Consider the following 56,367-nt stretch of genomic DNA (forward strand, 5'->3'; position numbering starts at 1 on the left):
GGCGGGGGAGCTGGAGCGATTCCTGAACGGCTGACCGGCGGCGGTCGATCGACCGGACGGCCTATGTCTAAAGCAGACACTGGCCACTCCCGGGCCGAACCAGGCCGGGTGGCCGAACCGGACAGATCGCCGTTCGACTCTGCAAGGAGGATTGGCGTGAAAGATTGTCTCGACGGGTGGGCATGGTGCTGGCGGCTCTCGCCCTCGGCTTGTTCGGCCTGACGCCGTCGGCCAGTGCGACCACCGGCGACCTCGGCGGCATGATGCTCGCCGAGTACTGCCAGGCGATGCACTTCGACGGTGCGGTGGACTCCCGCAACGGGCAGTCCAATCCCTGGTTCTGCTACCGGAACAATCCCCGGACCTTGGTTCCGCTCGACCTGTTCGGCGCCTGCCATTGGCAGTTCTTCGACTTGGCCGGCGCCGGGTTCAAGGTCACCTGCCTTGGCCCCGGCGGCCGCTGCTGGGCCCTCAACGCGACCGACTAGTCCTCGCCGAGCGATCTGAGCGCGCTCCCGGGTTACTGCCGGTCCCTCGGCTACCGGGACGTCCACCTGGCGTACCGCAACGTCGCCGGGTGGCGCTGCGTCGGCTACGACAACGTCGTGCATCCGCTCGACCTGCACGCTGCGTGCCGCTGGGCGAACTCGGGCCTGGTGGCGCGGGGATACAGCCTCGTGTCGTACTTCAACCACTACGGCGACACCTTCAAGATCCGGTGCCTGTCCATGAAACACACCTAGCCGGGTGCTGAGCGCGCATTCCCGGGCCGTCGGAAACGGCCCGGGGATGCGCTGTTCACAGTCAGGCTCCGGAGACCGCGACCACGCCGGTCATCGTGCCCAGGTAGGCGTGGTCGCCGGACAACGTGGGAGAGGCGAAATGCGGAAGAGCGCCGACGTCCAGCTGAGCCAGCACTGTCCCGTCAGCCGGTGACAGCGCGTACAGCACGCCATCGTTCCAGTCCACCACCCACACCGCGCCGCCGCCGATGGTCGGCGAGCCGTTCGCTGTCCCGTCGGCATGCCAAGCCACGGTAGGCGTTCCGTCCGCGGCGATGCGGACCGCGCGCGGGCCGTCGTTGCACGGCAGGTACGCGGTGTCGCCCTTGGTCGAGCTGCCGCCGAACGACTGGCAGATCTCCGCCTTGGCCTGCTGCCCGCCGATTCCGCCGAGATTGTCGTGGTGCAGCACGTATCCGGTGCCCCGTTTGCCGACCGCGATGACGTGGTCGCCGAGCAGGGTCGGGCTGGACGAACCGAGATCGAGGTCTTGCGCGTTGTCGTCGGCCCACGTGTCCGGGGCGAACAGATCCACCCGTTGCAGCGTGGGCGACAGGGCCAGCACGGAATCGCTGTCGTCGTAGCCCGTGGTGGACTCGCCGTTGCCGACCGCGTAGAGCAGCCGCTGCCCGTCGACGACACCGCCGCCTGGCGCCCAGATCCCGGCTTCCCTGGTGGTCGGCACGCTGTAACTGAGCGGGTCGGACCCCGCGGTGGTCGCCGACACCACCGAACCGATGTAGTTCGCGCAGTCCCCGGCCAGCCCGCCGTACGCCACGTAAACCCGGTCTCCGAACACGGTCAGCGCCGCTCGCTGCTGGTGCGCCAGCCGGTCGCCTTTAGGCGGTTCCAGCTCCGTGCGCACTTCCACCGCGCCGGTATTGACATTGACCCCGACCAGCACGTGCTGCCCGCCGGTGAGCTCGGCCAGCGCGAAAACCCGTGACGTGGCCTGGTCGTAGGCCATGGTGCCGGTGATGCCGAGCGGGTCGATGTTCCCGCACGGCAGCTCCGCTCTTCTCGCCGGCTCGCCGATGTGCGCCGACCAGCGGACCGCGCCGGTTGCCGGGTCCAGCGCGTAGACGGTGTCGTTCTCCGTGGCAGCCAGGACCTGACCGCCGACCACCAGCGGCTGGCCGTAAACGGCACCGTCCAAAGTGGCCTGCCAGGCCGTGCCGAGGGTGCCCAGCGGAGCGAGGTCGGCCGCTTCGCCGGTGCGCGCGTTGTCGTGGTGATAGGTCGGCCAATCGCCCGAAGCGAGCTGCTGCCGGGAATGACCGTCGGCCGCCGAGGCCGGTGCCGGCGGACCGGCGCCGAGGACGACGACCGCGATCGCGAACACGGTGCGGAGGCAATTCCTGTTCATGAGGTATCACTCCTGGTCGCTGATTAGCGACTCCCCGTATCGCAGTATCCAGCCGCGCTCCGGGTCGCGATACCTCCGAACGGCAGAACACGCGGTCGCAGCCGTCTTGTTCCGGGGCGTGGTTGCCTTGTGTGGCACCGTCTCGCATTCGGTTGTCTTAGCCCCTGCCGATCGCGACGATGTGCCGCGGATTCCGGAAAGCGTCCGCAGCGGGACGGGTTTTCCTGATCCAGCGCCATCGGACGGTTACGATGTCGCGCGCATGATCGGCAAGGACGCGGCCGCTGCGATGCCGCCGACTCAGCCGAGGCCGTCCGGCGGAGCTGAGCCTGGGGTCCAGCCCTGCTGGATGATCCGTCCCAGCTCGTCCAGATGCGGCCGGGCCTCCCGCGCCGCTCCGGCGTCGGCGGTGTCGAAGAGCCGCTCCAGTTCCAGCAGTGCGGCCCGTGCCTTCCGCACCGGCTCGTCCGAACCCGCCCACGGCTCGCTCCACTGGCCGGAGCCCTCGCGGCTCGCCGCGGACCGGAAGATCAGCTCCTCTACCGTATCCGCGGCCAGATCGAGTCGCGCCGACCAAGACTCCAGCAACCCGACGTACCTCTCGTAAACAGCCGGCCGCCACTCGTCGATCATCAAGCGGAGGCCGGTGTGCGTCGCGAACCAGCGGCCTACGACGGCGTCCAGGATCGGGGCGCCGACCCGGTCCGCGGACAGCTTGGCGGTGACGAACCTCAGGTACTTGGTGCCGAAAGCGACTCCCAGGTAGCGCAACGGTTTGTCCGCGAGCGCGCGGAACGCCGCCAGGCCGCCGTGGTCGCGGGCGACGACGGCCGCCTCCGCCAGCCGCTCGGCCGCGGCCGGATTCTCGGTCAGGACGCGGGCGGTGCGCCAAGGGCCGTAGCCGACTCGTCCGTAACCCCAGATCATCGCGGCCAGGAAAGCCCGTTCGGCGCCTTCCGGGGTCGTCGCGTGCGCGGCCTGGCTGGTGACTTCCGCCCGGTCGACGCGTTCGGGCAGGGCGTCGAGGAAGTCCCGCTGGCCGGGGAAATACCTGCGCCAGGCAGCACGGGACCAGCGGATCGGCGGCTGGGCCGCCCCGCCCTGCGCCTGCCATCGCCGGATGGCGTCGGTCAGCGCGGCCGGGACCGGCAGTTCGCCCGAAGCGTCTGTCATACGACCCCCTTGCGTAGATGACCGTGGTACCGCACAGCAATCCATCAGATCACTGGACCTCCGCCGCACGATCCGCGATGGAGCAAGCAGAAGGCTTGGAACAGCGCTGATCCAAGCTTCGGCGCTCGGGTGAAACCCAGACCCTCTCCGCCGATCAGGTCTAGACATCCGATGGATTCCCGACTTACGCTCCCGGCCGTCACCGTTCGGTCACGGATCCGACAGGAGGACCGCCGTGTCGATTCCCGCGAGCCTGGCGCTTGCCGCGGTACTGGCGGCCGGGGGAACGCCTGCTCCCGCCGCGGCGGACACAACCGCCTGCCATGGACCGATCCGTCCGGCGGCGATTCAGGCCGTGCGGTCGTGCGACGGCATGGACCGGATCCTCGCCAAAGCCGCCGCGACCGTGCCGCGGTCTGGGCAGATCGCCTGGCAGCAGCGGCCGGTCACCGCGTTCACGCACTTCGGCATGAACACTTTCACCGACCGGGAATGGGGTTCCGGCGCGGAGAAAGAGTCGACGTTCGCGCCTGCCGCGGTCGACACCGACCAGTGGATGCGGTCGATGAAGGCGGCTGGCGTGACGCAGGTGATGCTGACCGCGAAGCACCACGACGGGTTCGTCCTTTATCCGACGCGCTACACGAACCATTCCGTCGTCGCGAGCCCGTGGTGGGTCACGCCCGGGTGCTCCGACGCCGCGGTGACGAAGGCTCGTGCGGCGGCGCAGGACGGGAGGGCGCAGGATCCGTCCGCGTATTGGCAGGTCCGCGCCGCGGGGTGTGCCAATCCGCGTGGCGACATCCTGCGCGACTACGTCGATTCCGCCCGGAAAGCCGGGCTGAAAGTCGGTGTGTACCTGTCGCCCGCGGACGGCGCTGAGTTGCCCGGGCAGTTCTTCGCGGACCAGGTGAAACGGGTCGAGGCGAAGGTCGCCGCCGGGCAGCCGCTGAGCATCGAGGAACAAGCGACTTACGACGACCGTGCCAGCATCCCCGCCGGTCAAGGGCGGTACGGCACGGGCAGCGCGGCGAAGGCCCGGACGATCCCGTCGCTGGTCCCGAACGACGACCGCGCCGCGGCGCTCGCCGCTGGGAAACTGCCGAAGTTCACCGTCACCGAGGACGATTACAACACCTACTACCTCAACCAGATCTACGAGCTGTTCACCCAGTACGGTCCCATCGACGAACTGTGGCTGGACGGCGCGAATCCCTGGCGCGGCAACGGAATCAGCGAAACCTACGATTTCCCGACCTGGTTCCGGATGATCCACGCGCTCTCGCCGGACACGGTCACGTTCGCCGGTCCGGCGGGCGTCCGCTGGGTCGGCAACGAGCGCGGCCAAGCTCGCGAGACCGAGTGGAGCGCGCTGCCGACCACGGGAGATCCGAACACCGCGCACAATGAGGAGTTGTTCGTCGGCGGCGCGGAGGGTGCCGACCTCGGGTCGCGGCAGGTGCTCGCCGACCCGTCCGTGCGATATCTGGAATGGGCGCCGGCCGAGGCTGACGTATCAATCCGTCCGGGCTGGTTCTACCACCCGGACGAACAACCGAAGACATCCGCGCAGCTCGTCGACCTCTACCGCGCTTCGGTCGGACGCAATGCCTCGCTCCTGCTGAACGTTCCCCCTGGTCCGGACGGCCGGGTCGCTCCGGCGGATGCCGCCGCGCTGGCGTCCTTCGGGCAGGCGATCGCGAGGACGCAGGCCGGGAACCTCGCCGCTGGTGCGCGAGGGCTGGACGCGGTGACGGATTCCTCGCTCACCACGTCGTGGTCGCCGCCGCGGGGTGCGCTCGCCGGGACGATGGACGTCGTGCTGCCGAAGGCGGTCGCCTTCGACCAGATCCGGCTGGGGGAGGACATCACCCGCGGTCAGCACGTCGAAGGTGCGACTGTGCAGGCCGAAGCAGACGGTTCCTGGCGCACGATCGCGACCGTCACCACGGTCGGAGCCAACCGTCTCGTCACCCTCCCGTCGCCGGTCACCGCTCGCCACCTGCGCGTGGTCGTCACGCAGTCGCGAGCGACGCCGTACCTGGCTACCTTCGCGTTGTACCGCACTGTCCCCGCCGCCTGAGAGGAAGTCATGACTCTACGCCGCAGAGTTTGGCTCGCCGCTGTCGTCGCGACGAGTGCTCTGACCATCGTCCAACCGGCTGCTGCCGAGCCGGGTCCGGTACCGGTGGTTTCCCCGACGCCGCAACAGATCAACCGCGATTCCGCCGATGTGCCGCTGCCGTCCTCGGTGGTGCTGGTCACGAACGGCACCACGGACGGCGCGGCCAAGGATCTCCTGATTTCCCTGCTGAAACAGCATGGAGTCAAGAAGATCAGCGCGGGTCCGCAGCGCGGGCTGGTCATCCGGCTCATCAACAGCAGTGACGCGCCGGCGCAGGCGGAGGGCTACTCGCTCGCTGTGCGGCGTGAGGGCGTGACAATCAGCGGTCGCGACGGTGCCGGCCAATACTATGGCGTGCAGACCTTGCGGCAGCTGTTTGTCCGAAAGGGACAGAGCTGGGCATTGAGCGGTGCCGCGGTACGAGACTGGCCGAACATGGCGCTGCGCGGGTCGATCGAAGGCTTCTACGGCCCACCGTGGACGAACGACGACCGGGTGCGGCAGATCAAGTTCCTCGGCGAGACCAAAGCGAACACCTACGTTTACAGCGCGAAAGACGACGCGTATCTGCGTGCACAGTGGCGGGATCCGTATCCGCAGCGGGAGTTGGACGCGCTCGGCCAGCTTGTGCGCACAGCGAACGCGAACCACGTCGACTTCACCTACGCGCTGTCGCCCGGTGTCTCGATCTGTTTCTCGTCGCCTCAGGATATCGCTGCGGTAAAAGCGAAATTCCAAGCGGTGTACGACCTCGGCGTGCGCTCGTTCTCGTTGCCGTTCGACGACATCTCGTACACCAAGTGGAATTGCGCTGGCGACCAGGCGGCGTTCGGCGCGCCCGGTCAAGCCGCCGCGGGCAAGGCGCAGGTCTCGTTGCTGAACGAGATCACCAAGAACTTCGTGAAGACGCACGACGGCGTCCGTCCATTGCAGACGGTTCCGACGGAGTACAGCGACCTCAAGGATTCGCCGTACAAGACGCAGTTGCGAGAGAACCTTGACCCGTCCGTAGTCGTACAGTGGACCGGAACCGCGGTGGTGCCGCCGAGCGTGACGAACGACGAAGCGCAGCAGGTGTCCACTGTGTACGGACGAAAAGTGTTCCTCTGGGACAACTACCCGGTCAACGATTACGAGCAGTCCGCCGGACGGCTGCTGCTCGCCCCGTACGCGCAGCGCGAAGCGGGGCTGTCCAAATATCTCAACGGGATCGTCTCGAATCCGATGAACCAGGAAGCGGCCAGCGAGGTCGCCGAGTTCGGCGTCGCCGACTTCTCCTGGAACGACGCGGGCTACTCGCCGGAGCGCTCGTGGCCGCAAGCGCTGGCCCGGCTCGCGGGCGGCGACCAACGCGCGACCGCGGCGCTGAAGGTGTTCGCAGACCTCGAACACCTGGCGCCCGTCTTCGGGCCCACGCCGTGGCAGCCCCAAGCGCCGGTTCTCGCGGCCCGGGTCGCCGATTTCTGGCAGCACTGGAACGCTGGTGACCACCGTGCCCTGGACAAACTGCGCTCGTACGCCGAACAGATCCGCAACGCTCCGACCGTCATCCGGGGCGGGCAGGTGCAGAACGCGTTCGTCAGCGAGGCAGGCCCGTGGCTGGACGCGACCGCGCTGTGGGGCGACGCGATGGTGACCCGGTTGGACGCATTGGCCGCAGCCGCCCGTGACGACGACGCCACGGCACAGCGCCTGACCGCGGCCGCGGACGCGCTGGTCAAACGGGCGGAAGCGGTGAAGACGGGCAACAGCAACCGGTGGGGCGTGCGGCAGGCGCTCGTCGGCGACGGCGTGCTCGACGCGTTCCTCGTCCAGGTCCGCGCGGCGACGGTCGGATGAGCGGGGGAGGGATGGACGTGAGCAGGAGGAGTTTCCTCGGCGGCGCGGCCGCGATCGCCGCGAGCACGGTGTTCGCCGGACCGGCGGGCGCGGCGGGCCGGCGCGGGCTGAGTGTGTCCGGCGACCAGTTCTTGCTGGACGGCAAGCCGTTCCAGATCGTTTCCGGCGCGATCCACTATTTCCGGCTGCGTCCGGACCAGTGGCGTGACCGTCTGTCGCGGCTCAAAGCGCTGGGACTCAACACCGTCGAAACCTATGTAGCCTGGAATTTCCACCAGCCGAAGCCCGGCCGGGCCGATTTCCGCGGCGATCGCGATCTCGCCGCGTTCATCCGGTTGGCCGGAGACCTCGGTTTCCAGGTCATCGTCCGCCCGAGTCCGTACATCTGCGCGGAATGGGAATTCGGCGGCCTGCCCGCGTGGCTGCTCGCGGACCGGAACATGGAACTGCGCTGCGCCGATCCGGCTTACCTCAAGGCCGTCGACGCGTGGTACGACCAGCTGATCCCGCAGCTGGCGCCCCTGGAGGCACAACACGGCGGCCCGATCGTGGCCGTGCAGATCGAAAACGAATACGGCAGCTACGGCAACGACACGAGCTATCTCGCGCACTTGCGGGACAGTCTGCGTGCACGCGGAATAACCAGCCTCCTCTTCGTCGCCGACGGTGCTTCCGAATTCTTCATGCGCTTCGGAGAGTTGCCGGGAACCTTGGAAGTCGGCACCGGCGACGGCGACCCGGCGCCGAGCATCGCCGCGCTGAAAGCCTTCCGCCCCGGAGCGCCGGTCATGATGGCCGAATACTGGGACGGCTGGTTCGACCATTGGGGCGAGCCGCACCACACCACCGATCCCCGGCAAACGGCCGCCCACATCGATCAACTGCTCGCGACGGGAGCGTCTGTCAATCTGTACATGGCCTGCGGCGGCACCAACTACGGCTTCACTGCCGGAGCCAACACCTCTGGGCTGACCTATCAGCCCACTGTGACCAGCTATGACTACGATTCCCCGGTCGGCGAGGCAGGCGACGTCGGCGCGAAGTTCACCGCGCTGCAGTCGGTGATCGCCAAGTACACCAAGCAACCAGTCGTCCCGGCGCCCGCTCGCTCGCCGCGCCTGCCCGCCCAATCGGTCACTCCGGACGGCTCGGTGTCCCTGATGGACTCTCTGCCCGCACTGTCCACAGTGGTCCGTTCGGCGCAACCGGTCTCGATGGAACGACTAGGCCAGTCAACCGGACTGATCCACTACCGCACGACCGTGCAGGGCCCGCATTCCGGCCCGCTCAGCATCCACGGCCTGGCGGACCGGGCATTGGTGTTCGCCGACGGGGTGCAGCTGGGAATTCTGGACCGCGGCCGTCCGGGCGCGACGCTCGAGCTGAAACTGGAGAAACCGCGGACCCGCCTGGACATCCTGGTCGACACCATGGGCCGGGTGAACTACGGCCCGTACCTGGCCGATCGCAAGGGCATCGACGGCTGGGTCGCGATGAACACCCAGCAAAAACTGTTCGGCTGGGAGATCCGCCCGCTGCCCCTGGACGACCTGTCCCGCCTGCGGTTCTCTGCCGCCCCGCCGGGCGTTGGCCCGGCCTTCCACCGCGCGATCGCAACGGTCGGCGAACCGGCGGACGGTTTCCTCGCCCTGCCCGGCTGGGAGAAAGGCGTGGTGTGGCTGAACGGCTTCAACCTGGGCCGGTACTGGAAGATCGGGCCGCAGAAGACGCTGTACGCGCCGAAGTCGTTGTGGCGGAAGGGGAAGAACGAACTGGTGGTGTTGGAAATGCACCAACCGGGGCCGGCGATCGAGATCCGTCCGGAGGCAGACCTGGGCTGAGGGCGAGAAAGGCTTCTTCGCAGTGCCGCCTGCGCTGAAGGTTCCGGGCCGGGCAGATCCTCGCCGCTCGCGGGGATTCTGGATAGTCTGGTGCGGGACTGACAGGGGAGGTCAGGGTGGAGGGGTTCACGACGCCGGACAAGCCGGTGGACATCGCGCAGGTGTTCCCGGAGCTGGCGGGGCTGGAGCGGACCACGGTGCGGCTGCATCCGCGGCAGGACGCGGTGACAGTGCGGGATTCGTCGCTGGGCGGGCCGTTGCTGTGGCCCGCCGAGGAGGCGTGGCCGGTGTGCACGGTCGACCATCCCGACGAGCGGCCGTTGACGAGTCCGGAAGGGAAGCGGCTGCAGCGGCGGCGGGAAGAAATCCTCGAGGAGAAGCGGAACTACGAATACACCGGGCCGCACCCGCTCGACGGCGAGTACGCCGAGCTGGAAACCAGCATCCGCGAGCTGCGCCGCGTGGAGTTCGCCGACGATCCGGCCGCCTCGCTGCCGATGGCGCCGATCGCGCAGTTCTACGCGCGGGACATCCCGGAGCTGCCGTTCCCGGACGGGACCGACGTGTGCCAGGTGCTGTGGTGCCCGACCGACCACGAGCCGCACTACGGGCCGCGGCCGCTGGTGCGGTGGCGGAACTCCGCGGACGTGACCGAGATCCGCGCGGCGACGGAGCCGGACCGCGAGTTCAGCGACGAGGAAAGCCTGCCGTCGCCGTGCCGCATCTGGCCCGAGCGGGTGACGGAGTACCCGCACGCGGACGATCTGCCCTCCGCCGAGCTGCGGGCCCGGATCGCGGAGTGGGAGAAGGGCACGGAGTGGACGTATTACGAGCATCTGTCGGCCGCGCCGGGTTCGAAGGTCGGCGGCTGGATCAGCTGGGTGCAGTACCCGCACTGGCCGGAATGCGGGCGCGGGCATCGCATGGACCACCTGCTGACCGTCTCCTCCACCGAGAGCGGGGGCTGGCAGAGCTGGATGCCGCTCGAGGAGCAGGCGACGACGACCTTCGTGAAACAAGTTTGGTACCAACTGGTCGACGGGGGCTCCTCAGGCACCACGATCGGTCTCGACGAGGAGTTCGACGCCACTGAGATGACCTACTGGGGTGCGGTGGCTCCGGAAACGGTGCGGGAGCGCGTCGTTCCCGAAGACCGCAGCGGGTCCGGCCGATTGGACCTGATGCTGGGCGACGTCGGGGACGTGTACGTCTTCGTGTGCGCGGTCTGCCCGGACCGGCCGGTCGGCGTCGAATTCCAGTGCTGCTGACCGGGGTCACTGCTCTGCGGAGAGGTTTTCGATCGCCCGCTTCCGGCTGTGGTCGAACACGATCGAACTGCGGAACTGCACGACTTCCTTGCGGCTGCTGAGATCCTCGACGAGGAACGTGTGCAGCCGGGAGACGTCCGGGACCGCGACGTGCAGCAGGAAATCGTCGCCGCCGGCGAGCACGAAGACGGCCATCACCTCGGGCATGGCGAGCGCGTCGCGGCGGAAGCGGTCGATGATCGGCTGGCTGAGCGGGCGGATCTGAGCGAACACCATGGCCTGCACGGACCTGCCCAGCGCGGGCAGGTCCACCTCGGCGTGGAATCCGGTCAGCACCTGGCGGGCCTGCAGCCTGCCGATCCGGTCGGAACAGGTCGACGCCGCGACGCCGACGCGCTCGGCCAGGTCGCGCATCGGGATCCGGGCGTCCTGCTGGAGTTCGCGCACGATGAGACTGTCGATCCGATCCAGGTTCGGAAGTTCGCTCATCTGCCGAACATATCACCGTCGTCAGTCCATTGGAGCGGTAGAAGAGGCAGTCTGGCGTCCGTGAGTCGAACAGAGAGTTTCAGCGGGGAAGTACTGCGGGTCGTACGCGGGGACAGGTCGGGGGTCGCGATCGCCGTCGCGATCCATTCGACGGCGCGGGGCCCGGCCATCGGCGGGTGCCGGATCAAGGCGTACCCGTCGTGGCGGGCGGGCGTCGACGACGCGCTGCGGTTGTCGGCGGCGATGACGACGAAGTGTGCGCTGGCCGGACTTCCTTACGGGGGCGGCAAAACCGTGGCGGCGCTGCCCGCGGAGGGAATCGACCCGGCTCGGCGGCCCGGCCTGATCGCGGACATCGCCGAGGCGATCGCCGCGCTGGGCGGGCGGTATCGCACCGGGCCGGACATCGGGTCGACGTCCGAGGACATGGCGGACATCCACCGGCTCGCGCACGGCTGGGCGTTCTGCCGTCCGGAGAACCAGGGCGGCAGCGGAACGTCAAGCGCGGCAACGGCGAGGGGAGTCTTGGCGGCGCTTCAGGCCGGGGTCGCGCCAGGGCCGGTGGCGGGGTTGCGCGTGGGTGTGATCGGGTTCGGCAGCGTCGGACGGCTTATCTGCGAAGCGCTGATCGAGCGGGGCGCCGAGGTGGTCGTGACGGACGTCGAGGACGGGCTCCGGCCGGTCGCGGAACGCCTCGGGGCCTCTTGGACCACGGCGGATCTGGTGCGCGAACCGCTGGACGTGCTCGTGCCTGCCGCGACGGGCGGCTTGCTGACGGTCGAGTCGGCGGCGGCGTGCGGCGCGTCGCTGATCGTGGGACCGGCGAACAACCAGATCGTCGCCGAGGAGGTCGCGACGGTATTGCGGGACAGGGGAATCGCGTGGATTCCGGACGTCGTCGCGAGCGCGGGCGGCATCATTCACGCGGTCGGCCGCGAGGAACTCGGAATGTCCGAGCAGACGGCGAACGCGAAGATCGACGCTATCGGCGATACGGCGAATTCCGTTCTGTCGCTTGCCCGCGAACGGGGTTTGACGACGGCGCGGGCCGCGCGGGAACTGGCGGCGCTCGTCTGAACAAAGCGCACGCCAAGGCTCTGCGAACCTTGGCGTGCGCTTCCGTTTCCGCGGGTCAGTACCAATGCGCGCGGCCGCCGATGCGGCGTCCGGTCCCGCCGAGCACTGCCAGGATCGCGCCGATCACCACCAGGGCGATCCCGATGCTCCACAAAATCTGGATCGAGGTGATGAACCCGATCACGAGCAGAATGACGCCGAGAACAATCACGGGGAGAACCTCGTCTTCCTTCTCACAGTGGGGAAATGTGGCGTGCTCACTCCCGGATACCCTCACTCGGTCGAGTGAAACATGACTGGGGCGGAGAATTCCTGGACGCGCGCTGTGAATCTGTCACCGCATTGATCGGGGAGAAGGAAAGAATTCAGGCAAACGGCGTAAGGGCCCGCGCCTTCGCCACTGTCGCGGGGGAACCGGACGAAGCGGCTGTTTCGCCGCTCACCTGCGTCGGCGCGCCCGGACGGGCATCATGGGTGGAGGCCGGGCCGCCCGCCCGGCGGGAGAGACCGACGACGGGACCGTGCCGATGGACGAGCCGACCGACCCCAGCGCCGATCCGGCGCGCGAGTTCCGCGTCGAGCGGGTGGACCGGCCGCCGGTCGCGGTGCTGGCGGTCTACGGCGAGGTCGACATGGTCACCGCGCCGCTGCTGACCGCCGCGGTCGACGAGGCGCTCGCCGCGACCCCGCCGGTGCTGGTGCTGGACCTCGCCGCGGTGGAATTCCTGGCCTCCGCCGGATTGACCGCGCTGGTGACCATGGCCCAGCACCGGGTGCCCGGAGCCAGCCTGCGGATCGTCGCGTCCGGCCGGGCGACGATGCGGCCCATCCAGCTCACCGGGCTGGAGCAGACCCTGCCGCTGTACCCGACGGTCGAGGCGGCGCTGGCCGGGTCCTGACCGGGGCGTCTCTTTCGGACGGACAGCACGGGTGAACCCGGCCCGAAGAGGGTAACCGGGCGGGGAGAAGACGTTCCGGGGCGGCCGCAAGCGCTGGCGCCGCGAGCGGAACAGCCCGTCGAACGGGGAGAACATGCGCATCGGCTACACCTTGATGACTGAACAGACCGGGCCGCGCGAACTGGTCGGCTGCGCGACCGCCGCCGAGCAGGCCGGATTCGACTTCGCCGCCTGCAGCGACCACTATTCGCCGTGGCTGGCCGAACAGGGGCACGCGCCCTACGCGTGGAGCGTGCTCGGCGCGGTGGCACAGGCGACCGAACAGCTCGAACTCATGACCCTCGTGACCTGCCCGACGATGCGGTACCACCCGGTGGTGGTCGCGCAGAAGGCCGCGACGGTGCAGTTGCTGTCCGACGGCCGGTTCACCCTCGGGCTCGGCGCGGGGGAGAACCTGAACGAGCACGTCGTCGGCATGGGCTGGCCGTCGGTGTCGGTGCGGCACGACCGGCTCGCCGAGGCCGTGCAGATCATCGGCGGCCTGTTCGACGGCGGCTCGTTCACTTACACGGGACAGCATTACCGGGCCGACGCGGCCAAGCTGTGGGACCTGTCGCCGACGCGAGTGCCGATCGCGATCGCGGTGTCCGGCCCGAAATCGGTGCAGCGGTTCGCGCCGGTGGCCGACGCGATGGTGGCGGTCGAACCGAAAGCCGAGCTGTGCACGCAATGGGACCACGAGCGGGTCGGGCCGCCGACGCGCAAGATCGGGCAGTTGCCGGTCAGCTGGGACCCCGACCGCGGGGCGGCGATCCGGCGGGCGCACGAGCAGTTCCGGTGGTTCGGCTCGGGCTGGCCGGTGAACGCGGAACTGCCGGGGACGCAAGCGTTCGACGCCGCGACGCAGTACGTGCGCGAGGACGACGTCGCGGCGGGAATTCCGTGCGGTCCGGACGCGGGGCCGATCGTGGACGCGGCGAAGCAGTTCGCGCAGGCCGGGTTCACGGATCTGGCGCTGGTGCAGATCGGCGGGCCGGAGCATCAGCCGGAGTTCATGAAGTTCGCGCAGCAGGAGTTGCTGCCGGCGTTGCGGTAGACGTCCGCAAAGGAAAGCCGGGCCCGGGTGCCGAAGCACCCGGGCCCAGCCGTGCGTCACGGATGCCGCAGCAGTGCCCCGAAGCCGTCGGCGAGGTCGAGCCGTTCGTCCATCACCACGACGTCCGCGCCGACTGCAACCGCCGCGTACGGCAGGGCTTCGTCCGCGCGCCGCCGGGCTGGATCGTCCACTCCGAGCGCGTCCAGCCGGGATGGGGCCACGCCGACCTGAGCCGGTTCCGAACCGGTGTACACGCTGGCCTCGCCGGACTCGCCGACCAGCAACGTCGCCACATTCGCCTCCGCCAGCGCAGCCGTGACGGCCGGCAGCCCGCTGACCGCCAGCGCCGATTCGCGAGCGGCATCGGCGCGGAAGCGGTCGGCTAGGTCGTCCAGCTCGCGCAACCGTTGCCCGGTAAGCAATTCGTGCACTGCTCGGTCCAGTTCGGCTCGGCCGGCACCGGAGGCGCGGCTGCCCGCGTCGACCTCCGCGGTGAGCGAGCGGGCCGGTTCGGGCAGGCGCTCGTGCAGTTCGGTGCGGGCCTGGACTTCACCGGCCAGCACGATCGCTCGCGGCCGCACGCGTTCGGCGGTCTTCGCGATGTGGCCGGCGACCTCGGAGAGGTTGTTGTGCGCGGTCTGCTCGGCGTGCGACTGGATGTCGCGGTGTGCCGGACCGCCGCCGCGAACCTTGTGCACCGGGTGCTCCTGCCCGCGCACGGTCTCGGTTTCCACGCTGCCGTCCGGCCGGTGCACCTCGATGTCCGCGCCGGTCCGGTCGACGAGCACCACCAGGTGCGCGGGCGCTTCTTCGAGGTGGCTGACGGTCGGCAGGAAGTACGGCAGTTCGGAGAACCGCGCTTCCTGCGCCGGTGGCGGTGCCGCGAGCCGCCGGTCGAGCACCACGCTGCCGTGTGCGGCGACGACGGTGCGCCCAGCCCGGCCGACCGGAGGCGGGCTTTCCTCCACCGCGCGCAGGACCGCCTCGACGCTCGGCCGGTCCGCGCCCTGTTCCTCAAGCGCGGCCTCGATCTCCTTGAGCCGCAACCGCAATTGCTTGGCCGCGTCCTCGGTGTCGTGCGATTCGTCGAAGTGCACCGAGACGAACGGGCCGTCGGTCAGCAGCCCGCGCAGTTCGTGTGTGTCCATTTCGGATTCTTCCTCCCAATGTTCGGGACAGCCTCACCGGGTCCGCGGCAGCTCGGGAGAGGCGGTGTCCAGCGGAACCGCGCCGGAACGGACCAGTCCCAGCTGGACAGTCTGCCGCCGGCCCGCCTTTTCCAGCGCCCAGTCGGCCGCGGTGCGCAGCCGGTTTCCGGGCAGTGACAGCAGGTGGTAGCCGCGGGTCACCAGGCGAGCGGGAAGGCCGGCCAGCGGCACGTGCAGCGGATTGGCCGCGCCCTGGCCGGACCCGAGGTCGACCGCGAAGCCGAGATCGTGGTGCCGGTACTTGCGCGCGCGGCCGACGCCGAGCGACGCGGCGACGTTGTTCCCGGCGAGTTTCCCTTGCCGCTGCGCGTGTTGAGCGGTCATCGGAGTGGTTTGGCCGGGACGGGTCAGGTCCGGCACCGCCGCCGCGTCACCGCAGGCGAACACGTCGTCGCGGCCCGGCACGTTCAGCTCCGGTGTGACGACCAGCCGGCCCTTCACCGTTTCCAAGCCCAGGTCGGAGACCAGCGGATCGGGGCGGACGCCCACGCACCACACGAGCGTGTGCGTCGGGACGGCGTCGCCAGTGGTCAGCGTCACGCCTTCGATGTCCGCTCGGTCGACCGAGGTCTTCATCCGGACCTCGACGCCGCGCTCGCGCAGCACCCGGTCGGCGGTCGCGCCGAGCCGGGGGTCCAATTCGGGCAGTACGCGTTCGGCGATGTCCAGCAGCAGCCAGCGAATCGGCTGCCCCTTGAGTTCTGGGTGTCGGCGCGCGAGGGCGGCGGTGAATTCCGGGCCCTGCGCCGCGACCTCCGTGCCCGTGTAACCCGCGCCGACGACGACGAACGTGCACCGGGCGTCGCGCTCGGCCTGGTCGTCGGTCGCGGCGGCCAGTTCGATTTGCCGGGTGACATGGTCGCGCAGGTACAGCGCCTCGGGCAGGCCGCGGAAACCGTGCGCGCATTCGGCGACACCGGGGATGGGCAGCAGCTTGTTGACGCTGCCCGCGGCGAGGATCAGCCGGTCGTAGTCCAGCTTCCGCTCGCGGTCTTCCGGGTCGGTGTAGGTCACGGTGCGGGCGTCGAGGTCGACCGACTCGGCGGTGCCGAGCGCCAGCCGCACGCCGCGCAGAGTGTCCGGAATGGACACCGCGACGTGCCGGGGGTCGACGATCCCGCTGGCCACCTCCGGCAGCAGCGGCAGGTACAGGAAATAGTCGGTCGGGTTCAGCACGACGATCTCGGCGCGGTCCCCGAGGGTGCGCAGCAGCTTCTGCGCCGCGTGGTATCCGGCGAACCCGCCGCCGACGATCACGACTCGCATGGGCGGCCTCCTTTCGCTCGACGGGTACCCGGAGCGCGGCCGCGCAATCGCGCCGGTTTCGGCCCGCCGCGCCCCGGGCACCCGGGTCCGGTACCCGCTTGCGAGGAGGAGCGCATGAGCAGCACGATCACCGAAATCGTGGACGTCGACGTCCCGGTGTCGACCGCGTACAACCAGTGGACGCAGTTCGAATCGTTCCCCGAGTTCATGGAAGGCGTGGAGGAGATCCGCCAGCTCGACGCGACGCACACGCACTGGGTCACCCGCTTCGGCGGCGTCGGCAGGGAGTTCGACGCGACCATCACCGAGCAACATCCGGACGAGCGGGTCGCGTGGCGCTCGGATTCCGGGCCGGACCACGCCGGGGTGATCACCTTCCACCGCTTGGGCGACACGAAGACCCGGGTCACCGCGCAGATGGAGATCGACCCCGAGGGAATCGCCGAGAACGCAGCGGACAAGCTCGGCATCCTGGACCGGCGCGTGAAGGGGGACATGCTGCGGTTCAAGCAGTTCATCGAACAGCGCGGACGCGAAACGGGCTCCTGGCGCGGCGACGTCGAACGCCCGGGCTGATTTCCGGTTTTCCCCGCGGTTTCGCGATGCCGTTGCGCATCGCGGAACCGCGCGGGCGCCAACCCCGTTCAATCCCAGTGTCAGAGAGGAGAACAGCATGGCCCGCGTGGCAGTGCTCGTGGACGAAATGACCGAGGACGACGAATTCCTGGTGCCGTGCGAGCGGTTGCGTTCCGCCGGGCACGAGCCGGTGGTGGTCGGCCTGGCGAAGGGCAAGAAGCTCACCGCGTTGCACGGCACCGAAATCACGACCGACCAGGCCGTGGACGACGTGGCCGCGGCGGACTTCGACGCGGTCGTGGTGCCCGGCGGCTATTCCCCGGACAAGATCCGCACCAGCGAGCCGATGGTGGCGCTGGTGCGGGAGACGGCCGCCGCGGGCAAACCGGTCGCGGCCGTCTGCCACGGCCCGTGGCTGCTCGCCGAATCCGGGCTGGCGCGCGGCCGGACGGTGACGTCGTGGCCGTCGTTGCAGACCGACCTGCGCAACGCCGGCGCGGAGTGGGTCGACCGCGAGGTGGTGACGGACGACGGCGTGATCACGTCGCGGAATCCGGATGATCTGCCCGCGTTCTGCGATGCGTTGCTGGAGCGCCTGAAGTAAGCCGAGCCCGGCAGCTGTCCGTGAAGGGCTCCTTGAGGGAATCTGATTCCCTCAAGGAGCCCTTCACGGACCTCAGGACAGCGCGAAGCGGATGCCGAAGTGGTTGAGCGTCGCGGGGAGCCGCCCCGGCTGGAGGTCGGCGGCGGTGCCTCGCGGCGCGAAACCCGCTTGCTGGAGCAGGGAAGCGAGCAGTGTCGAGGCGGTGAAGAGCACGACGTCACGGCCGGGGCACACGCCAGGTCCGGCGCTGAACGGCACGAGCGCGGGATTGGCTTTGGCACGGCCGTCGAGCCAGATGTCCGGTACGAAGGAGTCCGCGTACGGCAACGTTTCCGGGTCGCGGTGGAAGAACGGCGGGTAGATCAGGAACGACGTTCCCGCCGGGCCCCAAGCGGTGTCCTCGGTGCTTTCGCGCAGCAGGGCGGGCGTCGTCGGCCAGAGGCGGATGGACTCCAGGACGCAGGCGCGCAAGTACGGAAGTTGCTGCGGCTTCGAGAGATCCGCTTCCGCGACTTCCCGGCGGGCTTCGGCGAGTTCGTCGGGATGCGTTGCGAGCAAGGCGAGTGTGCGGAGAGTGGCGATCGCGGCGGCGTCGAAGGCGAACAGCCAGTGCGGCACCTGGCCGGTCGGATCGTCCTCCGCATCCGCTGGTTGTTTCGCCATCGCCGCGCCGAGGCTGCCCGGGCGGTCCAGACCGAGCTGGCGGTCGAGCAAAGACTGGAACTGGCGGCGCTGATCCTCGCGACGCGGGTGCGCGAAGGCCCAGTTCGCGTTGAGCCGCAGCTGGTCCAGCAGATCGGTGACCCGCCGGTCGGCGGTGGTGTCGCCGCCGAGCACGATCTTGCGGATGATCGTCCAGAAGTGCTCGGTGAACTGCGTCGCGTCGAGGTCGGGGAAACCCGAAAGCATTTCGTGCGCTTCGGTGCGGATGGCGCCGGTCCAGGAACCGGCGAGTTCGTGTGCGGCCCGGCCGGGTTCGAGGACGGTTTCGTTCAGTTTCCGCCGCCGGGCGCGGCGGGCGCCGCCGGAGATCAGGACGCCGTGCGGCTGGAAATGGCGCAGGGCCGCGTCTTTCTCGGTGGTGTCCGGGCTGAACGGGCTTGGCGTGCCTGCCAGCAGCGAGCCGACGTGGTTCGCCTCCAGCACCAGGCGGAACGAGCGGCCGGGGACCGGCAGGTCGAGCGGGCCGGGTCCGTAGCGTTCGCGCAGATCGTGCAGCAGGCGGATCCCTGAGCGGTCGACGTGCAGTTTCTCCGCCGCGGCCATCGCGCGGGGACGGCGTTTGACCAGTCCGATGCCGACGGTGGGGGCGACCACCCGCGCGACGATGCGCCCGGTGTCGCGGACCGACGCCCGCTGCGGGCGGATGTCGGCCGGGGGCAGTTCGGACAAGTCCGGGCTCGCGGTCGCGTGGGTGGTCGCCATGCTGTTCGGGTACCCGGGCCGGTTCGAGCGAAACCTCACGGGGAGCGGAGCGGCCTGGGAGTCCTTTGTGGATGATGGAAAGCGCCAGGTGCGGAACGGTTCCGCGGGCGGACGCGGGGTCCGGATCGTCCACAGTGCCCCTGGCGCGAGGGGGCTCAGGCTGGTCGCGGGCGCCGCGCTGCGGTACGGTCGGTGCAGGAGCGGTTCAGCCCACGTGCCGTCGCCTGACCCCAAGCGGCCCGCTTGATCCGGGTCTGGGGCCGGGCCGCGCGAATCGGCCCGGTCTCGCATGTGCGAGGAGGGCTCAATGCACGAAACGCTTGCTTATCTGCCGGGAGCACCGGCGAGAACCATGGTCACCGCCACCGCGGGTGAAACCGTCGTCGCGGTCTTCGCGGAACTGGACCAGCGCTCCACCGACCGGCTGCGCGACGTCCTCTCCGAGGAGATCGCGCTGGGCCCGCCTGCCCTGGTCGTCGATGTCTCCGGCCTGACATTCTGCTCGGTCAGCGGCCTGGAAGTGCTGATCGAAGCCGCGCGGGGGGCGGAGCTGGCGGGCATCGCGTTCGTCGTGGTCGCCGCCCAGCGCGCCGTCCTGCGGCCGCTGCGCCTGCTCGGGCTCGACCGGGCGCTGCGGGTGGTCGAACGCCTCGCCGACGCCGTTGAAGCGGGCGCCGCTCCGCGGACTCTGTCGGCCGAGGTCGGTTAACACCGTTCGCCCGGCCCGGCCCTTTCAGAGGGCCGGGCCTCAATTGTGCCCGCGAGCTGGGCGGAGACGCGAAGGGGCACTGCCGCGCGTCCCGGATCCGAGTACGTTGGCAGGCGCCTGGGGAAATCCGTGCTGGCAGGGAGGGAATGGTGGAAGGCGGGACGGTCGACTACTCGGCCGTGGTGCGGCTGAGCGGCGATCCGGCGGGGTTGCGCGGCGAGGTGGGCGAAGCGCTGGCCGCGGAGCCGAGGATGGTGGTCTTCGAACTGAGCGAGCTGACCTCGTTCTCCAGCGAAGACCTCGCCGCGCTGCGCGAGACCGCCCAGCCGAGCGAAGCGGTCTTCGCCTGCCGGGAAGGCGGGGTGGCCCGCCAGGTGCTCGAAGAGGAGTGCGTCCCGTTCTCCTCTTCCGCGTCCGAGGCGCTGGCCTTCGAGGACGAATCGCTGCGGCCCTCCGGCGAGCAGTTCCGGTCGCTGACGGAGATGCTCCTGGCGGCGCAGAGCGTCGGCGATGTCCTGCAGCTGATCGTGGACGCGACCGCGTCGCTGGTGCCGTCCGCCGAGCTGGTGTCGATCACGCTGCGCGCACCGGACGGCACCTTCCACACCGCCGCCTACACCGATCCGAAGGCCGCCGAACTGGACGTGCTGCAGTACGAACTGGGCGAGGGCCCGTGCCACGACGCGGCGGTGCCGGACCGTCCGGAATTCCTCGAATCAGCCGACCTGGGCAGCGACGGACAGTGGCCGCGGTGGGCCCCGTCGGCGGCGGGGCTGGGCTGGCGCGCGGTACTGGCTACCGCACTGGTCGACGACGCCGTGTCGCGGTTCTCCGGCGCGCTCAACCTCTACTCCCGCACGCCCGGCGGCCTGACCGACGCCGACCGGGACGTCGTGCTGCTCCTGGCCACCCACGCGACCCTCGCGGTCGCCGAAACGGACGCGGTGACCCGCAACGAGCTGAACCAGGCCCAGCTGCGGCGCGCGCTGGACAGCCGGGACGTCATCGGCCAGGCGAAGGGCATCATCATGGCGCGCCGGGGGCTGGACGCGCAGGAGGCGTTCGATCTGCTGCGCCGGACCTCGCAGCAGCTCAACGTGAAGCTGGTGCACCTGGCGGGGACGCTCGCGGCCCGGCACGAGGAGCTGGACGGGCCGGTCGCCGAGATGGGGGAGCCGGACCCGGCGGTGTGACGACGGGGGTCCGCCGCGCGTCATCCGAGGGTTTCGCCTGCTCAGCAGCGGTCCCGCGGGCTTGGTTTCCCAGCGGGAACGGGTCCCGGGATCCGACGTGTCCGGCGCCGGTCCGCCGGGTAGCCGGGGTACGGAGGACTGGAGCCGACTGAGGAAGGAGCCCGTCATGGTGCACCCCGTGCCGCCCGGACCGGAGCCCGTCCCGTCGCCGCCGGAGCCGGTGCCGCCGTTCCCGCCGGAGCCCGCCCCGCCGCCGCGTCCCGGACCGGGTCCGCTGCCGCCGCCGGAGCCGCCCGTCCCGCCCGAGCCGCGCTGACGCCGCCGCGGGGCCGATTGCCGTGCGCGGCGACCGGGTACCTCCCGGGAAAGCGCCGCACGAGAACGGAGGCCGGTGATGGACGAAGCGGACCGGGCCGAACCGGGAGTCGTGGTCGGGGACGACGGTTCCGACGGGGCCCGCTTGGCCGTCGACTGGGCCGCCGCCGAGGCGGAGGCGCTCGGGACGTGCCTCGTCGTCGTCCGGACGATGACGCTGCCGATGCCCAACGTCGACTTCGTGCCCGGCGTGATCACCCCGGTCGCGGGCGAGATCGTGGCCGATCAGTCCGTTGTGGACTACGCGGACAAGGAACTGGCCGAGGTCGCCGCCGAGGTCGGCCGGAAGCGGCCGGGGCTGCCGGTGCGCACCCGGGTGCGGTTCGGGCGGGCGAGCTGGGAGCTGGCGGACATCGGACGGCAGGCGGAGCTGATCGTGGTCGGCGCGTCCGGCCGCAGCGGGCTGCCCCGGCTGCTGCTCGGGTCGACCGCCTCGCAGGTGGTGCACACGAGCGCGCGTCCGGTCGTCGTGGTCCGCCCTTCGAAGGAGAAGTCCCGGCGCGTGGTGGTCGGTGTGGACGGCTCGCCGGCCAGCGTCGCGGCGGTGCGGTACGCGTACGATTTCGCTGACCGGCACGGCTGCGTGCTGCACGCGGTGCACGTGTGGTCGGAACCGCCGGAGGACGTCTTCGGCCCGGCCCGCTCCGGCGGCGAGGGGCAGCAGACCCCGCAGGACGAGGGCGAACGGCTGCTCGCGGAATCCCTCACCGGTCTCGGCGAGCGGCATCCGGACGTCGTGGTGCGCCGGGAGGTCGCGCTGGGCAGTGTGGCCGAGGTGCTGCTGGACCACGCGGAAGCGGCGACGCTGCTGGTGGTCGGCGGGCATGGTCGCGGCGCCTTGCGGGGCGCGTTCCTCGGTTCGGTGAGCCACGCGATGGCTTATCACGCGCCGTGCCCGGTCGCGATCGTGCGGGAGGGTGTCGAGGAACACCCGGGCTAACGCTGCGAGCTCCGCCGCACCAGCGCCGCTGCCAGCCGGGCCGAATCGTCGCCCGGCACCAGTTTCGCCAGGCGTCCCGGATCGGTGGGCAGCCCGGCCTTTTTCGCGCCGTCCAAGGCTTTGCGGTCGAAGTACGGACGCAGCCACGGCCACACCGCCTGTGCTTCGCGGCAAAAGATCTGCGCGCCGGTCGGGCCGATCCGCGGGAACTCGGTGATGAGTTTTTCCAGCCGCCGCGGGTCGCCGCCGGCGGCGTCGGCCATGCGGCGCAGGTCGTCGCGATACTCGTCGCGGATGAACTCGGCGCTTTCGCCGAGGTGGTGCGAAGTGCTTTCGTCATACCGGACGTAGTGGGCCCGGCCGAGTGCGTCAACCCGTTGCTGCCACGTGGAATCGCGCATCGCGGCGGGGGAGCGCCAGCCCGAACGCGAGAGTTCGCGGGCGGCGGCGACCGCGATGTCGGCGCTGATCCGCGTCGACAGCAGCGTGGTGAGGACCAGCAACCGGTACAGCGGCTGCGGTTTGTCGGCCAGCTTGATCCCGGCTTCCTCGGCGAACGTCGTGCCGTGTTCGGCGAGGAGTTCGTCCACTCGGCGCATGGACGCCGGATTCCCGTTCGGACGGAAGCGAAACTCAGCGCTGTCCGGGGAACGGTTCCACGGCGAATTCGACGCACAGCCGCCAGCCGTCCGTGCCGGGCGCGGGTTCGGTCCAGGCGTCGAGCGAGTCGGTCAGCGCGCGCAGGATGTGCCAGCCGACCTCGTCCGGTCCGGGCGGGAACGCCCACGACGAGGTGGTGGCGACGGTGACCGTCATCCGGCCGGCGCACCGGAACGCGCATTCCAGCACCGCGCCGTCGTCCGCCCGGCGCGCCTGCGCCGCGACCGCTTCGTCGACGGCCAGCCGGAGGTCGGCGACCTCGTCGACGGCGAACTCCGCCGAGGCGGCGATGTCCTCGGCCACCAGCCGGGCCAGGAAGAGCAGTTCCCCGTTCGCCGGAAGGCGCAGTTCGACCACGGGAGAAGCCGCGGTCAGCACGCCCGTTCCGTCCGTGTCGCGCTGAACCATGCGGTTCGGGTTACCCCGTCCGGCGGTAGGTCAACCACCGCCGTCCGGCGGCACCCGAACGGCCCGTTTCCGGCGCGGCACGACGGGTAACCGGAGGATCGGAGCACGGCAGGAAAGGAGTACCCGGCATGAGCACCAACGCATACCTCTCGTTCCTCGCGATCGGGATCGCGCTGGTCCTGGTGGACGGCCAGATCATCTACCGCAGCGGCCGCCGTTACCTCGCGAACGCCTACGGGGACCCCGGAGCCGGCGCCTCGATGACCCGGCTGGTGACCGTGTTGTTCCACCTCGTGACCTTGGGCGTCCTCGCCTTGGTCTCGCTCGTCGACCTGGGCGGCAGCGACCTGCCGGGCGTGGTCGGCCGCGTGGGCGTGCTCTTGCTGATCCTGGCCTTGGCGCACGCGGCGACGCTGGGCGCGCTGGCCCGGATCCGCGGCGAGCAGGACGTGGCCGACGCGATCGCCCATCGCGACGAGCGGATAGCGCGTCGCTCGGAGACGGATCTGCAGGCCCCGACGGTGACGCCGGTGCCGGGGCAGCAGGGCAGGCATCCGGATGTCAGCCCGTCGCTGGAGCAGCGATCGCCGTACACGGCCTGAGGATTCGAACGGTGCGCTTCCGCGAGCACTGCGGAAGCGCACCGTTCTCTGTGTGCGGCTCGACTGTCTACAAGCGAGGGTCGACCGGCTCCGATTCCAGTGCCAGCACAGCGAAAACGCATTCGTGCACGCGCCACATCGGCTCGTCGCGGGCGAGGCGGTCCAGCGCTTCCAGGCCGAGGCCGTACTCCCGCAGCGCCAGCGACCGCTTGTGGCCGAGTCCTCGCTGCCGCAACCGGGTCAAATGGCGTTCCTCGGTGTAGTCGGGGCCGTAGACGATCCGGAGGTACTCGCGGCCGCGGACCTTCAGCCCCGGCTGCACCAGCCCGTGCGGGCCCCGGACCAGGTTGGCGGCCGGTTTGACCACCATGCCCTCGCCGCCCTTCGCGGTGAGCTCGGTCCACCAGCCGACGGCCGCCGCGACCGACCCGGGATCGGTGGTGTCGACCGGCAACCGTCCGGTCGGGGCGAGGAAACCGTCACTGCTTTCGACGAGCCGGTCCGCCAGTGCGAGGTGCCAATCGTGAGGCCGCTGGTGATGCGCCTGGCCCGCCGACGCCAGCACCTGGAAGGGTGCGAAGCGTACGCCGTCGAGGCCGTCGGTCGGCCAGCAATAGCGCCGGTACGACTGGGCGAACGCGTCCGCGTTGGTTGCGCGGGAGCGCGTGCGCTCCAGCAAATCGGACACGTCGAGGCCGGCCGCATCGGCGGCGGCCAGCGCGCTCACGGCAGCCGGAAGCGCCGAGCGGGCAGCAGCGCCGACCGCGGCGTACTGATCGCGCAGCAGTTGCTCGGCCTTCGCGCTCCACGGCAGCAATTCGCCGTCGAGCAGCAGCCAATCCGAGTCGAGTTCGTCGAACAGACCGGCCTTCTCCGCGGCCGCGCGGATCCGGTCGACCGCTTCGGCCGTCAGCGTTTCGGAGAAGAAGTGCCGTCCGGTCCGCGTCCACACCGCGCCGAGGGCGTCGCCGGGCGCGCCGAAGCGGGCGCGGGCCGCGTCGAGCGAGCGGCACACGAGCGCGACCGCGCGCGAGCCCATGTGCTTTTCCTCGCACACCACGGAATCCACGCCCTCCGCGCGGAAGTAGTCGAACGCCTGCCGCGGGTGTTCCAGCAGCCCGTCGGCCGTCGCGGCGGCGACCGGCGACATGGTCGGCGGCAGGTAGACCAGCCAGCGCGGGTCGATCGCGAACCGCGACATCACCTCCAAAGCCGCCGCGGCGTTCTCCTCGCGGACGCCGACCCGCTTCTGGTAGGCGGTCTCGATCACCCGGCGGCCCAGGACGTCGGTGACGTCGAGAACGCCCGGATCGCGCCGGGCGATCGGCTCCGCGGCCGCCGGATTGGCGGGGAACGGCCTGGCGGGTTCGTAGTACACCTCGGCCGCCGGGACCGAGACGATCTCCTTTTCCGGATAGCGCAAGGCGGTGAGCGTCCCGCCGAACACGCACCCGGTGTCGAGGCAGAGGGTGTTGTTCACCCACTCCGCGGAGGGCGCCGGGGTGTGGCCGTAGACGACCATCGCGCGGCCGCGGTACTCGTTCGCCCACGGATAGCGCACGGGCAGGCCGAATTCGTCGGTCTCGCCGGTGCTCTGCCCGTACATGCAGAAGCTCCGCACGCGCCCGGACGCGCGCCCCTGGAAACGCTCGGTGATCCCGGCGTGCGCGACGACCAGCTCGCCGCCGTCCAGGACGTAGTGGCTGATCAGGCCGTCCATGAATTCCTGTGCCTCAGCCCGGAATTCGGCCGTCTCCGCCTCGAGCTGCTGCAGCGACTCCGCGAGTCCGTGCGTGACCTGGACGTTCCGGCCGCGCAGCGCACGCAACAGCTTGTGCTCGTGGTTTCCGGTGACACAGAAGGCATTTCCCGCGCGCACCATGCCCATCACCAGCCGCAGCACGCCCGGCGTGTCCGGGCCGCGGTCGACGAGATCGCCGACGAACACCGCCCTTCGCTCCGGATGCCGCGCCCCGATCGCGCGGCCCTGATCGTCGCGCTCGATCGCGTACCCGAGTTCGGCGAGCAGCGCTTCGAGTTCGGCCCGGCAGCCGTGGATGTCGCCGACGATGTCGAACGGGCCGGTCTCGTGCCGCAAGTCGTTGTACAGCGGGACGCGCGTGATCGTCGCTTCGGCGGTCTCCTCCGGAGTGCGCAAGACGTGCACCGTCCGGAAGCCTTCCTTCGGCAGACTCCGCAACCCGCGGCGCAGCTGGTCTCGCTGGCGCCGGACGACCTGCGCGCCGAAGTTCCGGTCCGGACGGTCGGCGTTGCGCGCGACGCACAGCGATTCCGGCGGGTCCAGCACGATCGCCACCGGCAGCACGTCGTGTTCCTTGGCCAGCGCGACCAGCGACTTGCGCGAGCCGGGCTGCACGTTGGTGGCGTCGATCACGGTCAGGCGCCCGGCGGCGAGCCGCTTGCCGACGATGTAGTGCAGGACGTCGAACGCGTCCTTGGTCGCCGACTGGTCGTTCTCGTCGTCGGACACCAGCCCCCGGCAGAAGTCCGACGAGATCACCTCGGTCGGCTTGAAATGCGTGCGGCCGAACGTCGATTTGCCGGATCCGCTCGCGCCGACCAGCACGACGAGGCACAGGTCGGGGATCTCAAGCGGGCTCATGCCGCCACCTCCACAAGGAGTTTCACGCTGGTCAACGGGGAGTCGTCGGCATGAACGCCGATGATTCGCTTGCAAGCTGCGCTCATGCCGCACCTCCTTTCGTGAACAGGGCCAGCTGCGTCGCCGGGCCGACTTCGGGATCCTCGGAACCGACCGGCAGCATCCGCACGCCGTAGCCGTAGCTGCTCGCGACCCGGTCCGCCCACGCGCGGAACTCGGCGCGCGTCCACTCGAAACGGTGGTCGCGGTGGCGCAGCTCGCCCGCGGGCAGCGACTCGAAACGCACGTTGTACTCGCGGTTGGGCGTGGTCACGATCACCGCGCGCGGGGCGGCGAACTCGAACACCGTGCGCTCCAGCGCTTCGAGCCGCGGCGGGTCGACGTGCTCGACGACCTCCATCAGCACCGCCGCGTCGAGCCCGGCGAGCCGGTCGTCGCGGTAGGTGAGCGAGGACTGCAGCAGCTCCAGCCTCGATCGCTCCGTTTCGGACCGTCGCTCCAGCCGCAGTTTCCGTGCCGCGACCTGCAACGCGCGAGCCGAGACGTCCGCGGCCACGATCCGCTCGACGGATTTTTCGGCCAGCAGATCGCGCACCAGCGCGCCCTCGCCGCACCCGAAGTCGCCGACCGAACGCGCTCGCAGCGACCGGAGCACGGCCATGATCGTGCCGCGCCGCTGCTCGGCCAGCGGCACCGGACGGTCCGGCGCTTCGAGGACGACGGGCTCGGCCAGCGCATTGTCGATCTCCTCGGGCTCCGAATCGTCCACTTCGGCCAGCCGGGTCAACGCGGCGGCCGTCAGCGCGCGGCGATGCGCGAGGTAGCGGCGGGTGATCAGCTCCTTCTCGGGATGCCCGGCGAGCCAGTCGCCGCCGGCGCGCACAAGCTTGTCGATCTCGTCTTCGCTGACCCAGTAGTGCTTCGCGTTGTCCAGAACGGGCAGCAGCACGTAAACGTGGTTGAGCGCGTCGGCCAGCCGGAGCTCGCCGGTGAGCCGGAGGTCGACATAGCGCGAATCGCCCCACCGCGGGAACTGCGGATCGAGCGGGAGCTCCGTCGCCTCGACCGTCCAGCCGAGCGGCTCGAACAGCCGGCGCACCAGGTCGGCGCCGCCCGGACAGGCAGGCACCCGGATGTCGAGCGGGATCGCACTGGCCGCCAGCTCCGGACGGGACTTGCACCGGCCGGTGAGCGCGGTGCGGAAGACTTCCTTGAGCGCCACGGAAAGCAGGCTCGACGCGGCGTAGGGACGGTCGTTCACGTACTGGCCCAGCGTGAACCCGTCGCCGGAGCCGGACTTGCCGCGCCCTAGGGCGACTGGGTCGACTTCGAGCATGAGCGCGGCTGTGCACCGGGTGTCGGACGTCTCGGGGTAGAAGACGTGCGCTTGGCCGGCGGAAAGCTCGAACGACTGCACCCGGCCTGGGTGCTTGTGCAGCAGGAACCCCAGGTCGGAAGCGGGCTGGCGGGTCGTGGTGACGGTCAGGAACACCAGGGGAGTATTCCGGACGGCGCCGGCTGGTGTCGCGGGAGTTTCCTGCTCATCGCCGCCTGCGGTGCGCGGGATGTGCCCGACGCCGCAGTGCGGTCTTTCTCGGTAGCGGCGGCGTCCTCTTGCCCGATAACCGGAAACTGTATTCAGGCGAACACAGAACTGGGAAACGTGATGAACGACCGGGACACCAGTGCGGACAACGAGCCCAAGAGCCCGGAGGCGCCAGCTTCGCCATCGGCCGCGCTGCCGCACCAGTCGCGCGCGGGCCGCTGGTACCGGCTGGCGACGGCGGCGTTCGTGCTCGCAGCCGTCGCCGTGCTGGGCGGTTCGGGATGGTGGCTGTTCGACGGGCGCGCCATCGACGGGTATGCGTTGCCGGACGGTGCGATACCGCTCGGCACTCACGAAGTCTGCGCCGGCACCGTGACTGTCAGTCTCAAAACCGACGCCGAGATGACGGCTGTCGCCCGGACGCTGCGCGGCGACCCCCGGGTCCTGCGGTCCTACACCGAGACTCAGCAGGAGGCTTACGCGAGGTTCCGGCGGATCTTCGCGAACCAGCCGCAGCTGCTGGAGACGACGGGGCCGGACGCCATGCCCGCCTCGGTCATCGTGGTGCCGAAGGACCAGAACGCCACGGCGGGCATCGCCGGCCAGTTCCGCGTCCAGTTCCCCGCGGCGCGGAAAGTCAGCGACGACAACGAGGTCCGCAGCCGGTTCGCCGGGCCGGGCTACCGGGATCCGAACTGCCTGCCCAACGGCGAGCACTCCCGCTGATCACCCGTTCCGGACCTCGACCCCGAGGGAAACGGATCGAACACAGCTTCGACGGCGCCGCCAGTCGCTGAGCGGTGCGCGCGAACGTGCCCGGCAGCGGGAGCACCCGCCCCGAAGAGCGACCGCCCGCTCCGCTCCGCGCACAGCCAATCACCGGGAATAAACTTCCCATTAACTGGGAAAACGCTCTGGGCGCCCACCCGGCCGAGACGTAGCGTGCCCGCCATGACTAGCGCGGATGCCAACCGGAGAGCCGGGACCAGAGCGGCGCGGATCCTGGCGGTGTTCGCCGAACGGGAGAGCGCCACGGCGGAGGAGATCTCCGTCGGCACGGGCATTCCGTCCAGTGCCGTGTACCGCTACCTGACGACGTTCGTCGAGACTGGCCTCGTGCACCAGGCGCGTACTCGCGGCCGGTACTGCGCGGGCTCGCTCACCGTCCAGATGGCCGAGAACTACCGTCGCGAAGCGCTGGGCCAGGGCGGCGTCAAGCGGCGGCTGCGGCAGCTCGCCGCGGACACCGACGAGCTCGCCGCGTTCCTCATCGCTCGCGACAACGACGTGCTCTGCGTCGAAGCGGCCGAGGGGACCCGCGTGATCCGGTGCAGTTTTTCGCCGGGGCTGAGCAAGCCGCTCGTCTTCGGGGCGAGTGCGCAGGCGTTGCTGGCGCACCTGCCGGAGGACCGGGTCGCGGCGACCGCCGAGGCGCACGGGCTGAGCGGCGAGCAGGTCGCGAAGCTCGAAACCGAGCTGCGCCGGGTCCGGGACCAGGGCTTCGCGGAGAGCGTCGGCCAGGTCGACCCGGGGGTGTGGGGCGTGAGCGTGCCGGTGCTGGACCGGCAGCGCACTCTCGTCGGCGCGGTGAGCACGATGGCCCCGGATTTCCGCGTGCGCCCGCGCCGCGATTCCCTCGTCACGCTCACCCACGCCGCCGCGCAGGACATCAGCCGATTGCAGGAGCACGTGTGAGCACGAAGAAGTGGACCGGACGCGAGGACGGCAGCGGTCCGGAACACCGCCGATGGCACCACGCCGTCAATGAATTCTCCAGCGGTGCAGGCGTTTCGCTGATCGGGTTCGCCAGCGACGCCGGGGTCCGGCGCAACGGCGGACGGCCGGGAGCGCGCGGCGGGCCGAACGCGATCCGGCAGGCGCTGGCGTCGTTCGCGCTCCAGCCGGAGTTCGTGGTGAGCGACGCGGGCGACGTCGTCGTCGAGGGCGACGAGCTGGAAGCGGGGCAGGAAAACCTCGGCGAGCTGGTCGCGAAGCAGCTCAGCGACGGAAACCTCCCGCTGGTGCTCGGCGGCGGCCACGAAACGGCGTACGGCTCGTACCTCGGCCTCGCCCGCAGCGGCCTGCTGGACGGCCGTCGTCTCGGCATCCTCAACCTCGACGCGCACTTCGACCTGAGGACGGCCGACCGCGCGTCCTCGGGCACCCCGTTCCGGCAGATCGCCGCCCGGGAAGCCGAGCGCGGCGCGGAATTCTCCTACGCCGTGGCCGGAATCAGCGAGCCCGGCAACACCGCCGCGTTGTTCGAGACGGCCGCCGGGCTGAACGTCCGCCACCTCCTGGACGTCGACTGCCAGGAACGCCGTCCCGTTCTCGACTTCGTCCGGGCCTTCGCCGCGGACGTCGACGCGCTGTATCTGTCGATCGATCTCGACGTGCTCCCCGCCGCGCAGGCGCCAGGGGTCAGCGCTCCCGCGACCCTCGGCGTACCCGCCGCGGTCGTCCTCGAGGTGTGCCGGCTGGTCGCGAGCGACCCGAAGCTCGCCCTCGCCGACATCACCGAACTGAACCCCGTCTACGACGTCGACCACCGCACAGCCCGGATCGCGGCCCGCCTCGCGCACACGCTCGTGACGAGCCGTCCGGTCCCGGAAGGACACTGACCATGCCCCCTCAGCGAATCTGGCCGCGGCTCGGCGCCGTGCTGCTGGCCTGCCTGCTCGCGTTCCTGCCGGCGAGCGCAGTGAGCACGGCGAGCGCGGCCGAACCGCAGGGCGGGAAGCTCGCCGCGCTGCGGTCCGGGCAGACCGCGCTCCGGGTCGGCACCGACGCCACGTTCCCGCCGTTCGAGTTCACCGACGCCAAGGGCGGCCAGCTCGGCTTCGACGTCGACCTGGTGCGGGCGCTCGCGCAGCGGGCGGGCATCAAGAAGGTCGACTTCGTCCAGATGCCGTTCGGGAACATCGTCCCGGCGCTGCAAGCGAACCAGATCGACGTCGGCGCGTCGGCGATCTACATCAGCCCCGCGCGGCAGAAAGCCGTCGACTTCTCGGACATCTACTATCCGGGCGGGCTCGCGGTTTTCGTGTCCGACAAGGACAACTCCGTCACCTCGCTCAAGGATCTCGCCGGCAAGCGGGTCGCGGTCCAGGTGGGCACGAAGTCCGTCGACTGGCTCACCCAGCACCAGCCCGCCGCGCAGCTGATCACGGCGCAGACCAACGAGCAGATGTTCTCGTCGGTGAAACTGGGCCAGGCGGACGCCGTCGTCACCGGGGCGCCGGCCGGAAAGTACTTCATCGCGCAGCAGGGCGGCCTCAAGCAGGTCGGCGACCGGCTGACCGAGGAGAACTACGGCTACGCCTTCCAGAAAGCCGACACCGAACTGCGGACCGCGTTCAACACCGCGCTCAAGCAGATGCGCGACGACGGTTCGTACAAGCAGGCCACCGAGAAGTGGTTCGGCGCGGAGAGCACCGCAGCGAAGCCGGGCGGGCACTCGCTGTTCAACTTCGCCACCATCGTCGATTCCTCGGGACAGCTCTGGCAGGGGCTGCTGGTGAGCCTGCAGGTCATTCTGCTCGCTCTGGCGCTGAGCCTGCTGCTCGGCACGCTCGGCGGATTCGCCAAGCTCAGCAAGATCGCGCCGGTGCGGTGGATCGGCAACGTCTACGTGTCGGTGATCCGCGGGACGCCGTTCGTCGTGCAGCTGTTCTTCATCTACTTCGGACTGCCGCAGCTCGGCCTGCAGCTGCCGCCGATGACCGCGGGCATCATCTCCCTCGGCCTCTACAGCGGTTCGTACGTGACCGAGATCTTCCGCGGTGCCGTGCAGTCCATCGACCGCGGACAGTTGGAAGCGGCACGGTCGTGCGGCATGTCGCAGGTGTCGGCGATGCGGCACGTGATCATCCCGCAGGCGTTCCTGCGGATGCTTCCGCCGCTGGGCAACGAATTCGTGTCGCTGACGAAGAACTCCGCGCTGGTGTCCTTCGTGACCATTCACGAGCTGTTCCTGGTGGGGCAGACCATCATCTCCCGCACCTTCGACGCGCTGACCGTGTACCTGTTCATCGGCCTGCTGTATTACCTGCTCACCAACCTGATCAGCGTCACCACGCGCACCCTTGAAAAGAAGATGGCGGTGTACATCTGATGGCACTGTTGGAAGTCCGCGGCCTCACCAAGTCCTACGGCGAGGTCAAGGTGCTCGACGGGATCGACTTCGCGATCGAACCCGGCCAGGTGGTCGCGGTGATCGGCCCCAGCGGCGGCGGGAAGTCCACCTTCCTGCGCTGCCTCAACCTCCTGGAGACCCCGACGACGGGCAGCGTCACGTTCGACGGCGAGGACCTGACCGGACGCGGCGTCGACCTGGACCGCCTGCGGTCCCGGATGGGCATGGTGTTCCAGCACTTCAACCTGTTCCCGAACATGACGGTGCTGCGCAATGTCGTGCTGCCGCAGATGAATGTGCTCAAGCGGTCCAAAGAGGAAGCCGAGGCGAAGGCGCGTGCCCTGCTGGAGCGCGTCGGCATGCTCGAACGCGCTGGTGCGTACCCGAACCGGTTGTCCGGCGGGCAGAAACAGCGCGTCGCGATCGTCCGGGCCGCCGCGATGGACCCGAAGCTGATGCTGTTCGACGAGCCGACCTCGGCGCTGGACCCCGAGGTGGTGCAGGACGTTCTCGACATCATGTCCGAGCTGGCCAAGGACGGGATGACGATGCTCGTGGTGACCCACGAGATGGGGTTCGCTCGCAAGGTCGCCGATCGCGTGGTCTTCGTGGACGGCGGGAAGATCGCTGCTGACCTGCCGCCGTCGGAGTTCTTCTCCGCGGGCAACGCGAATCCGCGGGCGCAGGCTTTCCTGGAAAAGGTCCTCTGACCGACGCGCGCTCGCGGGCAGCTTGACGCCCGCGAGCGCGCCGCTTAATCTTGCGTTCTCAGACAGGCACAGACGAAGAGCCACTGTCAGCGGTCTTCGTCGTGTCTGTTTTTCGTATGCCGGGATCGCTGACAGCCAGCGCAGAAAGTTGGCGGTCCATGAGTTCTCCCACGGTCGCAGTGCCGCGATCGATCGCGAATGTTTCGCAGGTCACCGCGCTGATCAACACGTTGTCGGCGTTGCCGCGCAAGGCGAACCTGCTGTGGTATTTGGTCCTGGGCGGGCTGTTCCTCGACGCCTACTCGAACGCCGCGCTCGGCGCCGGTCTCGCGCCGATGACCAAGGAACTGGGGCTCAGCGCGGGCCAGGTCGGCCTGCTCACCGCGACCGCGCCCGCGGTCGCCATCCTGTTCAACCCGGCGGGCGGCTGGCTGGCCGCCCGGATCGGCCGGGTCAAGCCGCTGATCGCGGCGAAGGCGATCGCCGGGCTCGGCGCGGTGCTCACCGCCACCGGCGGCGGCTTCGAGGCGGTCTGGGCCGGCCGCGCACTGGTCGGCGTCGCCTACGGCATCGACTTCGCGGTCGCGATGGCGCTGCTCGCCGAGTACACCCCGGCGAAGCTGCGCGGACGGCTGAACCTGTGGCAGTCCGTCTGGTACGTCGCCACCACGGTGAACCTCGCGCTGACGCTGGTTTTCTACCAGGCTGGCGTTTCGGTGGAGATCTGGCGGTGGTCGGTCGGCTCGGCCGGGGTCTTCGCGCTCGCGCTGCTGGTGCTGCAAATCGCGTTCCTCGCCGAAAGCCCGTCCTGGCTCGCGTCGAAGGGGCGGCTGGCCGAAGCCGCGCGCAGCCTCCGCCGGATCTACGGTTTCGACGTGACGCCGGGAACGGCGAGCGGCGAAGAAACGGCCGAGGAGCGCAAGATCGGGTTCCGGCAGGCGGGCGTGCTGTTCCGCAAGCCCTACCTGCAGCGCACCTTCCTGTCCACGGCGATCTCGCTGACCCAGGCGATGCAGTACTTCGCGATCGGCTGGTACCTGCCGGTGATCAGCCTCGCGATCTTCGGCGACAAGTTCGAAACGGCGACGCTCGGGTCGATGATCTTCAATGTCGCCGGGATCGCCGGCGGCGCGCTGTCGGCGTACTTCGGCCGGAAGATCGGGTTGCGGGTCAGTTCGGCGGTCGGCTACGCCTTCGCGTTCGCCATCCTGCTGGTGATGGGGCTGGGCTTCGGGAAGCTGCCGATCGCGATCGGGTTCCTGCTGCCGTTCCTGTTCATCTTCTTCCATTCGGCGGGACCCGGGGCGAACGGCAAGTCGATCGCGGCGCTGTCCTATCGCAGCGACGTGCGCACCCTCGGCACTGGCGTGACCGGCATGCTCGGCAGCTTCGGCAGCGTCATCGGGCTGTACGTGTTCCCGCAGATCAAGGAGTCGATCGGCCTCGGCCCGACGATCGCGCTGCTCGCCGCGGTGCCGCTGCTCGGCCTGGTGTCCTGCCTGGTCGTGCGCTGGGACCCGACCCGCAGCGGCGTCGACCCGGACGACGAGGAGATCTCGCTGCCGGGGAGGACGGCGTGACGCGGCGCGGAATCCTGGCGGTCGACGAGGGGTCGACCGGCACCCGGGCGACCGTGGTCGGCGAGGACGGGGTCTGCGGGCCGTCGTTCTACACCGCCGTCGACGTCGTCCATCCGGAATCGTCGCGAGTGGAGCAAGACGCGGCGCAACTGCTGGAGCGCACCGTCGACGTCGCCCGCCAGGCGATCGCGTGGGCGGGGGAGAACGGCGTCGCGATCGCCGGGATGTCGGTGTGCACGCAGCGCGCGACCGCGATCCTGTGGGACCGCGAGACCGGGCGGCCGCTGGCTCCGGCCGTGGTGTGGCAGGACTCCCGGTACGCGGACGAGCTGGCGAAGCTCGCCCCGGAGTGGGATCCGGTGCTGTGGGCGAGAACCGGCCGTCCGGTCGGCACCCGCGCGCCGTTCCTGTGGGCCGCGCGGCAGCTCGACCAGCTCGACGTGCCCGCAGACCGCGTGCTGTTCGGTTCGGTCGACACCTGGCTCGTGTGGCATCTCAGCGGCCGCACGCGTTACGTCATGTCGGCGACCAACGCCGTCGCCTTCGGCGGGTACCGGCTGCGCGAGCACGCGTGGGACCAGGAATGGCTGGCAGCACTGGGTTTCCCGGCCTCGCTAGCCCCGCCGCCGGTCGACGATGACGGCGACTTCGGTTACACCGACCCGAAACTGCTCGGCATCGAGGTGCCGATCGCCGCGGTGATGGGCGATCAGCACGCCTCGCTGATCGCGCTGGGTGCGTTGACTCCGGGGCAGGGCACCTGCGTGCACGGCACCGGCACGTTCGTCGGCGCACTGGCCGGGGACGAACCGCCGGACGGGCTCGGCGAGGTCGACGGCGTGCTGTGCCTGGTCGGCTGGCGCAGCGCGGGACACAGCCGGTTCAGCCTGGAGGCCTACACCTCGACCACGGGTTCCGCCTTGCGGTGGCTCACCGAGGACCTCGGGTTGTTCCGTTCCGCCGCTGAGATCAGCGAACTGGCGGCAGCGCAGCCGAGGAGCACGTCGACCTGGTTCGTGCCGACGCTGGCCGGGCTGCGCACGCCGGTGCAGCGGCCCGGCGCACGCGGACTGCTGACCGGACTGAGCCTGGCCACCACGCGCGACGCGGTGGCGCGTGCGGTGCTCGACGGGATCGCGCACGCGGTGAGCGACACCGTCGACGCGCTGCGGACGACGATGAACCGGCCGGTGACCCGCCTGCGCGCGGGCGGCGGATTGGCCGCCAGCGACGTCCTCCTGCAAAGCCAAGCCGATTTCGCGGGTGTCGAGATCGAACGAGCAGCCGATTCGGCGACTGCCAGCCTGCGGGGCGCCGCGTATCTCGCGGGCGTCCGGCTGGGCGTGTGGCCGTCGCTGGTCGAAGCCGTTGCGCACCAGGGCAAAGGCGAGGTCTTCGAGCCTCGGCTGCCCGAGGACGAACGGCGCGAACTGCGGGACCGCTGGCAGGACGTGCTCGCGGTCTCGCTGTCCTGACCGTCCTCAGTGGACGTTTTCAAACTTCTGAGTGGAGAGACAAGCTCATGTTCACACTGCCGTCCCGACGGCCGAACGCCGTCGCCGCGAGGGCGACCCTGTCCGCGCCGTTGCGGCTGGACCGCCGCGCCGCGCTGACCGACCTCGAAACCGGCACGTTCGACGTGCTGGTCATCGGCGGCGGCGTCACCGGCGCCTACACCGCGCTCGACGCCGCCTCTCGCGGCCTGAAGGTGGCGCTGGTGGAGCGCGCCGACTTCGCGTCCGGAACCTCGTCGAAGTCGTCCAAGATGGTGCACGGCGGGCTGCGCTACATCGAGCAGGGCAACCTCGACCTGGTCCGGCATTCGCTGCTGGAACGGCAGCGGTTCCGCCGCAATGCCCCGCATCTGGTGCAGCGGCTGCCTTTCCTGTTCCCGATCCTGGCCAAGGACGGCGTGTTCGACGCCCGCATCGCCAAGGCGTTCGAGAGTCTCTTGTGGGCATACGACCTCGCGGGCGGCTGGCGGATCGGCAAACTGCACCAGCGATTGACCGTGGACGAGGTGCTCGCGCACGCCCCGACTCTGCGCGCGGAGAACCTCAAGGGCGGCCTGATGTACTACGACAGCCGCGCGGACGACGCCCGGCTGACGCTGGCGATCGTGCGCAGCGCGGCCCGGCTCGGCGCGGTCGTGGTGAACGGGGCCGAGGTGACCGGCTTGCGTACTGCGGGCGGACGGGTCACCGGCGCGACGGTGCAGGCCGACGGCGAGCAGATCGACGTCCGCGCGCGCGTCGTGGTCAACGCGACCGGCGTGTGGGCCGACCGGGTCGAGGGCATGGCCGACCACGGGCACCAGCCGCAGGTCCGCCCGGCCAAGGGGGTGCACATCGTGCTGCCGTGGTCGAAGATCCGCAACGACTGCACGGTCACCGTGCCGATTCCGGGCCGCGCGCGGCGGGCCACCTGCACGCGGTGGGGCGACGTCGTCGTGGTCGGCACCACCGACACGGACTACCCCGGCTCGACCGAGGATGTGCACTGCACCCGCGAGGAAATGGACTTCCTCCTCGAAGGCGCTCAGATCGCCTTCGACACCAAGCTCGACGCCAGCGACGTGCTCGGCAGCTACGCGGGCCTGCGCCCGCTCGTCGGCGGCAAGGAGGGCAAGACGCTGGACATGCGCCGCGATCACCACATCACGGTCTCCGCGGGCATGGTCACGGTGACCGGCGGCAAGCTCACCACGAGCCGGCACATGGGCGAGCTGGTCGTGGACGAGGCGCTCGGCCTGCTGGGCCGGAAAGCCAAGTGCCGCACCAAGAACCTGCCGCTGATCGGCGGCGCCGGATACGACGCGGAGGCGACCGGCGCGACCGGCGGCGTCGCCGCGCACCTCGGCGGCCGGTACGGCACCGAGGCGCGGTTCGTGAGCGCGCTGGCCGACGAGAACCCGGCGCTGGGGGAGCCGCTCATCGACGGGCAGCCGTTCCTCAAGGCCGAGGTCGTGTTCGCGGCCCGTTCGGAGATGGCGCGCTCGGTGGACGACGTGCTGTCGCGGCGCACGCGGCTGCGGCTGTTCGCTCGGGACGCGTCGGTCGACGCCGCCCCGCTCGTCGGCGAACTGCTCGGCGCGGAACTCGGCCTGAGCCCGGAAACCGTGGCCGCGCAAGTGGACCAGTACCGGGCGGACGTCGCCCGGGAGAAGTCGATCCTGTTCGGAGACAACCTGTTGGGAGCCAACGCATGATCAGCCGTCAGACCGTCACGCACCCGTTCAACCGGGGCAATTACGTGGTCGGCGCGCCGACTCCGCCGCGCTGGGGCGGACGCACCGAGCCGGGCAAGGGCGACGCGTCGCTGCAGACGGCCGCCGTGCCGGTGCCCGCCGCGCTGACCGAGGCGTTGCGCGAGCTGGCGGACGCGGTGCACACCGACCGCGACGAGGTCGTGCTGCGCACCCGCGACTGGTGGGCGGGCTCGATGATCGGCGAGACCGCGGACGCCCCGGCGACCCCGGACGCGGTGGTCGCCGAGGTGAGCACCGTCGAGCAGATCCAGGCCGCGGTCCGGCTGTGCGGCGAGCACCGGGTGCCGCTGACCGTGTCGGCGGGGCGCAGCAACGTCACCGGCGCCGCGCTGCCGGTGTACGGCGGGGTCGTGCTGGATGTGTGCGGGCTCAACAAGATCGTGTCGTTCGACGCCGAATCGCAGATCGTCGAAGTCCAGGCGGGCATGTTCGGCGACCTGTTCGAGAAGGAAGTGCAGGAGACCCACGGCGCGACCACCGGGCACTGGCCGTCCGCGTTCGCGATCTCCACGGTCGGCGGCTGGGTGGCCTGCCGCGGCGCCGGTCAGTTGTCCACCCGGTACGGGAAAATCGAGGACATGGTCGTCGGCCTCGACGTCGTCCTCGCCGACGGAACCCTGGCCCGCTTCGGCGACTACCCGCGCGCCGCGACCGGCCCGGACCTGCGGCAGCTGTTCGTCGGTTCGGAGGGCACGCTCGGCGTGATCACCGCGGTCCGGCTGCGCACGCACCCGCTGCCGACGTACTCGAAGGCCATCGCGTACGGCTTCGAGACGTTCGCCGCCGGGCTCGACGCCTGCCGCCGGATCATGCAGCGCGGCGCGACCCCGGCCGCGATGCGGCTGTACGACAAGCTGGAGAGCGGCACGCACTTCGGCCGGCCGGACACCAACCTGCTGCTGATCGCCGACGAGGGCGACCCGGTCCTGGTCGACGCCATGATCAAGGTCAGCGCCGAGGAATGCGCCGCGACCGGGTCCGAAGTGGACGGTCAGCCGGTGTTCGAACGCTGGCTGGACGAGCGGATGCTGGTCGGCAAGTCCGCCGACGGGTTCACGCCGGGGCCGGGCTTCGTCGCCGACACCCTCGAGATGGCCGGTTCGTGGTCCGCGCTCCCGGCGATCTACGACGAGGTGGTGGCCGCGATCCGGGCGGTGCCGGGCACGCTGGCCGCGTCCGCGCACCAGTCGCACGCCTACACCGACGGGGCCTGCCTGTACTTCTCGCTGCGCGGCGACGTGGAGCCGGAGAAGCGGCGGCACTGGTACCGGTCGGCATGGGACGCGGCGAACGCGGTCCTGGTGCGGCACGGGGCGGCGCTGAGCCACCATCACGGGTCTGGGCTGCTCCGCGGGCCGTATCTGGCGGATGCGCTCGGCAGCGGATTCGGGACGTTCGTCGAGGTGAAGCGTGCTTTGGACCCGGCTGGGCTGCTGAACCCGGGGAAGCTCGGCCTGCCGACCGACCTCGGCCCGAACCCGCTCGACTCGGCCAGCTGACCGGTCCCTGACGGGCCGGGGCGCGAACTCGCTGACCGGCCGAGCGGACAGCGAGGCCGGGACCGGAAGCGGGGGCGCGGCGGCGGGACGGGCGAGGGACGGCGCGGAAGGCATGAAACGGTGGAGGCCATGAACGAGAAGATCACGGCGGCGTTCGAGGACGTCCCGGTGTGCGCGTCGGTCGTCGGCGTCGCGAAGGTGCCGGATTTCGTGGCCGCGGCGTCCCGCGTCGGGATCCTGGCGTCGGTGCCGGTCGGGCAGCTGCCGAAGATCGTCGCGGCGCTGGCCGGGCGGGACAAGCTCGTGTTCGTCAACATCGATTCGTGCCCCGGCCTCGCCACCGACCGCGCGGGCGTGGACTTCCTCCAGGAGATCGGGGCGGCCGGGGTGGTCAGCACCCGGGTCGCGCCGATCGAACGGGCGCGGGCGCTGTCGATGCTGACGATGCACAAGGTGTTCGTCACCGACCGCTCGAACCTCAACCGGAGCCTGGAGGCGGTCAAGCGCAGCGGCCCGGACCTGGTGGAGCTGATGCCCGCCCCGATCATCCCGTGGATGTCGGCGGCGGCGCGGGAAGTCATGTCGCCGTTCGTCGCGGCCGGTTTCGTCACCGACCGCGACGGGGTGGCGCATTCGTTGGCGATGGGCGCGGCGGCTGCCGCGTCCTCCGATCCGGGGCTGTGGTCGCTGACCCGGTCCCGGCTGCGTACAGGAGAAGAATGAGTTTCGTAGTGGTGGCCCGGTATGCGACCGCGGAGCGGGACCGGGTCGTCGAACTGCTCGGCCCGATGGCGGAGGCGTCACGGCGCGAGCCCGGGTGCAGGCGGTACACCGTCCACACGGGAGTCGAGGACGGCGTCGTGGTGATCGTCGAGGAGTACGACAGCGAGGCGGATTTCACCGCGCATTGCGCGTCGGAGCATTTCACCCGGATCGTGCTCGGCGAGGTCGTGCCGCTGCTGTCGGACCGGCAGGTCACCCGCTGCGTCCCGGTCGGCGCGTGATGGAGGTCCGCGGCGCGGTCCTGCGCGAGGTCGGGAAACCGCTGGAGATCGAGACGCTGACGCTGGCCCCGCCCGGTCCCGGCGAACTGCTGGTGCGGGTGCGCGCGGCCGGGCTGTGCCATTCGGACCTTTCGGTGATCGACGGGTCACGGCCCCGTCCGGTGCCGATGGTGCTCGGCCACGAGGCGGCCGGCGAGGTGGTCGAGGCCGGGCCGGGCAGCGACTTCCAGCCCGGCGAACACGTAGTCCTGACCTTCGTGCCCTCCTGCGGCGACTGCGCCCCGTGCACGGCAGGCCGCCCCGCGCTGTGCGGTCCGGCCGCGGCCGCCAACCGCGAGGGCACGCTGCTCGGCGGGGACGTCCGGTGGTCGTCGCCGGTCGGGAATCCGTTGCACCACCTCGGGGTTTCGGCGTTCGCCTCGCATGTGGTCGTGTCCGACCGGTCGGCGGTGCGGATCGACAAAGCGCTCCCGTTCGAGATCGCGGCGTTGTTCGGCTGCGCGGTGCTGACCGGCGCCGGCGCGGTGTTCAACGCGGCGGACGTGCGTCCCGGCGACAGCGTGGCCGTGTTCGGTCTCGGCGGGGTCGGCCTCTCGGCGCTGCTCGCCGCGAAGGCCGCCGGCGCCGGCACGCTGCTCGCGGTCGATCCGGTCGAGAGCAAGCGGGAGCTGGCGCGTTCGCTGGGCGCCACGGTGCTGACCGGTGACGTCGCGGAGATCCGCGAGCGGACCGGCGGCGGAGTGGATTACGCCGTCGACACCACCGGCGTGGTCGCTGCGCTGAGCCAGGCTTACGAAACGACCCGGCCCGGCGGAACGACGGTCACCGTGGGCCTGCCGGACCCGTCCGCCGGACTGACCCTGCCCGCGCAAAGCCTGGTAGCCGAGGAGAAAACCCTGCGGGGCAGCTACCTGGGTTCGTGCGTGCCGCGGCGGGACGTGCCCCGGTTCATCGCGCTGTACCAGGCGGGGTTGCTGCCGGTGGAGGCGTTGCTGACGCATTCGATCGCGCTGGACGAGATCAACGCCGGGTTCGCCCGGCTGCGGGACGGAGGCGCGGTCCGTCAGGTGATCGCCTTCTGAACCGCGCCCCTCGTTCCGTTACGAGTTGCCGCGCAGCGAAGCGGTCGCGATGGTGGCCGCGTCGATCGCTGTCTCGGCGGCCTGCGTAGTCGAGTTCGAGTCAAGCTCGGTGAGCGATTCCTTGTTCAGCGCGTGCACCGCCCATTCGTAGGTGTGGTCCGTCGTGCACGGCCCCTGATATCCGAAGAAGTTCGCGCTGCCGCGGTAGTAGGCCTGCCGTGACCCGGCAGGAACCGTCGGCTGATACGCGTGGTCGACGTTCTGCGGCAGCGCGGAAGTGCCCGCCGGGATGTCGTAGATGACCCAGTGGATGATGCCGTTGTCGAGGTCGTGCATGACGATCGCGTAGCTCCTGGCCTGCGCCGGCGCCCCGGACCAGGCCAGCGGCGGCGACTCGTCCTTCTTTCCGGGGTCGCCGTCGCCGCTGCTGGCGCAGTCGTGGACCTTGGGGATCATCCCGCCGTCGGCGAAGGCGGTGCTGGAGAGGGCGAAGGCGTCGCGTCTCGGATTCGCCGACGCGGCGGCGGGGCTGAAACTCGCGGCGCAGAGGACGAGCAGGGCGAAGAGAGCGATTCTGGTGCGTCTCACTGGAGGCTCCCGAGGCGGCTGGTGGTCTCTTGTCCTTTCGTGGGGAGAGTGTGCGCCGGAATCGGCGAGGACCGGCGCGTCAGCGGCAGTGAGTACCACGTTTCCCGCCAAGAGTGACATCCGGAGCGCGTCTTTCGGGAACGGACGGCCGCCGGACGCGCTTCTCCCGGCTGGTGACACTGGAACGCGGCCCGGCGATTGACGCCCGGCGCAGACTTCGTTGTGGCGCGCCACAATCCGGGCCGGGACCGCCTCCCGCGCGGGTATCGTGGGACGACCGGCGGATCCCGGTAGCGCAACGGCGGAACGAGCAAGCGGAGGACAGGGTGCCGGTGGCGACCTCGGCCGCGGCCGCGCGCTCGTTCGACGGCGGCGAATGGTGGCATGCGGGCCGGGTCGCGGCCGGATTGCTGATCCCAGGACTGGCGCTGCTCGCGGCGGGCCGTCCGGACCTGATCATTTTCGCCGCTTTCGGTTCCTTCGCCGGGATGTACGGCCGCGCTGAGCCGCGTGCGCTCCGCTTCCGGCACCAGCTCCAGGCAGGCGCGGTGCTGCTGAGCGGCGTCTCGCTGGGCGTGCTGCTGTCGGCCGGTCATGCGCCGCCTTGGCTGCTGGTGGTCACCGAGGCCGTCTTCGCGTTCGGCTGCGCACTGGTGACGAACCGCTTGGATCTGAGCCCGCGCGGACCGTTCTTCGGCATCTTCGCACTCGGCGCGATCGCTCTGGTGCCCGCCGGCCGGATCGAACCGTGGGCTGGAATCGCCTTGTGCGCGGGCACGATCGCGGGATGTGTCCTCATTGGACTGACTGGCCCGGAACGCCCTCCCGCGCCGAGGACGTCGAACTGCGCACCGGAATGCGGTGCCGCTTGCGCTGTCGTGCACGCCGCCCGGTACGCGTTGGCGATCGCCGCTGCGGGTGCTGTCGGGTTGCTGCTCGGCGTGGACCACGCGAACTGGGCAATGGCCTCGGCAGCGGTGCCTCTCGCGGCGGCCGATCCGCGCAGCCGGTTGCATCCGCGCCTGCACAGCGTGCTGGACCGCAGCGCGCACCGGGTCCTCGGGACGCTCGCCGGACTGGTCGTCACGGCCTTGCTGCTCTTGCCGGGATTCGGTGCCGCGCCGCTGGCATCGGCGGTGATCGTGCTGCTGTTCCCGACGGAGCTGTTCATGTCCCGGCATTACGGGATCGCGCTGGGATTTTTCACTCCGCTGATCCTGGTGATGACGGAACTCGCCGCGCCCGCCGCACCGGCGACGCTGCTGACCGCGCGGGTAGCGGACACTCTCGTCGGGGTGGCGGCCGGCATCGGGGCAGCGGTACTGGTCCGCGCCCCGTGCCGCACCACCCCGCTCAAACGGAACGCTCGACCGTGACCTTGAGATGCTTCATCAGCGGCTGATCGCTCTGCGTGCTGTAATCCCCGATCGCGCACAACACGTTCATCTCCGGCATATACCCCGCCGCGCACCCGCGCGGGATGTCGTACGGGATCGCCCGGTAACGCCGCACCGAACGCGTCGTCCCGTCCTTGGCCGTGGCGGTGATGTCGACCTCGTCGAACTCGCTCAGCCCGCGGTCCCGCATGTCCTCGGCGTTCAGGAACACCAGCGTCCGGAGGTTCTTGATGCCGCGATACCGGTCGTCGTCCGAATAGATCGTCGTGTTCCACTGGTCGTGCGAGCGCATCGTGCCCAGCGCCAGCGTGCCCGCGGCGGGGACGACGTCCGGCAGGTCCGCGGTCGAGAACTCGGCGCGTTCGGACGGCGTGTGGAAGACCCGTTCGCGCGCGGCCTGGCGGATCCGGAAGCCCAGCGGCTCCCGGACGCGGGTGTTGAAGTCCTCGAAACCGTCCAGCACCTGCGCCATCGTGTCGCGGATCCGGTCGTAGTCGCCGACGTAGTCCGCCCACGGCGTCGAGCTTTCCGGCAGCGTCGCGCTCGCCATCCCGGCGATGATCGCGGGTTCGGACAGCAGATGCGGTGACGCGGGCTTCTTCATGCCGGTGGACAGATGGACCATGCTCATCGCGTCCTCGACCGACGTCGACTGCAGCCCGGCGGTCTGGAAGTCCTTCTCGGTCCGGCCGAGGCAGGGCAGGATGAGCGCCTGTTTGCCGTGTTCGAGGTGGCTGCGGTTGAGTTTGGTGCTGACCTGCACGGTCAGTTCGCACTTGCGCAGCCCGGCCGCCGTGTACGGAGTGTCGGGAGCGGCGAGCGCGAAGTTGCCGCCCATGCCGACGAACACGCGCACGTCGCCGCGGTGCATCGCCTCGATCGTGCCGACCGTGTCGAGTCCGTGGTGGCGCGGCGGGTCGATGCCGCAGACCTCGGCGAGCTTGTCGAGGAACTCCGGCGCCGGGCGGTGGTCGATGCCGCAGGTGCGGTTGCCCTGCACGTTGCTGTGCCCGCGCACCGGCGACGGACCGGTGCCGGGGCGGCCGATGTTTCCGCGCAGCAGCAACAGGTTCACGATCTCGCGGACGGTGTCGACGCCGTGTTCGTGCTGCGTCACGCCGAGGCACCAGCTGATGATCGACCGGTCGGCGTCGCGGTAGATCTTCGCCGCCGCGCGGATTTCGGCCTCGGTCAGCCCGGACTGGCGTTCCAGGTCGGCCCAGGGCGTGGTTTCGCAGACGACCCGGTACTTCTCGACGCCGCTGGTGCAGGTCTCGAGGAACTCCGAGTTGATCGCCTCGGGATCGGTCTCCGCCATCTCGAACAGGGCTTTTGCCATGCCCCGGATGAAGGCGAGGTCGCCGCCGATGCGCGGCTGGAGGTTGCGGGTGGACGTCGGGGTCGCCTGGAACGTCGCCATCCGGACGAAGTCGTGCGGGATGATCGTGCGCGTGGCCCCGGCCTCGACCAGCGGGTTGACGTGCACGATCTGCGCGCCGCGCCGATGTGCTTCGGCGAGCGCGGTGAGCATGCGGGGCGCGTTCGACGCCGCGTTGACGCCCATGATGAACAGCGCGTCGGCGGCCTCCCAGTCGTGGATGTCCGCGGTGCCCTTGCCGGTGCCGAGGGCGGCCTGCAACGCGCGGCCGCTCGCCTCGTGGCACATGTTCGAGCAGTCCGGCAGGTTGTTCGTGCCGTACTCCCGCGCCCACAGCTGGTACAGGAACGTCGCCTCGTTGCCGAGCCGCCCGGACGTGTAGAACGCCGCCTGGTCGGGGGAGTCGAGGCCGCGCAGCGCGGCGCCGACCAGTTCGAACGCCTTGTCCCACGAGATCGGGACGTACCGGTCGGTCTTCTCGTCGTAGCGCAGCGGTTCGGTGAGCCTGCCCTGCGCCTCCAGCGCGGTGTCGCTCCAGCCGTCCAGTTCGGACAGGGTGTGCGCGGCGAAGAATTCCGCGCCGACGCGTTTCCGCGTCATCTCCCAGGTGACGTGCTTGATCCCGTTTTCGCAAATGTCGAGATGCAGGCCCTTGGTGTCGTCCGGCCACGCGCAGCCGGGGCAGTCGAACCCGCCGTTCTCGTGGTTCATCTTCACGATCGCGCGCGGGCCCGCGACGAGTTCCCGTTCCCGGACGAGGAACTGCGTCACGCTTTTCGCCGCGCCCCAGCCCGCGGCGGGATGGTGGTATGGCTTGAACTCCGGCTGGCCCTCGCGCTGCTCGTCCACCGTAACCCTCTCGACCGCGGCTGTGCTTCCCTTCCGATTCAAGCACGGCGGCCCGTTCCGGGCATCCGGGCGGGGAATGCGAGCGGGCTTATTGTGGAGCGCGACAAACATTTCTGTGCCGGTCCACAAAATGCGCGGGAAAACGGGGCTCGTTTCCGGGCGAGGGAAATCCGCGCGGGCGGCCGCTCCCGGGCGCGGGTACGATCCCGGACGTGGCCGACCGGGAGGAAAGCGCTGTGCGGACCGCCGCCTTGACCGAGCTCGTCGCCTGGGCCCGCGAACGGCTGCCCCGGCTGATCGACGACGTCTGCGCGGCGAGCTGCGAGCGGATCGGGATGTACCGGGACGAGAAGATCGTCCCGCGCGCCGACCTGCGCCGCTCGGTCGCGGTGAACCTGGGGTTCATGGTCGACGCGCTCGGCGGCGGGCAGGCCCCGGACCAGCGCGCGCCCAAGGAGACCGGCCGGCGACGGGCGCACCAGGGCGCGCCGCTGCCCGAGGTGCTGCAGGTGTACCGGATCGCCTGCGCGATGCTGTGGGACCTGCTGGTGGGCCGCGCCCGCGAAACCGGGGGCACCGACGTGCTGATCGACGTCGCGAGCCTGTTGTGGCAGGTCACCGACGAGCACGCGGTCCGGGTGACCGAGGCGTACCGGGCGGCGAGCGCGGAACTGCTGGTCGCCCAGCAGCGGCGGCGCTCGGCGCTGGCCGAAGTGCTGCTGACCGGCGCGCGCGGGTCCGATTCCGGGCCGTGGGAGGCGGGACGGCTGCTCGGCCTGTCGCTGGACGGCAAGCTGACCGTGGTCGCCGCCGAGACGCGCGGGCTGGCCGAAGAAAGCCTGGTCGGCGTCGAGCGGCGGCTCGGGAAGCTCGGCATCGTGTCGGCGTGGCATCTCTCGCCGACGCTGCAAGCCGGCGTGGTGTCGCTGCGCGAGGAGCAGTACGACGCGATGCTCGGCCTGCTCCGGGAGCTGGCGCTGGCCCGCACCGGGGTCAGCCCGCTGTTCCGCTCGCTGACCGAAACCCCGCGCGCGGTCCACCTGGCGCGGACCGCGCTGTCCGGCATCCCGCCCGAGCGGGGCGAGGTCCGCGCGTTCGACCCGAGCCCGCTGGCCGCGTTCGTCGCCTACGACCCGGACGAGGGCCGCAGGCTGGGCGAGCAGGTCTTCGGGGCGGTGCTGGAACTGCCCGCCGAGGAACGCGACGTGCTGCTGGAGACGCTGGACGCGTACTTCGCGCACGGCGGCTCTTCCGAACGCGCGGGGCAGGTCCTGCACTGCCACGCCAACACCGTCCGGTACCGGCTGCGCCGGATCCGGGAACTCACCGACCGGACGCTGACCGATCCGCGGGACGTGGCCGAGCTGGTCACGGCGATGCAGGCGCTGCGGGTCGATTCAGCGCGCGCTATCGATTCTTTGGGGAGCTGACGATGTCTGAAGAGTGGTACTACAACACGCGCACGAACGAGGTCGAGCGCGGCCGCCAAGCACGCGGCGTCGACCGGCTGGGCCCGTACCCGGACGAGGCCACCGCCCGGCGGGCGCTGGAGCTGGCACGCGAACGCACGAAGGCCGAAGACCAGGCTGACGCGGAGTGGAACGACCCGCAGTGACCGAACCGGATTTCCGCGGCGCCTCGACGGTCGGCGAAGCGATGCTCCGGGTGCCGAAGGTGCTCGACGCGTCGGCGACGGTCGGCGAGGTGCGCGGGCTCTTCGAAGACGATCATGTGCATGCCGCGCTGGTCGTTTCCGGGGGAACACTGCTGAGCGTCGTGGAACGGCCGGATCTGGACGGGCTGCCGGACTCGCTCGCGGCCTGCCGGGCGGGCCGGTTGACCGGCCGGGTGGTCGCTCCGGAGGCGGACCTGTACGCGACCTGGCTGGAGATGTCCCGGCGCAGGCTGGCGGTCGTGGACGAGAGCGGCCGGTTGCTCGGCTTGCTGTGCTTGAAGCGCAGCGGTCGCGGATTCTGCTCGGACGCCGACGTGGCGGCCCGGGCGCAAGACCGGGAGAGCGGGTGCCGGGGCGGCCCGTCGCGGACCGCCCCGGCGAGCGTCAGCGCCAGTCCACTTTGAACACCCACGCGTGCTTCCCCGCCGCACGCGCCGCCGCCGGAACGTCGATCACCAGACGGCCGTCGCTCTGACTCCAGTGCAGCGGCCCGCCGTAGCCGAGCATGCTCACGCGGTCGCCCTGGCGGATCGGCACCGGGGCGTCGACCACGAGCTGTGAGCCGGGCGCGACGAGCGACATGAGGTAAAACGCCGAACCGGGCCGCACGGTGAACCGCAGGTCGCCGAGCTGGGCCAGGCGCGACCAGTACGTGGTGCCGTAGATCGCTTCGCCGTTGGTCCGCAGCCAGGCCCCGGTCTCGCGCAGCCGCTGCTGCATCACCGCCGGGATGGCGCCGTCGAAATCGGGGCCGATGTCCAGCAGGAAGTTGCCGTTCTTCGACACCACGTCGACCAGCGTGTGCACCACGTCCTCGGTGGTCATGTACTTGTCGTCCGGCGTCGCGCGGTTGTAGCCGTAGGAGAACGGGTCCAGGCCCCGGCTCGACTCCCACTTCGCGACGACGGTGTTCGGGTATGTCGTGTACTCCGGTGTGGTGAAGTCGTGGTCCGGGATGCCGCCGCGGTCGTTGTACGTGACGTCCTTGGGCCGCCGCCGGTTCTTGGCCCGGTTGAAGTATTCCGTGAGCACTTCGCGGCTGTCGTTCACGCCGCCGATGTCGAACCACAGCACGTCCGGATCGAAGCCGGAGACCAGCTCCAGCACCTGCGGCGCCTGAAGGTCCTTCACGAAATCGCGTCCGGCGGTGTAGCCGGTGTAGGGCAGCGGCGCGCCGGTGTACGGATTGCGCGGCGCGTGGCCCATCCACGGATTGTCCGGGTTGAACCATTCGGGCAGCGAGAAATACAGGCCGTTGCGCAGACCCGGCGTGTACTTGCGCGAGGCGGCGAACAGGTCGGCGACGAGGTCGCGGCGCGGGCCGAGCTTTTTCGCGTTGCGGCCGCTGACTTTCGTGTCCCACAAAGCGAAACCGTCGTGATGCTTGGACGTGAGCACGTAGTACTGCGCACCCGCGTCCTCGATCAGCTGCACCCAGGAACGCGGATCGAACCGGGCGGCGGTGAACTTCGGGATGAAGTCGTCGTAGCCGAACGATTCGCCGTAAGTCTTGGCGTGATATGCGTATGTGGGGCCGTTGGGATCCTGCTGGTTGTTCCAGTACCACTCGGCGTACTGCTGCCCGACCGGAGCCCACGCTGGCACTGAGTACACGCCCCAGTGGATGAAGATCCCGAATTTGGCGTCGCAGAACCAATACGGCGCGCGGTGCGTGGACAGGGACGCGTCGGCCGGCCGGAAATCCGGGATGCCGAGCGGCACCGGCAAGGTCCGGGTGGCGATCGTCGACCGGTCGGCGAGCACGCGGATCCGGCCGGCCGCCGGGGTTCCGGCGGGCAGGCCGCGGTCGGCGGTGAGGCCGAGCCGCACCGTGGTCTGCTCGCCCGGTGCGAGGCGGGGGATCGGCGCGGGCGTGCGCACCCGGCCGCCCGGGACGTCGAGCGTGACAGTGATCCGGTCGCGCGTTTCCAGCCAGACGGTGCCGGTGTTGACGATCGTCGCCTCGACTGCCTGCGGACCGCCGTCCTGCAGCAGGTTCGCGGTCGCCCGGGCATCGAGGACCGTCGCCGAACGGCCTTGCGCGACCGGTTGCAGCGTCAAGGCGAACACGTGCAGGCTCGCCACATTCGCCGCCGGTGGGGCGGTCTTGGGCAGGGTCAGCGCGACCGCTTCGCGCGCCGGATCGATCCACACCTGTGCGGTGCCGATCGACACCGGGTTCTGGTCGGTGACGCCGCCCGGGCCGTAGCGGAAGGCCGAGGCCACGGCGCCGCCGGAGCCGTACCAGTCGGAGCCGGACAGGGCGGCGGTGCTGGTGCTGCCGTCGGCGTAGTGGACGGTCGCGTCGCCTCCGGTGCTGCCGTAACTGCACGCGACCAGGAACGCGGCTCCGAAGTACCGGCCTTTCGGCAGATCGATGCGCTGGCCGAGCGCGATGACGTTGTTCTTCGCCCCGGCGGCCGCCGAGCCGAGCAGATACGGCACGCCGCCCGCGGTGACCGTGCTGCCCGCCGGGATCTGCTCCGCCGGGAAGGTGTAGCCGGAGCCGTCGAAGTTCCCGTCGTGCGCGTTCGCGGAGTCGATGCCGTCGTTGTCGAACCAGCTTTCGAGGGGGACGGGCACCGGCGGTGGCGGCGGCACGACGGGGGTGCCGGCGCCGTCCGCGACCACGGGCTGCGCGGGCCCGCCCGCGGCGGTCGCGGTGCCCGGCAGTCCGAGCAGCACCGCGCCGCCGAGTGCCATGCCGAGCGCGTGCCGACGAGGATAGGTCGTCATGGAACCTCCACAGTGAAGTCCAGTGATCCGATGCCTGGTGCGGAATTTCTCGATCATCAGCGGAATCGAGGCAAGCGAGTGGCCGATACATCTGATGAATCATCGTCGGCGTGCACTGGGGTGCTGTCAAGGAGATCCCGCTCAGCGGAGCACCGCGAAAAAGCCGACCACCGCAGCGGTGATCGGCTTTTCGCGAGCGAGGGTCAGGACCGCAGCCAGACCGCCGTGTCCGTCGGCAGTTCGGCGGTCGCCGGGTCGCTGGCCAGCAGGATTTCCGCGTGCGGTGGCAGCGGGATCGGGGCGCCGGAGAAGTTGAGCACGAACGTGAACCCGGGTCCTCGGCGGAAAGCCAGCACGTCGTCACCGAGCGACAGCCACTCCAGCTCCCCGGCGAGTTCCGCCCGCAGCCGCAGCCCCGCGCGGTAAAGGCTGAGCATCGACGCCGGGTCCGCCGCCTGCGCTTCCGCCGTGTACGCCCGCCATTCCGCGGGCTGCGGCAGCCACGCGCCGCCGGGGCCGAAACCGAACGGCGGTGCGTCGCCGGACCACGGCAGCGGCACCCGGCAGCCGTCGCGGCCGGGGTCAGTGCCGTCCGTGCGTGCCCACACCGGGTCCTGCCGCAGCTCGGCGGGAATGTCCTCGACCTCCCACAGCCCCAGCTCTTCGCCCTGGTAGACGTACATCCCGCCGGGCAGCGCCATGGTCAGCAACGCCGCCGCGCGGGCGCGGCGGGTGCCCAGCACCAGGTCCACCGAGCTGCCGTGCAGCCGGTCCGCGAAGGAAAACCCGGTGTCGCCCGATCGCCCGTACCGCGTGACATGCCGGGTGACATCGTGGTTCGACAGGACCCAGGCGGGCGGCGCGCCGACGGCGTCGTGCGCTCGCAGCGTCCGCTCGATGACCTCCCGCAAGCGCGCGGAATCCCACGGGCAGACCAGGAAATCGAAGTTGAACGCCGAATGCAGCTCGTCGCGGCGCAGGTACCGCGCGGTCCGGGACATGTCCGGCAGCCACATCTCGCCGACCAGCACGCGTTCGCCCGGGTAGCTGTCGGCGATCTTGCGCCACGACCGGTAGATCTCGTGCAGCCCCTCCTGGTCGGAGAACGGCGTCTCGTCGCCCGCCTCGACGTCCGGCAGCCGCGCGTCCTTCACCAGCCCGTCGGCGACGTCGATGCGGAAGCCGTCCGCGCCGCGGTCGAACCAGAACCGCAGGATGTCCTCGAACTCCGCGCGGACGTCCTGGTCGTCCCAGTTGAAATCCGGCTGCCGCGAGCTGTAGAGGTGCAGATACCACTCGCCGTCCGGCACCCGGGTCCAGGCGGGCCCGCCGAAGCGCGACTTCCAGTTGTTCGGCGGTTCGGCGCCGTCCGGACCGCGGCCAGGACGGAACCAGAACCGTTGCCGCTCGGCCGAACCCGGACCGGCGGCGAGCGCTTCCCGGAACCAGCGGTGTTCGTCGGAACAGTGGTTCGGCACGATGTCGATGATCACCCGCAGGCCGCGCCCGTGCGCCTCGGCGATCAGCGCCTCGGCCTCGGCGAGCGAGCCGAAAAGCGGGTCCACGTCGCGGAAATCGGCGACGTCGTAGCCGCCGTCGTCCATCGGCGACGGGTACCACGGGGTGAACCAGAGCGTGTCGACGCCGAGTGCGGCCAGGTGGTCGAGCCGCGCGCGGACGCCGGCGAGATCGCCGATGCCGTCGCCGTTGCCGTCGGCGAAACTGCGGACGTAGATCTGGTAGATCGCCGCGGTGCGCCACCAGCTGTCTTGTCTTCGCGATGCGGTCACGGAAAAACCCTCCTCGTGGTGGGGGAAAGCCAGAAGTACGACCGGTTCAGCCCTTGAGCCCGCCCGCGGCGAGCCCGGAGAGGATCTGCCGCTGGAACACCAGGAACAGCGCCACCATCGGCAGGCTGGCGAGCACCATCCCGGCGGTGAGCACGTTGAGCGGCATGTCGATGGCTACCCGCTGCAGCATCACCGAAAGCGTCTGCTTGCCGCTGTCCGGGAACACCAGCAGGGGCCAGATGAAGTCCTTCCACGCGGTGACCACCGCGAGGATCGACACCACGGCCAGGATCGGCCGCGAAATCGGCAGCACGATCCGCCACAGCGTGCGCACCGGGCCGGCCCCGTCGAGCCGCGCGGCTTCGATCAGCTCGTCCGGGATCCGGTCGAAGAACCGTTTCAGCACATAGACGTTGAACGCGTTCGCGGCGGCGGGCAGCCAGACCGCGGCGGGGGAGTCGATCAGGTTCAGGTGCAGCAACGGCAGATCGGTGATGGTGACGTAGGTCGGCACCAGCAGCGCGGCCGCGGGCAGCATCAGGGTGGCGAGCATGATCCCGAGGACGGCGTTGCCGAACTTCGGCCGCAGCTTCGACAGCGCGAAGGCGGCGGGGACGTCGATGGCCATCTGCGCCAGCCACGCCCCGCCAGCGACGACCAGGGTGTTGAGGAAGTACTTGCCGAGGTCCAGCTGGTCCCAGGCCTCGCCGAAGGTCTCCGGATGCCATTCGTGCGGGACGAGCGTCGCCGGCGTCTGCGCCAGTTCCTGCGGCGTCTTCATCGCCCCGGTCACCGCCCAGTACAGCGGGAACAGGAAGGCGAGCACGAAAACCAGGAGTGTGCAGGCGAAAACGACGCCGTAGACCACCTTGCCGCGGCGGCTGCGCAGCGCCCCGGGCGAGACGAGAGTCCTCATGCCTGGTCCGCCTTCCTGGTCAGCCGGACGTACAGCGCCGAGAACACGCCGAGCGCCAGGAACAGCAGCAGGCTCATCGCGCTCGCCGAGCCGAAGTCGTTGTAGACGAAGGCGTAGCGGTAGAGCAGCAGGAGCACGGTCACCGTCGAATCGTCCGGGCCGCCGCCGGTCATCACGTACGGTTCGGTGAACACCTGCATGGTCGCGACGATCTGCAGCAGCAGGAGCATCAGCAGCACGAACCGGGTCTGCGGGAACGTCACGTGCCGCAGCCGCTTCCACATCCCGGCCCCGTCGAGTTCCGCGGCCTCGTACAGTTCGCCGGGAATCGTTCCCAGCGCGGCCAGGTAGATCAGCGTGGTGCTGCCCATGTTCGCCCACGTCGAGACGAACACCAGCGACAGCATCGCGGTGCCGCTCGAATCGAGCCACTGCGGGCCGGACAGGCCCACCGCGCCGAGCGCGGAGTTGAACAGGCCGGAACCCGGGTCGTAGAACCACTTCCACATCAGCGCGGTCACCACCGGCGGCAGCATCACCGGCAGGTACACCGCGAGCCGGAAGAACGCACGGGCGTGCCGCATCTCGTTGAGCAGCACTGCGGTCAAAAACGGCACCGCGAAGCCGAAAACCAGCGCGAGACCGGTGAACAGCAGAGTGTTCCGCCAGGCGACGCCGAACAGCGGGTCCGCGAACAGCCGGGCGAAGTTGTCGAGGCCGACCCAGGCGGGCGGGTTGACGAAGTCGACTTGCTGGAAGCTGAGCAGCACCCCGCGCACGATCGGGTACCAGGAGAACATCGCGAACACCACCAGCGCGGCGCAGAGCAGGCCGTACGCGGTGAGGTTCTCCTTGAGCTTGCGGCGCAGCCGGGCCCGGCGACGGGCGGCGGGGGAGGCGGCCGGCCGCCTGGCCGGCGACGAGGACGTCGCGGGCCAGGCGAGCAGGCTACTTGACCTGGGCGAGGACACTGGTGACCTTCGCCGAGGCAGTCGACAGCTGCTGGTCGATATTCGCGTTCCGATCGGTGAGCACCGCCTGCATCACGCTGTCCAGGATCGCGTAGACCTGCTGCGCGTTCGGCGGTTCGACGCTGCCCTTGATCCTGCTCGTGGAGTCCACATAGGACTGGTAGTTCTGCGCGGGAACGTTGGCGTACTTGGCTTTCAATGCCAGCTGCTGGTCGCGCACCGCGCCCTGCCAGACGTCGGGGGTCGGCTCGGCCGGGAGCCCGACCGGCTGCTTGCCGTCGACGTACTGCTTGATGTGCTTCTCGAACCGGTCCGGGTTGAGATACTTCCACTGGATCCATTCGAGGCCCGCCTTGATCTTCTCCGGCGACGCCTTCGGGTTGATCATGTAGCCCTCGCCGCCGAGCAGCGTGCCCTTGCCGTCCGGCATCCCGGCGATGCCGTAGTCCTCGTACTTGCCGTTGAACTGCTTGACGAGCACGGGAACGTTGTCCGGCGCGGCCATGTACATGCCGAGCTGGCCCGCGCCCATCATCCGCTGCACGTCCTGGGCCTCCAGCAATTGCTTGCTGCCCATGGAATCGTCGGTCCAGCGCAGATCGTGGAGCAGGTTGAGCGCGGCTCTGCCTTTCTCGTTGTCGAAATCGGCGACCCATTTGCCGCCGTCCTTGCGCGCGACGGAGCCGCCCATCGAAGCGAGCCAGCCGGTGAGGTGCCAGCCGCCCTGGTTGTTCTTGCTGTAGTCGGCGTATCCGACGATTCCGTTGCCCAGCGCGGAAATCTTCTTCGCGGCCGCACGCACCTCGTCCCAGGTCCGCGGCGGCTTGTCGGGGTCGAGCCCGGCTTTCCTGAACAGCGGACGGCTGTAGAGCAGGCCCATCGTGTAGTTCATCGTCGGCAGGCCGTAAAGCTTGCCGTCGGGTCCGCGGAAGTTGTCGAGCAATTCCGGTTTGAGATCATTGACGTGCGGCACTTTCCTGGCCGCTTCGGTGATGTCCGCGGCCTGGTGGCGGGCGATGATCTGCGCGGGATCGGTGAAATAGACGTAGTAGACGTCCTCGAGCTGCCCGCCCGCCAGCTTCGCGCCGAACGTCTTCGGGTCCATGAACCCTTCGTGCGGCTCGATCTTGATGTTCGGGTGCGCCGCCTCGAATTCCTTGACGTCGGCGTCGAACACGCCCCGTTCGAACGGCTGGCTCGTCGGCGGCTGGCCGGTGACGGTGATCGTGACCTTGCCCCCGGCGGAGCTCCCCGGATCGCCGCCGCCCCCGCAGGCGGTTGTGCCCAGGACCAGGCCCGCCGCGGCGAGCAGGGCGAACGTCCGGCGGGGAACGGCGGGGGACCAGGGTCTGCTCATCTCAAGCCTCATCTCGCAGGGGAGCACAGCAGGTGACGGCGGTCACTCTAAGGGCGAGAGGGGCGAGTGTGCAAGAAGTGGACGAGAGAGCGCAAAAAAATAACAGGGACTGGGTGTCGTGAGTGTTTGTGCCGGTTCTCACCCGGCCCAAACACTCACGAGGTCCGGCGAGCAGTGGAGCCGCGCACCACCAGTTCCGGCGCGAACAGCAGCTCCTCCACCGCGACCTCGCCGCCGTTGATGCGCTTCACCAGCAGTTCGACCACAGCGCGGCCCATCGCCTCGATCGGCTGGCGCGTCGTCGTCAGCGGCGGGTCGGTGCAGTTCATCAGTGCGGAGTCGTCGTAGCCGACCACTGAAATGTCGCCCGGCACGGACAGGCCCTGCCGCCGCGCGGCGCGGATCGCGCCCAGTGCCAGCGGATCGCTCGCGCACAGCACCGCCGTGGCGCCGCGCGGGTACAGCCGCGCCGCCGCGGCGTGCCCGCCTTCGATGGAGAACATCCCGTGCTCCACCAGTTCGTCCAGCACCGGGAGCCCGAGTTTCGCGGCGTGCTCCCGGAACGCCTCGAGCTTGCGCTTCGACGGCACGTGGTCGTTCGGCCCGAGCACCAGGCCGATCTTCTCGTGGCCGAGGGAACTCAAGTGCCCGACTGCCTGCTCGACCGCCACCGCGTCGTCGCACGAGACCTGCGGCAGCCCGAGGTGGTCGACCGCCGCGTTGATCAGCACCGTCGGCAGCCGGCGTTCGGCCAGGTGGTGGTAGTGCGTGTGCACGGCGTCGGCCTGCGCGTACATCCCGCCGGCGAACACCACGCCGGACACCTGCTGCTGCAGCAGCATCTCGACGTACTCCGCCTCCGAGACCCCGCCCGCGGTCCGCGTGCACAGCACCGGCGTGAAGCCCTGCTGGGCGAGCGCGTTGCCCATGACCTCGGCCAGCGCCGGGAAAATCGGGTTCTGCAGCTCCGGCAGCACCAGCCCGACGAGCCGGGCCCGCTCGCCGCGCAACTGTGTCGGCCGCTCGTAGCCCAGCACGTCCAGTGCGGTGAGCACGGCGGCCCGGGTGCTCGCGGACACCCCGGCCTTGCCGTTGAGCACCCGGCTGACGGTGGCTTCGCTGACCCCGACCTGGCGGGCGACTTCGGCAAGGCGTCGTGTCATGAGTGAAAGTTACCGCAAACCAGCGCAAGTTTCCGACGAAGCGCGCGTTGTGCTTGCTCTCGCGGCGAAAGCGCTGGTCGAGCAGGGCGCTGATCGCTCGGCGGCGTTGACTTCGCAGCGGCATTCGGCTGTAATTCTTGAACGAATCAGTGAAAATAGCTGACAAGCTCCCGGGCAGC

At 70.1% G+C, this 56,367-nt stretch carries 53 protein-coding genes (1 of these 53 cut by a window edge); 34 read left to right on the forward strand and 19 right to left on the reverse strand.

The annotated features are described in order from the left end of the window. The 3 genes from H4281_RS34310 to H4281_RS34320 form a co-directional block, all read left to right on the forward strand. Nucleotides 1-34, forward strand: the 3' end of a protein-coding gene (locus H4281_RS34310; RefSeq protein WP_182895021.1) for an alpha/beta fold hydrolase. Its footprint begins 965 nt before the window's first position; the window shows 34 of its 999 coding nt (coding positions 966-999); its start codon lies off the left edge, out of view; it ends in the stop codon at nt 32-34. A gap of 142 nt (nt 35-176) precedes the next feature. Then, complete coding sequence (locus tag H4281_RS34315) at nt 177-488, forward strand: hypothetical protein (protein ID WP_182895022.1); 312 nt, start codon at nt 177-179, stop codon at nt 486-488. 117 nt (nt 489-605) lie between these two features. After that, nucleotides 606-743, forward strand: coding sequence for a hypothetical protein (locus H4281_RS34320; RefSeq protein WP_182895023.1), 138 nt, complete (start codon nt 606-608; stop codon nt 741-743). A gap of 61 nt (nt 744-804) precedes the next feature. Here the strand turns inward: H4281_RS34320 and H4281_RS34325 are convergent, their stop codons facing one another. Together H4281_RS34325 and H4281_RS34330 are read right to left on the reverse strand one after the other, a co-directional pair. Beyond that, nucleotides 805-2,148, reverse strand: a complete 1,344-nt coding sequence (locus tag H4281_RS34325; protein WP_182895024.1) for an outer membrane protein assembly factor BamB family protein — start codon at nt 2,146-2,148, stop codon at nt 805-807. Between the two features lie 300 nt (nt 2,149-2,448). Then, a complete protein-coding gene (locus H4281_RS34330) occupies nt 2,449-3,321 on the reverse strand; it encodes an 8-oxoguanine DNA glycosylase OGG fold protein (protein WP_182895025.1) in 873 nt (290 codons plus the stop codon). Nucleotides 3,322-3,556: 235 nt separating this feature from the next. On the opposite strand from H4281_RS34330, the gene H4281_RS34335 reads away from it, so the two are divergent. From H4281_RS34335 to H4281_RS34350, 4 genes are all read left to right on the forward strand, one after another. Continuing rightward, nucleotides 3,557-5,404, forward strand: a complete 1,848-nt coding sequence (locus H4281_RS34335) for an alpha-L-fucosidase (protein ID WP_220508269.1) — start codon at nt 3,557-3,559, stop codon at nt 5,402-5,404. Nucleotides 5,405-5,413: 9 nt separating this feature from the next. After that, on the forward strand, nt 5,414-7,285 hold the full coding sequence (locus H4281_RS34340) for a glycoside hydrolase family 84 protein (protein ID WP_182895026.1): 1,872 nt from the start codon (nt 5,414-5,416) through the stop codon (nt 7,283-7,285). Nucleotides 7,286-7,296: 11 nt separating this feature from the next. Next, complete coding sequence (locus H4281_RS34345) at nt 7,297-9,126, forward strand: beta-galactosidase (protein WP_182895027.1); 1,830 nt, start codon at nt 7,297-7,299, stop codon at nt 9,124-9,126. Nucleotides 9,127-9,242: 116 nt separating this feature from the next. Next, nucleotides 9,243-10,394 (forward strand): hypothetical protein, encoded by a 1,152-nt coding sequence (locus tag H4281_RS34350; RefSeq protein WP_182895028.1) that lies wholly within the window; start codon nt 9,243-9,245, stop codon nt 10,392-10,394. Nucleotides 10,395-10,400: 6 nt separating this feature from the next. Here H4281_RS34350 and H4281_RS34355 read toward each other — a convergent pair whose 3' ends face one another. Then, nucleotides 10,401-10,883, reverse strand: a complete 483-nt coding sequence (locus tag H4281_RS34355) for an Lrp/AsnC family transcriptional regulator (protein WP_182895029.1) — start codon at nt 10,881-10,883, stop codon at nt 10,401-10,403. 60 nt (nt 10,884-10,943) lie between these two features. On the opposite strand from H4281_RS34355, the gene H4281_RS34360 reads away from it, so the two are divergent. After that, on the forward strand, nt 10,944-11,960 hold the full coding sequence (locus tag H4281_RS34360) for a Glu/Leu/Phe/Val dehydrogenase dimerization domain-containing protein (protein WP_182895030.1): 1,017 nt from the start codon (nt 10,944-10,946) through the stop codon (nt 11,958-11,960). Nucleotides 11,961-12,015: 55 nt separating this feature from the next. Here the strand turns inward: H4281_RS34360 and H4281_RS34365 are convergent, their stop codons facing one another. Further along, on the reverse strand, nt 12,016-12,171 hold the full coding sequence (locus H4281_RS34365) for a hypothetical protein (protein ID WP_086024889.1): 156 nt from the start codon (nt 12,169-12,171) through the stop codon (nt 12,016-12,018). 259 nt (nt 12,172-12,430) lie between these two features. On the opposite strand from H4281_RS34365, the gene H4281_RS34370 reads away from it, so the two are divergent. After that, nucleotides 12,431-12,859 carry an STAS domain-containing protein gene (locus H4281_RS34370; RefSeq protein WP_237599274.1) on the forward strand — a complete coding sequence of 143 codons (429 nt, stop codon included), beginning with the start codon at nt 12,431-12,433 and terminating at the stop codon, nt 12,857-12,859. A 133-nt stretch (nt 12,860-12,992) separates the two neighbouring features. Further along, nucleotides 12,993-13,955, forward strand: a complete 963-nt coding sequence (locus H4281_RS34375) for a TIGR03557 family F420-dependent LLM class oxidoreductase (RefSeq protein ID WP_182895031.1) — start codon at nt 12,993-12,995, stop codon at nt 13,953-13,955. A gap of 56 nt (nt 13,956-14,011) precedes the next feature. Here H4281_RS34375 and H4281_RS34380 read toward each other — a convergent pair whose 3' ends face one another. Together H4281_RS34380 and H4281_RS34385 are read right to left on the reverse strand one after the other, a co-directional pair. After that, complete coding sequence (locus H4281_RS34380; protein WP_182895032.1) at nt 14,012-15,103, reverse strand: Rv2629 family ribosome hibernation factor; 1,092 nt, start codon at nt 15,101-15,103, stop codon at nt 14,012-14,014. Nucleotides 15,104-15,136: 33 nt separating this feature from the next. Continuing rightward, nucleotides 15,137-16,429: an NAD(P)/FAD-dependent oxidoreductase gene (locus tag H4281_RS34385; RefSeq protein WP_182895033.1), complete on the reverse strand. Its 1,293-nt coding sequence runs from the start codon at nt 16,427-16,429 to the stop codon at nt 15,137-15,139. 114 nt (nt 16,430-16,543) lie between these two features. On the opposite strand from H4281_RS34385, the gene H4281_RS34390 reads away from it, so the two are divergent. Continuing rightward, nucleotides 16,544-17,005, forward strand: coding sequence for an SRPBCC family protein (locus H4281_RS34390; RefSeq protein WP_182895034.1), 462 nt, complete (start codon nt 16,544-16,546; stop codon nt 17,003-17,005). 97 nt (nt 17,006-17,102) lie between these two features. Beyond that, nucleotides 17,103-17,609, forward strand: coding sequence for a type 1 glutamine amidotransferase domain-containing protein (locus tag H4281_RS34395; RefSeq protein ID WP_182895035.1), 507 nt, complete (start codon nt 17,103-17,105; stop codon nt 17,607-17,609). Between the two features lie 72 nt (nt 17,610-17,681). On the opposite strand, the gene H4281_RS34400 is transcribed toward H4281_RS34395, so the two are convergent. Then, a complete protein-coding gene (locus H4281_RS34400; RefSeq protein WP_182895036.1) occupies nt 17,682-19,034 on the reverse strand; it encodes a cytochrome P450 in 1,353 nt (450 codons plus the stop codon). Nucleotides 19,035-19,341: 307 nt separating this feature from the next. Between H4281_RS34400 and H4281_RS34405 the strand changes: the two genes are divergently transcribed. From H4281_RS34405 to H4281_RS34420, 4 genes are all read left to right on the forward strand, one after another. Further along, the gene (locus H4281_RS34405) at nt 19,342-19,743 is read left to right on the forward strand and encodes an STAS domain-containing protein (protein ID WP_182895037.1); all 402 of its coding nucleotides are present in this window, start codon (nt 19,342-19,344) and stop codon (nt 19,741-19,743) included. 149 nt (nt 19,744-19,892) lie between these two features. Then, nucleotides 19,893-20,936 carry a GAF and ANTAR domain-containing protein gene (locus tag H4281_RS34410; protein ID WP_237599279.1) on the forward strand — a complete coding sequence of 348 codons (1,044 nt, stop codon included), beginning with the start codon at nt 19,893-19,895 and terminating at the stop codon, nt 20,934-20,936. A 166-nt stretch (nt 20,937-21,102) separates the two neighbouring features. Continuing rightward, on the forward strand, nt 21,103-21,252 hold the full coding sequence (locus tag H4281_RS34415; RefSeq protein ID WP_182895038.1) for a hypothetical protein: 150 nt from the start codon (nt 21,103-21,105) through the stop codon (nt 21,250-21,252). A 78-nt stretch (nt 21,253-21,330) separates the two neighbouring features. Beyond that, on the forward strand, nt 21,331-22,251 hold the full coding sequence (locus tag H4281_RS34420; RefSeq protein WP_220508271.1) for a universal stress protein: 921 nt from the start codon (nt 21,331-21,333) through the stop codon (nt 22,249-22,251). Here H4281_RS34420 and H4281_RS34425 read toward each other — a convergent pair. Beyond that, nucleotides 22,248-22,850: an endonuclease gene (locus H4281_RS34425; protein WP_182895039.1), complete on the reverse strand. Its 603-nt coding sequence runs from the start codon at nt 22,848-22,850 to the stop codon at nt 22,248-22,250. The two genes, H4281_RS34420 and H4281_RS34425, sit on opposite strands and share 4 nt — an antisense overlap. Before the next feature lie 34 nt (nt 22,851-22,884). Beyond that, nucleotides 22,885-23,319, reverse strand: a complete 435-nt coding sequence (locus tag H4281_RS34430; protein WP_182895040.1) for an ATP-binding protein — start codon at nt 23,317-23,319, stop codon at nt 22,885-22,887. Nucleotides 23,320-23,447: 128 nt separating this feature from the next. Between H4281_RS34430 and H4281_RS34435 the strand changes: the two genes are divergently transcribed. Further along, entirely contained in the window at nt 23,448-23,921 is a 474-nt protein-coding gene (locus H4281_RS34435; RefSeq protein WP_182895041.1) for a hypothetical protein, read from the forward strand. Nucleotides 23,922-23,988: 67 nt separating this feature from the next. On the opposite strand, the gene H4281_RS34440 is transcribed toward H4281_RS34435, so the two are convergent. Both H4281_RS34440 and H4281_RS34445 read right to left on the reverse strand, forming a co-directional pair. Further along, entirely contained in the window at nt 23,989-26,544 is a 2,556-nt protein-coding gene (locus H4281_RS34440; RefSeq protein ID WP_182895042.1) for a polynucleotide kinase-phosphatase, read from the reverse strand. Between the two features lie 82 nt (nt 26,545-26,626). Further along, nucleotides 26,627-28,036: a 3' terminal RNA ribose 2'-O-methyltransferase Hen1 gene (locus tag H4281_RS34445; protein ID WP_182895043.1), complete on the reverse strand. Its 1,410-nt coding sequence runs from the start codon at nt 28,034-28,036 to the stop codon at nt 26,627-26,629. Between the two features lie 174 nt (nt 28,037-28,210). Between H4281_RS34445 and H4281_RS34450 the strand changes: the two genes are divergently transcribed. The 12 genes from H4281_RS34450 (at nt 28,211) to H4281_RS34505 (ending at nt 41,368) form a co-directional block, all read left to right on the forward strand. Further along, complete coding sequence (locus tag H4281_RS34450; protein WP_182895044.1) at nt 28,211-28,816, forward strand: permease-like cell division protein FtsX; 606 nt, start codon at nt 28,211-28,213, stop codon at nt 28,814-28,816. A 225-nt stretch (nt 28,817-29,041) separates the two neighbouring features. Continuing rightward, a complete protein-coding gene (locus tag H4281_RS34455; protein WP_182895045.1) occupies nt 29,042-29,785 on the forward strand; it encodes an IclR family transcriptional regulator in 744 nt (247 codons plus the stop codon). Beyond that, complete coding sequence (hutG, locus tag H4281_RS34460) at nt 29,782-30,711, forward strand: formimidoylglutamase (RefSeq protein WP_182895046.1); 930 nt, start codon at nt 29,782-29,784, stop codon at nt 30,709-30,711. The genes H4281_RS34455 and hutG overlap by 4 nt, the downstream gene beginning before the upstream one ends. Nucleotides 30,712-30,713: 2 nt before the next feature. Further along, nucleotides 30,714-32,204, forward strand: coding sequence for an ABC transporter substrate-binding protein/permease (locus tag H4281_RS34465; RefSeq protein WP_182895047.1), 1,491 nt, complete (start codon nt 30,714-30,716; stop codon nt 32,202-32,204). Further along, on the forward strand, nt 32,204-32,935 hold the full coding sequence (locus H4281_RS34470; RefSeq protein ID WP_281390713.1) for an amino acid ABC transporter ATP-binding protein: 732 nt from the start codon (nt 32,204-32,206) through the stop codon (nt 32,933-32,935). The genes H4281_RS34465 and H4281_RS34470 overlap by 1 nt, the downstream gene beginning before the upstream one ends. A gap of 158 nt (nt 32,936-33,093) precedes the next feature. Further along, nucleotides 33,094-34,515, forward strand: a complete 1,422-nt coding sequence (locus tag H4281_RS34475; protein ID WP_182895048.1) for an MFS transporter — start codon at nt 33,094-33,096, stop codon at nt 34,513-34,515. Beyond that, a complete protein-coding gene (locus H4281_RS34480; RefSeq protein ID WP_182895049.1) occupies nt 34,512-35,990 on the forward strand; it encodes an FGGY family carbohydrate kinase in 1,479 nt (492 codons plus the stop codon). The genes H4281_RS34475 and H4281_RS34480 overlap by 4 nt, the downstream gene beginning before the upstream one ends. 47 nt (nt 35,991-36,037) lie before the next feature. Next, entirely contained in the window at nt 36,038-37,723 is a 1,686-nt protein-coding gene (locus tag H4281_RS34485) for a glycerol-3-phosphate dehydrogenase/oxidase (protein WP_182895050.1), read from the forward strand. Beyond that, nucleotides 37,720-39,282 carry an FAD-binding oxidoreductase gene (locus H4281_RS34490; protein ID WP_182895051.1) on the forward strand — a complete coding sequence of 521 codons (1,563 nt, stop codon included), beginning with the start codon at nt 37,720-37,722 and terminating at the stop codon, nt 39,280-39,282. The genes H4281_RS34485 and H4281_RS34490 overlap by 4 nt, the downstream gene beginning before the upstream one ends. Before the next feature lie 129 nt (nt 39,283-39,411). Continuing rightward, complete coding sequence (locus H4281_RS34495; RefSeq protein ID WP_182895052.1) at nt 39,412-40,005, forward strand: glycerol-3-phosphate responsive antiterminator; 594 nt, start codon at nt 39,412-39,414, stop codon at nt 40,003-40,005. Continuing rightward, nucleotides 40,002-40,286 (forward strand): putative quinol monooxygenase, encoded by a 285-nt coding sequence (locus H4281_RS34500; protein WP_182895053.1) that lies wholly within the window; start codon nt 40,002-40,004, stop codon nt 40,284-40,286. The genes H4281_RS34495 and H4281_RS34500 overlap by 4 nt, the downstream gene beginning before the upstream one ends. Then, the gene (locus H4281_RS34505) at nt 40,286-41,368 is read left to right on the forward strand and encodes a zinc-binding dehydrogenase (protein WP_182895218.1); all 1,083 of its coding nucleotides are present in this window, start codon (nt 40,286-40,288) and stop codon (nt 41,366-41,368) included. The genes H4281_RS34500 and H4281_RS34505 overlap by 1 nt, the downstream gene beginning before the upstream one ends. 18 nt (nt 41,369-41,386) lie before the next feature. Here H4281_RS34505 and H4281_RS34510 read toward each other — a convergent pair whose 3' ends face one another. Next, complete coding sequence (locus tag H4281_RS34510; RefSeq protein WP_182895054.1) at nt 41,387-41,956, reverse strand: YbhB/YbcL family Raf kinase inhibitor-like protein; 570 nt, start codon at nt 41,954-41,956, stop codon at nt 41,387-41,389. Between the two features lie 326 nt (nt 41,957-42,282). Between H4281_RS34510 and H4281_RS46410 the strand changes: the two genes are divergently transcribed. Next, complete coding sequence (locus H4281_RS46410) at nt 42,283-43,332, forward strand: FUSC family protein (protein WP_182895055.1); 1,050 nt, start codon at nt 42,283-42,285, stop codon at nt 43,330-43,332. On the opposite strand, the gene H4281_RS34520 is transcribed toward H4281_RS46410, so the two are convergent. Further along, entirely contained in the window at nt 43,310-45,580 is a 2,271-nt protein-coding gene (locus H4281_RS34520; protein WP_182895056.1) for an FdhF/YdeP family oxidoreductase, read from the reverse strand. The two genes, H4281_RS46410 and H4281_RS34520, sit on opposite strands and share 23 nt — an antisense overlap. Nucleotides 45,581-45,792: 212 nt before the next feature. Between H4281_RS34520 and H4281_RS34525 the strand changes: the two genes are divergently transcribed. From H4281_RS34525 to H4281_RS34535, 3 genes are read left to right on the forward strand one after another with little or no spacing between them, the layout of a single operon-like run. Beyond that, nucleotides 45,793-47,010, forward strand: coding sequence for a PucR family transcriptional regulator (locus tag H4281_RS34525; protein ID WP_182895057.1), 1,218 nt, complete (start codon nt 45,793-45,795; stop codon nt 47,008-47,010). 2 nt (nt 47,011-47,012) lie between these two features. Continuing rightward, complete coding sequence (locus tag H4281_RS34530) at nt 47,013-47,195, forward strand: hypothetical protein (RefSeq protein ID WP_182895058.1); 183 nt, start codon at nt 47,013-47,015, stop codon at nt 47,193-47,195. Beyond that, complete coding sequence (locus H4281_RS34535) at nt 47,177-47,659, forward strand: CBS domain-containing protein (protein WP_182895059.1); 483 nt, start codon at nt 47,177-47,179, stop codon at nt 47,657-47,659. The genes H4281_RS34530 and H4281_RS34535 overlap by 19 nt, the downstream gene beginning before the upstream one ends. Here H4281_RS34535 and H4281_RS34540 read toward each other — a convergent pair. From H4281_RS34540 to H4281_RS34565, 6 genes are all read right to left on the reverse strand, one after another. Continuing rightward, nucleotides 47,640-49,991, reverse strand: a complete 2,352-nt coding sequence (locus H4281_RS34540) for an alpha-L-fucosidase (protein ID WP_182895060.1) — start codon at nt 49,989-49,991, stop codon at nt 47,640-47,642. The genes H4281_RS34535 and H4281_RS34540 overlap by 20 nt on opposite strands. 203 nt (nt 49,992-50,194) lie before the next feature. Continuing rightward, complete coding sequence (locus H4281_RS34545) at nt 50,195-51,781, reverse strand: glycoside hydrolase family 13 protein (RefSeq protein ID WP_182895061.1); 1,587 nt, start codon at nt 51,779-51,781, stop codon at nt 50,195-50,197. Between the two features lie 46 nt (nt 51,782-51,827). After that, on the reverse strand, nt 51,828-52,697 hold the full coding sequence (locus tag H4281_RS34550) for a carbohydrate ABC transporter permease (protein WP_182895062.1): 870 nt from the start codon (nt 52,695-52,697) through the stop codon (nt 51,828-51,830). Then, nucleotides 52,694-53,668 (reverse strand): carbohydrate ABC transporter permease, encoded by a 975-nt coding sequence (locus H4281_RS34555; protein WP_182895063.1) that lies wholly within the window; start codon nt 53,666-53,668, stop codon nt 52,694-52,696. Before H4281_RS34555 ends, H4281_RS34550 begins: the two co-directional genes overlap by 4 nt. Further along, entirely contained in the window at nt 53,646-55,025 is a 1,380-nt protein-coding gene (locus tag H4281_RS34560) for an ABC transporter substrate-binding protein (protein WP_182895064.1), read from the reverse strand. Before H4281_RS34560 ends, H4281_RS34555 begins: the two co-directional genes overlap by 23 nt. 155 nt (nt 55,026-55,180) lie before the next feature. Further along, nucleotides 55,181-56,188 (reverse strand): LacI family DNA-binding transcriptional regulator, encoded by a 1,008-nt coding sequence (locus H4281_RS34565; protein ID WP_182895065.1) that lies wholly within the window; start codon nt 56,186-56,188, stop codon nt 55,181-55,183. Between H4281_RS34565 and H4281_RS34570 the strand changes: the two genes are divergently transcribed. Then, entirely contained in the window at nt 56,187-56,351 is a 165-nt protein-coding gene (locus H4281_RS34570; RefSeq protein ID WP_182895066.1) for a hypothetical protein, read from the forward strand. The genes H4281_RS34565 and H4281_RS34570 overlap by 2 nt on opposite strands. Nucleotides 56,352-56,367 lie beyond the last annotated feature (16 nt).

It is taken from the genome of Amycolatopsis dendrobii, from assembly GCF_014145675.1.
Lineage (GTDB): Bacteria > Actinomycetota > Actinomycetes > Mycobacteriales > Pseudonocardiaceae > Amycolatopsis > Amycolatopsis dendrobii.

Excerpts from the sequence above, each read along its gene's own strand:
- H4281_RS34325 (WP_182895024.1), bottom strand. The coding sequence starts at position 2,148 with ATGAACAGGAATTGCCTCCGCACCGTGTTCGCGATCGCGGTCGTCGTC.
- H4281_RS34330 (WP_182895025.1), bottom strand. The coding sequence starts at position 3,321 with ATGACAGACGCTTCGGGCGAACTGCCGGTCCCGGCCGCGCTGACCGAC.
- H4281_RS34340 (WP_182895026.1), top strand. The coding sequence starts at position 5,414 with ATGACTCTACGCCGCAGAGTTTGGCTCGCCGCTGTCGTCGCGACGAGT.
- H4281_RS34345 (WP_182895027.1), top strand. The coding sequence starts at position 7,297 with ATGGACGTGAGCAGGAGGAGTTTCCTCGGCGGCGCGGCCGCGATCGCC.
- H4281_RS34355 (WP_182895029.1), bottom strand. The coding sequence starts at position 10,883 with ATGAGCGAACTTCCGAACCTGGATCGGATCGACAGTCTCATCGTGCGC.
- H4281_RS34370 (WP_237599274.1), top strand. The coding sequence starts at position 12,431 with ATGGGTGGAGGCCGGGCCGCCCGCCCGGCGGGAGAGACCGACGACGGG.
- H4281_RS34375 (WP_182895031.1), top strand. The coding sequence starts at position 12,993 with ATGCGCATCGGCTACACCTTGATGACTGAACAGACCGGGCCGCGCGAA.
- H4281_RS34380 (WP_182895032.1), bottom strand. The coding sequence starts at position 15,103 with ATGGACACACACGAACTGCGCGGGCTGCTGACCGACGGCCCGTTCGTC.
- H4281_RS34385 (WP_182895033.1), bottom strand. The coding sequence starts at position 16,429 with ATGCGAGTCGTGATCGTCGGCGGCGGGTTCGCCGGATACCACGCGGCG.
- H4281_RS34390 (WP_182895034.1), top strand. The coding sequence starts at position 16,544 with ATGAGCAGCACGATCACCGAAATCGTGGACGTCGACGTCCCGGTGTCG.
- H4281_RS34395 (WP_182895035.1), top strand. The coding sequence starts at position 17,103 with ATGGCCCGCGTGGCAGTGCTCGTGGACGAAATGACCGAGGACGACGAA.
- H4281_RS34400 (WP_182895036.1), bottom strand. The coding sequence starts at position 19,034 with ATGGCGACCACCCACGCGACCGCGAGCCCGGACTTGTCCGAACTGCCC.
- H4281_RS34405 (WP_182895037.1), top strand. The coding sequence starts at position 19,342 with ATGCACGAAACGCTTGCTTATCTGCCGGGAGCACCGGCGAGAACCATG.
- H4281_RS34415 (WP_182895038.1), top strand. The coding sequence starts at position 21,103 with ATGGTGCACCCCGTGCCGCCCGGACCGGAGCCCGTCCCGTCGCCGCCG.
- H4281_RS34420 (WP_220508271.1), top strand. The coding sequence starts at position 21,331 with ATGGACGAAGCGGACCGGGCCGAACCGGGAGTCGTGGTCGGGGACGAC.
- H4281_RS34425 (WP_182895039.1), bottom strand. The coding sequence starts at position 22,850 with ATGCGCCGAGTGGACGAACTCCTCGCCGAACACGGCACGACGTTCGCC.
- H4281_RS34430 (WP_182895040.1), bottom strand. The coding sequence starts at position 23,319 with ATGGTTCAGCGCGACACGGACGGAACGGGCGTGCTGACCGCGGCTTCT.
- H4281_RS34435 (WP_182895041.1), top strand. The coding sequence starts at position 23,448 with ATGAGCACCAACGCATACCTCTCGTTCCTCGCGATCGGGATCGCGCTG.
- H4281_RS34440 (WP_182895042.1), bottom strand. The coding sequence starts at position 26,544 with ATGAGCCCGCTTGAGATCCCCGACCTGTGCCTCGTCGTGCTGGTCGGC.
- H4281_RS34450 (WP_182895044.1), top strand. The coding sequence starts at position 28,211 with ATGAACGACCGGGACACCAGTGCGGACAACGAGCCCAAGAGCCCGGAG.
- H4281_RS34455 (WP_182895045.1), top strand. The coding sequence starts at position 29,042 with ATGACTAGCGCGGATGCCAACCGGAGAGCCGGGACCAGAGCGGCGCGG.
- H4281_RS34465 (WP_182895047.1), top strand. The coding sequence starts at position 30,714 with ATGCCCCCTCAGCGAATCTGGCCGCGGCTCGGCGCCGTGCTGCTGGCC.
- H4281_RS34470 (WP_281390713.1), top strand. The coding sequence starts at position 32,204 with ATGGCACTGTTGGAAGTCCGCGGCCTCACCAAGTCCTACGGCGAGGTC.
- H4281_RS34475 (WP_182895048.1), top strand. The coding sequence starts at position 33,094 with ATGAGTTCTCCCACGGTCGCAGTGCCGCGATCGATCGCGAATGTTTCG.
- H4281_RS34485 (WP_182895050.1), top strand. The coding sequence starts at position 36,038 with ATGTTCACACTGCCGTCCCGACGGCCGAACGCCGTCGCCGCGAGGGCG.
- H4281_RS34490 (WP_182895051.1), top strand. The coding sequence starts at position 37,720 with ATGATCAGCCGTCAGACCGTCACGCACCCGTTCAACCGGGGCAATTAC.
- H4281_RS34495 (WP_182895052.1), top strand. The coding sequence starts at position 39,412 with ATGAACGAGAAGATCACGGCGGCGTTCGAGGACGTCCCGGTGTGCGCG.
- H4281_RS34500 (WP_182895053.1), top strand. The coding sequence starts at position 40,002 with ATGAGTTTCGTAGTGGTGGCCCGGTATGCGACCGCGGAGCGGGACCGG.
- H4281_RS34505 (WP_182895218.1), top strand. The coding sequence starts at position 40,286 with ATGGAGGTCCGCGGCGCGGTCCTGCGCGAGGTCGGGAAACCGCTGGAG.
- H4281_RS34530 (WP_182895058.1), top strand. The coding sequence starts at position 47,013 with ATGTCTGAAGAGTGGTACTACAACACGCGCACGAACGAGGTCGAGCGC.
- H4281_RS34540 (WP_182895060.1), bottom strand. The coding sequence starts at position 49,991 with ATGACGACCTATCCTCGTCGGCACGCGCTCGGCATGGCACTCGGCGGC.
- H4281_RS34550 (WP_182895062.1), bottom strand. The coding sequence starts at position 52,697 with ATGAGGACTCTCGTCTCGCCCGGGGCGCTGCGCAGCCGCCGCGGCAAG.
- H4281_RS34560 (WP_182895064.1), bottom strand. The coding sequence starts at position 55,025 with ATGAGCAGACCCTGGTCCCCCGCCGTTCCCCGCCGGACGTTCGCCCTG.
- H4281_RS34570 (WP_182895066.1), top strand. The coding sequence starts at position 56,187 with ATGAGTGAAAGTTACCGCAAACCAGCGCAAGTTTCCGACGAAGCGCGC.
- H4281_RS34565 (WP_182895065.1), bottom strand. The coding sequence starts at position 56,188 with ATGACACGACGCCTTGCCGAAGTCGCCCGCCAGGTCGGGGTCAGCGAA.